Annotated in this window: 63 protein-coding genes, 1 tRNA gene, 2 pseudogenes and 1 CRISPR repeat array (1 of these 67 running past the window's edge); of the genes and pseudogenes, 35 read left to right on the top strand and 31 right to left on the bottom strand. The window is 37.8% G+C overall.

What is annotated here, in order from left to right:
- The 4 genes from A0J48_RS05315 to A0J48_RS05330 form a co-directional block, all read right to left on the bottom strand.
- Positions 1 to 240: acyltransferase family protein (locus tag A0J48_RS05315; protein WP_200321034.1), on the bottom strand; the 240-nt coding region annotated here is incomplete at its 3' end.
- Between the two features lie 52 nt (positions 241 to 292).
- Positions 293 to 625 carry a DMT family transporter gene (locus tag A0J48_RS05320; RefSeq protein ID WP_200321036.1) on the bottom strand — a complete coding sequence of 111 codons (333 nt, stop codon included), beginning with the start codon at positions 623 to 625 and terminating at the stop codon, positions 293 to 295.
- A gap of 5 nt (positions 626 to 630) precedes the next feature.
- Positions 631 to 1221 carry a YqeG family HAD IIIA-type phosphatase gene (locus A0J48_RS05325; protein ID WP_200321038.1) on the bottom strand — a complete coding sequence of 197 codons (591 nt, stop codon included), beginning with the start codon at positions 1219 to 1221 and terminating at the stop codon, positions 631 to 633.
- Positions 1222 to 1263: 42 nt separating this feature from the next.
- A complete protein-coding gene (locus A0J48_RS05330) occupies positions 1264 to 2223 on the bottom strand; it encodes a decaprenyl-phosphate phosphoribosyltransferase (protein WP_200321040.1) in 960 nt (319 codons plus the stop codon).
- Between the two features lie 289 nt (positions 2224 to 2512).
- Between A0J48_RS05330 and ygfZ the strand changes: the two genes are divergently transcribed.
- The gene (ygfZ, locus tag A0J48_RS05335; protein WP_200321042.1) at positions 2513 to 3493 is read left to right on the top strand and encodes a CAF17-like 4Fe-4S cluster assembly/insertion protein YgfZ; all 981 of its coding nucleotides are present in this window, start codon (positions 2513 to 2515) and stop codon (positions 3491 to 3493) included.
- 451 nt (positions 3494 to 3944) lie between these two features.
- On the opposite strand, the gene A0J48_RS05340 is transcribed toward ygfZ, so the two are convergent.
- From A0J48_RS05340 to A0J48_RS05350, 3 genes are all read right to left on the bottom strand, one after another.
- Positions 3945 to 4712: a DUF5331 domain-containing protein gene (locus A0J48_RS05340; RefSeq protein ID WP_200321044.1), complete on the bottom strand. Its 768-nt coding sequence runs from the start codon at positions 4710 to 4712 to the stop codon at positions 3945 to 3947.
- Positions 4713 to 5443: 731 nt separating this feature from the next.
- A CRISPR array of direct repeats spans positions 5444 to 6427; the repeat unit is 37 nt; unit sequence GTTTTTCATAACCATTTCCCCGCAAGGGGATTGAAAC.
- Positions 6428 to 6436: 9 nt separating this feature from the next.
- On the bottom strand, positions 6437 to 6748 hold the full coding sequence (locus tag A0J48_RS05345) for a (2Fe-2S) ferredoxin domain-containing protein (RefSeq protein ID WP_200321046.1): 312 nt from the start codon (positions 6746 to 6748) through the stop codon (positions 6437 to 6439).
- A 309-nt stretch (positions 6749 to 7057) separates the two neighbouring features.
- The gene (locus A0J48_RS05350) at positions 7058 to 8236 is read right to left on the bottom strand and encodes a helix-turn-helix domain-containing protein (protein ID WP_325078520.1); all 1179 of its coding nucleotides are present in this window, start codon (positions 8234 to 8236) and stop codon (positions 7058 to 7060) included.
- Positions 8237 to 9028: 792 nt separating this feature from the next.
- On the opposite strand from A0J48_RS05350, the gene A0J48_RS05355 reads away from it, so the two are divergent.
- Positions 9029 to 9799 (top strand): helix-turn-helix domain-containing protein, encoded by a 771-nt coding sequence (locus A0J48_RS05355; protein ID WP_200321048.1) that lies wholly within the window; start codon positions 9029 to 9031, stop codon positions 9797 to 9799.
- Between the two features lie 205 nt (positions 9800 to 10004).
- On the opposite strand, the gene gatA is transcribed toward A0J48_RS05355, so the two are convergent.
- The gene (gene gatA, locus A0J48_RS05360) at positions 10005 to 11462 is read right to left on the bottom strand and encodes an Asp-tRNA(Asn)/Glu-tRNA(Gln) amidotransferase subunit GatA (RefSeq protein WP_200321050.1); all 1458 of its coding nucleotides are present in this window, start codon (positions 11460 to 11462) and stop codon (positions 10005 to 10007) included.
- Between the two features lie 192 nt (positions 11463 to 11654).
- Here gatA and A0J48_RS05365 point away from each other — a divergent pair, with 192 nt between their 5' ends.
- The 5 genes from A0J48_RS05365 (at position 11655) to A0J48_RS26760 (ending at position 13550) form a co-directional block, all read left to right on the top strand.
- Positions 11655 to 12071 (top strand): XisH family protein, encoded by a 417-nt coding sequence (locus tag A0J48_RS05365; protein WP_200321051.1) that lies wholly within the window; start codon positions 11655 to 11657, stop codon positions 12069 to 12071.
- Entirely contained in the window at positions 12059 to 12394 is a 336-nt protein-coding gene (locus tag A0J48_RS05370; RefSeq protein WP_200321053.1) for a XisI protein, read from the top strand. Before A0J48_RS05365 ends, A0J48_RS05370 begins: the two co-directional genes overlap by 13 nt.
- Positions 12395 to 12433: 39 nt before the next feature.
- Positions 12434 to 12688: a hypothetical protein gene (locus A0J48_RS05375; protein ID WP_200321055.1), complete on the top strand. Its 255-nt coding sequence runs from the start codon at positions 12434 to 12436 to the stop codon at positions 12686 to 12688.
- 168 nt (positions 12689 to 12856) lie between these two features.
- Positions 12857 to 13141, top strand: coding sequence for a hypothetical protein (locus A0J48_RS05380; RefSeq protein WP_200321057.1), 285 nt, complete (start codon positions 12857 to 12859; stop codon positions 13139 to 13141).
- Positions 13142 to 13220: 79 nt separating this feature from the next.
- Entirely contained in the window at positions 13221 to 13550 is a 330-nt protein-coding gene (locus A0J48_RS26760; RefSeq protein ID WP_234300731.1) for a hypothetical protein, read from the top strand.
- 29 nt (positions 13551 to 13579) lie between these two features.
- Here A0J48_RS26760 and A0J48_RS05390 read toward each other — a convergent pair whose 3' ends face one another.
- A complete protein-coding gene (locus A0J48_RS05390) occupies positions 13580 to 14221 on the bottom strand; it encodes a Uma2 family endonuclease (RefSeq protein WP_200321059.1) in 642 nt (213 codons plus the stop codon).
- 225 nt (positions 14222 to 14446) lie between these two features.
- On the opposite strand from A0J48_RS05390, the gene A0J48_RS26765 reads away from it, so the two are divergent.
- The 3 genes from A0J48_RS26765 to A0J48_RS05410 are packed head-to-tail and all read left to right on the top strand — an operon-like array spanning position 14447 to position 17198.
- Positions 14447 to 15652, top strand: a complete 1206-nt coding sequence (locus A0J48_RS26765; RefSeq protein WP_234300732.1) for a WGR domain-containing protein — start codon at positions 14447 to 14449, stop codon at positions 15650 to 15652.
- 10 nt (positions 15653 to 15662) lie between these two features.
- Entirely contained in the window at positions 15663 to 15800 is a 138-nt protein-coding gene (locus tag A0J48_RS05405) for a hypothetical protein (protein WP_200321061.1), read from the top strand.
- 42 nt (positions 15801 to 15842) lie between these two features.
- Positions 15843 to 17198: a helix-hairpin-helix domain-containing protein gene (locus A0J48_RS05410; RefSeq protein ID WP_200321063.1), complete on the top strand. Its 1356-nt coding sequence runs from the start codon at positions 15843 to 15845 to the stop codon at positions 17196 to 17198.
- Between the two features lie 132 nt (positions 17199 to 17330).
- Here the strand turns inward: A0J48_RS05410 and A0J48_RS05415 are convergent, their stop codons facing one another.
- From A0J48_RS05415 to petC, 3 genes are all read right to left on the bottom strand, one after another.
- Positions 17331 to 18062, bottom strand: a complete 732-nt coding sequence (locus A0J48_RS05415) for a DUF1995 family protein (protein WP_200321065.1) — start codon at positions 18060 to 18062, stop codon at positions 17331 to 17333.
- 211 nt (positions 18063 to 18273) lie between these two features.
- Complete coding sequence (gene petA / locus A0J48_RS05420; protein WP_200321067.1) at positions 18274 to 19275, bottom strand: cytochrome f; 1002 nt, start codon at positions 19273 to 19275, stop codon at positions 18274 to 18276.
- A gap of 151 nt (positions 19276 to 19426) precedes the next feature.
- Complete coding sequence (petC, locus tag A0J48_RS05425; RefSeq protein ID WP_200321069.1) at positions 19427 to 19966, bottom strand: cytochrome b6-f complex iron-sulfur subunit; 540 nt, start codon at positions 19964 to 19966, stop codon at positions 19427 to 19429.
- Between the two features lie 332 nt (positions 19967 to 20298).
- Between petC and A0J48_RS05430 the strand changes: the two genes are divergently transcribed.
- Together A0J48_RS05430 and A0J48_RS05435 are read left to right on the top strand one after the other, a co-directional pair.
- Complete coding sequence (locus A0J48_RS05430) at positions 20299 to 20607, top strand: DUF3067 family protein (RefSeq protein ID WP_200321071.1); 309 nt, start codon at positions 20299 to 20301, stop codon at positions 20605 to 20607.
- Positions 20608 to 20803: 196 nt separating this feature from the next.
- Positions 20804 to 22186: a cobyrinate a,c-diamide synthase gene (locus tag A0J48_RS05435; RefSeq protein WP_200321073.1), complete on the top strand. Its 1383-nt coding sequence runs from the start codon at positions 20804 to 20806 to the stop codon at positions 22184 to 22186.
- A gap of 46 nt (positions 22187 to 22232) precedes the next feature.
- On the opposite strand, the gene A0J48_RS05440 is transcribed toward A0J48_RS05435, so the two are convergent.
- On the bottom strand, positions 22233 to 22658 hold the full coding sequence (locus A0J48_RS05440) for a cyclic nucleotide-binding domain-containing protein (RefSeq protein WP_200321075.1): 426 nt from the start codon (positions 22656 to 22658) through the stop codon (positions 22233 to 22235).
- A gap of 550 nt (positions 22659 to 23208) precedes the next feature.
- On the opposite strand from A0J48_RS05440, the gene A0J48_RS05445 reads away from it, so the two are divergent.
- From A0J48_RS05445 to A0J48_RS05475, 7 genes are all read left to right on the top strand, one after another.
- Positions 23209 to 24207: a hypothetical protein gene (locus A0J48_RS05445; protein ID WP_200321077.1), complete on the top strand. Its 999-nt coding sequence runs from the start codon at positions 23209 to 23211 to the stop codon at positions 24205 to 24207.
- A gap of 33 nt (positions 24208 to 24240) precedes the next feature.
- Positions 24241 to 25785, top strand: a complete 1545-nt coding sequence (locus A0J48_RS05450; protein WP_200321079.1) for a CHAT domain-containing protein — start codon at positions 24241 to 24243, stop codon at positions 25783 to 25785.
- Between the two features lie 67 nt (positions 25786 to 25852).
- Entirely contained in the window at positions 25853 to 28831 is a 2979-nt protein-coding gene (locus tag A0J48_RS05455) for a UPF0182 family protein (RefSeq protein WP_200321081.1), read from the top strand.
- A 74-nt stretch (positions 28832 to 28905) separates the two neighbouring features.
- Positions 28906 to 29184: a hypothetical protein gene (locus A0J48_RS05460; protein ID WP_200321083.1), complete on the top strand. Its 279-nt coding sequence runs from the start codon at positions 28906 to 28908 to the stop codon at positions 29182 to 29184.
- The gene (locus A0J48_RS05465) at positions 29181 to 29624 is read left to right on the top strand and encodes a type II toxin-antitoxin system VapC family toxin (RefSeq protein WP_200321085.1); all 444 of its coding nucleotides are present in this window, start codon (positions 29181 to 29183) and stop codon (positions 29622 to 29624) included. The genes A0J48_RS05460 and A0J48_RS05465 overlap by 4 nt, the downstream gene beginning before the upstream one ends.
- Before the next feature lie 32 nt (positions 29625 to 29656).
- Positions 29657 to 30649: a hypothetical protein gene (locus tag A0J48_RS05470; RefSeq protein WP_200321087.1), complete on the top strand. Its 993-nt coding sequence runs from the start codon at positions 29657 to 29659 to the stop codon at positions 30647 to 30649.
- A gap of 132 nt (positions 30650 to 30781) precedes the next feature.
- A complete protein-coding gene (locus A0J48_RS05475; RefSeq protein ID WP_200321089.1) occupies positions 30782 to 31105 on the top strand; it encodes a muconolactone Delta-isomerase in 324 nt (107 codons plus the stop codon).
- Positions 31106 to 31137: 32 nt separating this feature from the next.
- On the opposite strand, the gene A0J48_RS05480 is transcribed toward A0J48_RS05475, so the two are convergent.
- Positions 31138 to 31566: a hypothetical protein gene (locus A0J48_RS05480; protein WP_200321091.1), complete on the bottom strand. Its 429-nt coding sequence runs from the start codon at positions 31564 to 31566 to the stop codon at positions 31138 to 31140.
- A gap of 310 nt (positions 31567 to 31876) precedes the next feature.
- Here A0J48_RS05480 and A0J48_RS05485 point away from each other — a divergent pair, with 310 nt between their 5' ends.
- On the top strand, positions 31877 to 32269 hold the full coding sequence (locus A0J48_RS05485) for a hypothetical protein (protein WP_200321093.1): 393 nt from the start codon (positions 31877 to 31879) through the stop codon (positions 32267 to 32269).
- Positions 32270 to 32323: 54 nt separating this feature from the next.
- On the opposite strand, the gene A0J48_RS27375 is transcribed toward A0J48_RS05485, so the two are convergent.
- From A0J48_RS27375 to infC, 3 genes are all read right to left on the bottom strand, one after another.
- Entirely contained in the window at positions 32324 to 32458 is a 135-nt protein-coding gene (locus tag A0J48_RS27375) for a hypothetical protein (protein ID WP_267910275.1), read from the bottom strand.
- Between the two features lies 1 nt (position 32459).
- Positions 32460 to 35465 (bottom strand): MFS transporter, encoded by a 3006-nt coding sequence (locus A0J48_RS05490; protein ID WP_200321095.1) that lies wholly within the window; start codon positions 35463 to 35465, stop codon positions 32460 to 32462.
- Positions 35466 to 35792: 327 nt separating this feature from the next.
- On the bottom strand, positions 35793 to 36326 hold the full coding sequence (gene infC, locus A0J48_RS05495; RefSeq protein ID WP_096645637.1) for a translation initiation factor IF-3: 534 nt from the start codon (positions 36324 to 36326) through the stop codon (positions 35793 to 35795).
- A gap of 425 nt (positions 36327 to 36751) precedes the next feature.
- Here infC and A0J48_RS05500 point away from each other — a divergent pair, with 425 nt between their 5' ends.
- A complete protein-coding gene (locus tag A0J48_RS05500; RefSeq protein ID WP_200321096.1) occupies positions 36752 to 37675 on the top strand; it encodes an alpha/beta fold hydrolase in 924 nt (307 codons plus the stop codon).
- Between the two features lie 200 nt (positions 37676 to 37875).
- Here the strand turns inward: A0J48_RS05500 and A0J48_RS05505 are convergent, their stop codons facing one another.
- Together A0J48_RS05505 and A0J48_RS05510 are read right to left on the bottom strand one after the other, a co-directional pair.
- Entirely contained in the window at positions 37876 to 38226 is a 351-nt protein-coding gene (locus A0J48_RS05505) for a phospholipid-binding protein (RefSeq protein WP_200321098.1), read from the bottom strand.
- A 248-nt stretch (positions 38227 to 38474) separates the two neighbouring features.
- A pseudogene (locus tag A0J48_RS05510) lies at positions 38475 to 39575 on the bottom strand (nickel-dependent hydrogenase large subunit); the annotation flags it as partial.
- A 116-nt stretch (positions 39576 to 39691) separates the two neighbouring features.
- On the opposite strand from A0J48_RS05510, the gene A0J48_RS05515 reads away from it, so the two are divergent.
- The 5 genes from A0J48_RS05515 to A0J48_RS05535 all read left to right on the top strand — a co-directional run bounded on the left by A0J48_RS05515 (position 39692) and on the right by A0J48_RS05535 (position 43090).
- Positions 39692 to 41188, top strand: coding sequence for a site-specific integrase (locus A0J48_RS05515; protein WP_200321100.1), 1497 nt, complete (start codon positions 39692 to 39694; stop codon positions 41186 to 41188).
- 191 nt (positions 41189 to 41379) lie between these two features.
- On the top strand, positions 41380 to 41694 hold the full coding sequence (locus A0J48_RS05520) for a hypothetical protein (RefSeq protein ID WP_200321102.1): 315 nt from the start codon (positions 41380 to 41382) through the stop codon (positions 41692 to 41694).
- A gap of 128 nt (positions 41695 to 41822) precedes the next feature.
- A complete protein-coding gene (locus A0J48_RS05525; protein WP_200321104.1) occupies positions 41823 to 42581 on the top strand; it encodes a hypothetical protein in 759 nt (252 codons plus the stop codon).
- The gene (locus A0J48_RS05530; protein ID WP_200321106.1) at positions 42578 to 42880 is read left to right on the top strand and encodes a GIY-YIG nuclease family protein; all 303 of its coding nucleotides are present in this window, start codon (positions 42578 to 42580) and stop codon (positions 42878 to 42880) included. Before A0J48_RS05525 ends, A0J48_RS05530 begins: the two co-directional genes overlap by 4 nt.
- A gap of 3 nt (positions 42881 to 42883) precedes the next feature.
- On the top strand, positions 42884 to 43090 hold the full coding sequence (locus A0J48_RS05535) for a hypothetical protein (RefSeq protein WP_200321108.1): 207 nt from the start codon (positions 42884 to 42886) through the stop codon (positions 43088 to 43090).
- A gap of 187 nt (positions 43091 to 43277) precedes the next feature.
- Here A0J48_RS05535 and A0J48_RS05540 read toward each other — a convergent pair whose 3' ends face one another.
- The 4 genes from A0J48_RS05540 to A0J48_RS05555 form a co-directional block, all read right to left on the bottom strand.
- Positions 43278 to 43772, bottom strand: coding sequence for a DUF3368 domain-containing protein (locus A0J48_RS05540; protein ID WP_200321109.1), 495 nt, complete (start codon positions 43770 to 43772; stop codon positions 43278 to 43280).
- Positions 43769 to 44014, bottom strand: a complete 246-nt coding sequence (locus tag A0J48_RS05545; protein ID WP_200321111.1) for a UPF0175 family protein — start codon at positions 44012 to 44014, stop codon at positions 43769 to 43771. Before A0J48_RS05545 ends, A0J48_RS05540 begins: the two co-directional genes overlap by 4 nt.
- Before the next feature lie 235 nt (positions 44015 to 44249).
- Positions 44250 to 44645 carry an aspartyl protease family protein gene (locus A0J48_RS05550; protein ID WP_200321113.1) on the bottom strand — a complete coding sequence of 132 codons (396 nt, stop codon included), beginning with the start codon at positions 44643 to 44645 and terminating at the stop codon, positions 44250 to 44252.
- A complete protein-coding gene (locus A0J48_RS05555) occupies positions 44638 to 44856 on the bottom strand; it encodes a hypothetical protein (RefSeq protein ID WP_200321114.1) in 219 nt (72 codons plus the stop codon). The genes A0J48_RS05550 and A0J48_RS05555 overlap by 8 nt, the downstream gene beginning before the upstream one ends.
- Positions 44857 to 45019: 163 nt before the next feature.
- On the opposite strand from A0J48_RS05555, the gene A0J48_RS05560 reads away from it, so the two are divergent.
- A complete protein-coding gene (locus A0J48_RS05560; RefSeq protein ID WP_200321116.1) occupies positions 45020 to 45304 on the top strand; it encodes a hypothetical protein in 285 nt (94 codons plus the stop codon).
- A gap of 121 nt (positions 45305 to 45425) precedes the next feature.
- On the opposite strand, the gene A0J48_RS05565 is transcribed toward A0J48_RS05560, so the two are convergent.
- Together A0J48_RS05565 and A0J48_RS05570 are read right to left on the bottom strand one after the other, a co-directional pair.
- The gene (locus A0J48_RS05565) at positions 45426 to 45794 is read right to left on the bottom strand and encodes a hypothetical protein (RefSeq protein ID WP_200321118.1); all 369 of its coding nucleotides are present in this window, start codon (positions 45792 to 45794) and stop codon (positions 45426 to 45428) included.
- 96 nt (positions 45795 to 45890) lie between these two features.
- The gene (locus A0J48_RS05570; protein ID WP_325078542.1) at positions 45891 to 46205 is read right to left on the bottom strand and encodes a papain fold toxin domain-containing protein; all 315 of its coding nucleotides are present in this window, start codon (positions 46203 to 46205) and stop codon (positions 45891 to 45893) included.
- A gap of 199 nt (positions 46206 to 46404) precedes the next feature.
- Between A0J48_RS05570 and A0J48_RS05575 the strand changes: the two genes are divergently transcribed.
- Entirely contained in the window at positions 46405 to 46611 is a 207-nt protein-coding gene (locus A0J48_RS05575; RefSeq protein ID WP_194059033.1) for a hypothetical protein, read from the top strand.
- A 97-nt stretch (positions 46612 to 46708) separates the two neighbouring features.
- Here A0J48_RS05575 and A0J48_RS05580 read toward each other — a convergent pair whose 3' ends face one another.
- Positions 46709 to 46984 (bottom strand): DUF5615 family PIN-like protein, encoded by a 276-nt coding sequence (locus tag A0J48_RS05580; RefSeq protein ID WP_234300733.1) that lies wholly within the window; start codon positions 46982 to 46984, stop codon positions 46709 to 46711.
- Between the two features lie 327 nt (positions 46985 to 47311).
- On the opposite strand from A0J48_RS05580, the gene A0J48_RS05585 reads away from it, so the two are divergent.
- Both A0J48_RS05585 and A0J48_RS05590 read left to right on the top strand, forming a co-directional pair.
- Entirely contained in the window at positions 47312 to 47536 is a 225-nt protein-coding gene (locus A0J48_RS05585) for a DUF433 domain-containing protein (protein WP_200321120.1), read from the top strand.
- Positions 47533 to 47871 (top strand): DUF5615 family PIN-like protein, encoded by a 339-nt coding sequence (locus tag A0J48_RS05590; protein WP_200321122.1) that lies wholly within the window; start codon positions 47533 to 47535, stop codon positions 47869 to 47871. Before A0J48_RS05585 ends, A0J48_RS05590 begins: the two co-directional genes overlap by 4 nt.
- Before the next feature lie 69 nt (positions 47872 to 47940).
- Here the strand turns inward: A0J48_RS05590 and A0J48_RS05595 are convergent, their stop codons facing one another.
- The 4 genes and pseudogenes from A0J48_RS05595 to A0J48_RS05610 all read right to left on the bottom strand — a co-directional run bounded on the left by A0J48_RS05595 (position 47941) and on the right by A0J48_RS05610 (position 51864).
- Entirely contained in the window at positions 47941 to 49491 is a 1551-nt protein-coding gene (locus A0J48_RS05595; protein WP_200321164.1) for an ATP-binding protein, read from the bottom strand.
- A gap of 99 nt (positions 49492 to 49590) precedes the next feature.
- A complete protein-coding gene (locus tag A0J48_RS05600) occupies positions 49591 to 50001 on the bottom strand; it encodes a hypothetical protein (RefSeq protein ID WP_200321124.1) in 411 nt (136 codons plus the stop codon).
- A 273-nt stretch (positions 50002 to 50274) separates the two neighbouring features.
- Positions 50275 to 50784: pseudogene (locus A0J48_RS05605) on the bottom strand (nickel-dependent hydrogenase large subunit); the annotation flags it as partial.
- Between the two features lie 117 nt (positions 50785 to 50901).
- Positions 50902 to 51864 carry a hydrogenase small subunit gene (locus tag A0J48_RS05610; protein WP_200321126.1) on the bottom strand — a complete coding sequence of 321 codons (963 nt, stop codon included), beginning with the start codon at positions 51862 to 51864 and terminating at the stop codon, positions 50902 to 50904.
- 712 nt (positions 51865 to 52576) lie between these two features.
- On the opposite strand from A0J48_RS05610, the gene A0J48_RS05615 reads away from it, so the two are divergent.
- From A0J48_RS05615 to A0J48_RS05630, 4 genes are all read left to right on the top strand, one after another.
- Complete coding sequence (locus A0J48_RS05615; protein WP_200321166.1) at positions 52577 to 53560, top strand: tetratricopeptide repeat protein; 984 nt, start codon at positions 52577 to 52579, stop codon at positions 53558 to 53560.
- Between the two features lie 63 nt (positions 53561 to 53623).
- Positions 53624 to 53887, top strand: a complete 264-nt coding sequence (locus A0J48_RS05620; RefSeq protein WP_200321129.1) for a hypothetical protein — start codon at positions 53624 to 53626, stop codon at positions 53885 to 53887.
- A 9-nt stretch (positions 53888 to 53896) separates the two neighbouring features.
- The gene (locus tag A0J48_RS05625) at positions 53897 to 54121 is read left to right on the top strand and encodes a hypothetical protein (protein ID WP_200321131.1); all 225 of its coding nucleotides are present in this window, start codon (positions 53897 to 53899) and stop codon (positions 54119 to 54121) included.
- Between the two features lie 103 nt (positions 54122 to 54224).
- Positions 54225 to 55037, top strand: a complete 813-nt coding sequence (locus A0J48_RS05630) for a NifU family protein (protein ID WP_200321133.1) — start codon at positions 54225 to 54227, stop codon at positions 55035 to 55037.
- A 154-nt stretch (positions 55038 to 55191) separates the two neighbouring features.
- Here the strand turns inward: A0J48_RS05630 and A0J48_RS05635 are convergent.
- Positions 55192 to 55264, bottom strand: a tRNA-Ile gene (locus A0J48_RS05635).
- Positions 55265 to 55568: 304 nt separating this feature from the next.
- On the opposite strand from A0J48_RS05635, the gene A0J48_RS05640 reads away from it, so the two are divergent.
- Positions 55569 to 55754 carry the 5' portion of a hypothetical protein gene (locus A0J48_RS05640; RefSeq protein ID WP_200321135.1) on the top strand. 516 nt of this gene lie beyond the right edge of the window, so 186 of the gene's 702 nt are visible here — the first part of the coding sequence; it begins with the start codon at positions 55569 to 55571; its stop codon lies off the right edge, out of view.

The following is a 55754-nucleotide window of genomic DNA, read 5'->3' on the forward strand; positions in this document are numbered from 1 at the left end:
AATTAAATATATGTAAATATATGGCAAAAGCAAGCGGTCTATTTTTTTGCGGATATCTAGCTGATTATGATCTTTAACTGACAAAAAACCTGATACTAAAAAGAATAATGGCACATGAAATGTCCACAAAAAAGAAAATTCCAACTTAGTAATTTCTGCATGACCATATACGATCAGAAAAATACCAATAGCTTTGACATAATCTATCCAAACATATCTTTGTAAATTTGTCTTGGTCATAAAATATTAAAGTTTACTTATTAAGGTTTCCTAAAATCAATTATTTACATACCTATTTTTTCAAGAGAATAGTCCAAATACCTGTTAATATCAATCCTATACCTATGCCGTGATTCATGGAAATTTTTTCTTGAAACAGCAAAGCACCAACAAATGTTGTTGCTAAAATTGTCAATCCTATAACTACAGGGTAAGCAAAGGATAAATTAAATTTAGATAAAACTGCAATATAAAAAACCGTGCTGAGTCCGTAAGTTAAAATTCCTCCTATTAAATAAATGTTCAATGGATTTTGTCCTGACCCTAATTTTAATAAACTTTGGGCAATTGTGTTGAGCAGCACGGTAATTAAAATCAGAGAAAATAAAATAAATTGGTTATTCATTGTGATTATGAAATTTTGAATTGATTATACTCGTTATGGGCGGTAAATTTTCCCAGTTCAGTGTGATTTGGGTAGGGTTTTTGTACCCATTTACCAGCTAGTTTTTCCCACCATCTTGGTGGATGGGGTAAGGTGGCAACTTGAATGCAGGAACACCCACATAGCCAAGCTCCTACAACATCTGTATGCAAACTATCACCAATGACTATGACTTGTTTGGGTTCTAACTGCATCTTGGCCATTGCTTGTTTGAATGATTTAGGAAAAGGTTTTTTGGCTGGACTAATAGCGGGAATATTCAAACGTTCAGACCAATATTTGACTCGATAAATACGTTTACCGTTGGAGAGAATAAAAAAATTTAATCCTGCTAATTTTGCCTGAATTAACCAATTTTCTGCTAAAGGTGATAGATAATGATCATCTTCGGAAATGATTGTGTTATCCAAATCCAAAATAATGCCTCTAATCCCTGATTTCGTTAATGAGTTAATATCTATTTGCGCTAGTTTATATACTTGTGGTGATGATTGAAGATGCTTGTTTTTTAACGTTGTTTTCGATGTTTTGGGGAATAAATTCTGAAAATTTATCATTGAGCAATTCCTAAAATTTGACTATGCCAAAGTATTTCACCTTTACTGAATTATTCCTTTGTGTTTGCATAAGAGAATGAGAAAACAGGTGATAATCCAACTAATTACTGTCACCAGTATTGGTAAGTCTTTTAATAAAACTTCTTCTGGTCTTTCACTGCTATTGTTTTCTGGGTATTCAAGATTGTTGTCAGAATTATTTTCTACAGGGTCACTGATTAATTGATAGCGGAAAACACCGTATAACACAAATGGTAATGTTACCAACATCCAAGATGTTGACGCTCCTTTGAGGTTAGGTCCAGCACTCCACAGGGCGTAAGTAAGGACTGTACCAGTAGTGACTACGTTTTCCATCCGACTCAACAGGGATAAAGAGTAACGTCTAAGTACAGCACGGGGTTTTGTGCCTTTTAGTTGTGTCAAACGTAGTTCGGCTTTGCGTTTTTCTATACCTAAAAACAGTGCTAACATGGCTGTACACAGAACAAACCAAGGTGATAGTGTAATGCCTGTGGCTACACCTCCGGCTAAGGCACGTAAAATAAAGCCAGTGGCGATCGCACAGATATCCAGTATTACCATCCGTTTCAACCGCAAATTATAAGCGACTTGCAGTAAGGCATAAGCTGTGATAGTTGCACCTAAGTAGGGCGATCGCCACCAGCTAATTGTCAAACAACTACCTAATAACACCACCGCAGTTCCCAAAGCAACTGGAATACTTACTGATCCTGCCGCAATTGGCCGCTGACATTTGACGGGATGCTGCCGGTCGGCTTCTACATCTGCAATGTCATTAATTAAATAAAAACTACTTGAGGTCAAGCAAAAGATTACAAAAGCCATCACACTGCCAAAAAGTGTGGCTAAATTGAAGCTAAAAGCAAAAAGTGGTGCAGCAAAAACAACCAAGTTTTTTGTCCATTGTCGAGGACGTAAAGCCATTAAGTAAGGCCATTTCTGGTTTTTAGATCCTAGCTTTTGCGCTTTTGATTCCATAATCTGACCTTAGTTCGCTGTTAACTTTATGTTGTGTTGATTTTATTTAGTATAAATTTTGCATTTTCAATATAATATACTACGAGAATCCTATGTGATTTTATGTTTTTTCCATGAAGAAATACAGTCCTCAGTACCGTGTACCAAGTGCTAAGTCTTAAATATTCCCTTCCGACTTCACAATTTTGTGAAAGTGGCTTCCCATCAGCCCTATTTTGAATCTGGGATGGATATTATTTGCTAGTATTTGTGATGCAAAAACATTGAAACAGGGTGAGTGTTAATGTCTATGGCAACATCTACAATTGATGGTCAAGACGCTGCGGCTTTTCAAGCAGTGAGAGAAGGGGTTGCTGTATACGATCGCTCAAATTGGGGTATCATCCGTGTTGCTGATGATGACCGTCTGCGGTTTTTACACAATCAAAGTACCAACGATTTCCAATCTCTCAAACCAGGTGAAGGCTGTGATACTGTCATGGTGACATCCACAGCTAGGACAATTGATTTGGTGACTGGTTATGTTTTAGATGATGCTGTGCTGCTGTTGGTTTCACCTAATCGTCGTCAGTTTTTGCTGGAATGGTTAGACCGTTATATTTTCTTCGCGGATAAGGTGCAGTTGACCGATATCACAGAGGAAACTGCTAGTTTTCATCTCATCGGACCCGGTAGTGATGCCATCATTGAACAACTGGGTGCTGGTTCACTCCTTGGTCAACCTTATGGATGTCATATTTTGGTAGATGGGTTAAGAATTGCGGTGGGTAGTGGTTTGGCTTTACCTGGATATACCTTAATTTTTCCTGCGACAGAAAAACAAAAAATTTGGCAGCAAATATTAAATCATGGGGCGTTAGAATTGAGCGATCGCACTTGGGAAACTTTACGAATTTTACAAGGTCGTCCCGCACCAGATTCAGAACTTACGGATGATTATAATCCTCTAGAAGTCGGTTTATGGCAAACAGTTTCCTTTAACAAAGGTTGTTACATCGGTCAAGAAACCATTGCCAGATTAAATACATATAAAGGTGTAAAACAATACCTGTGGGGAATTCGCCTGAATGCGCCGGTAGAACCAGGAAGCGTGATTACAATTGGAGATGAAAAAATCGGTAAACTGACCAGCTATACGGAAACACCTGATGGTCATTTTGGACTAGGTTACATTCGTTCTAAAGCAGGACATATAGGCTTAAAAGTGCAAGTAGGAACAACGGCAGGAGAAGTTGTTGCTGTGCCTTTTGTTTCCCACGAGTACCCGTAACAGGCTAATTGATAATTGATAATTGACAATTGATAATTGATAATTGACAATTGTTTCATTCCGGGTTTAAGACCTACAGGACTTACGCACAGGCTACGGAAAAACGAACCACGAAGGCACGAAGAACACGAAGAAAAGAAAGTTTGAGAGGTATTTTGCGTAAGTCCTGACCTACTGTTTCCAAGGGGAAAAAGAAAAAAATTCCGATTTCTCAATTCTGTTGAATGTCTATTATTTTATACCTGGGCAAAATTCATCTATCCAAGAAGGTAAACTGCGGGCGTTACTATCCGGTGACATCCTAGAAAATTCTGGGACAGGAATTGTAGTAAATTTCTAATTGATAATTGACAATTGACAATTGACAATTGTTTCATTCCAGGTTTAAGACCTACCATTTCCAAGGGGAAAAAGAAAAAAATTCCGATTTCTCAATTCTGTTGAATGTCTATTATTTTATACCTGGGCAAAATTCATCTATCCAAGAAGGTAAACTGCGGGCATTACTATCCGGTGACATCCTAGAAAATTCTGGGACAGGAATTGTAGTAAATTTACGGTTGTGATTAAGTTCTTTATTGTGAGTGGGAACTTCTGTAGTGATAGTGAGCGATCGCCCAGGTTTTACAACTTCAGGTCTGCGTAGTGTCTTGTCACTTCGTTTGGGTGTTTCGCCAATTTGAGAAAGGGGTTTGGCTGAAGAATGATGATGCACTGGTGTAGCTACTGCAACTACGGAAACAGATTGGCGTTTTTGTTCCACATCTGGAGTAATTCTCAATAATACCTGTTTATTTTCCTGGGGTAGTGGGGAAGGTGACTGCTGTGATCCCACAGTTTTAACAGCAGAATCACAATCTCTTGGTGTTATGGGTATATTCTCCGGGAGAATCTTAGCAGGAGGCTTACTGACTATTTGGTTCTTAGCCTGAGAACGCTCTAATTTTAATAATCGTAACTCCTCATCAGGATTAAAGTGAAGACCCAAAGCCACGACTATTTGATCAGGATTATTATTCAAATCTAAGATAAACGGAAGTATTTGCTTTAACTGAGGTTCTAAAACAGATAGAGTGGCCAAAATATAACCAGAAGAAGGTCGTCTGACTCCATCATCATAGGAACGCCAAATTCGCATTTTGACTAGCCAAGAACGATTTTCTTCACAGTAACTTAACCACTTTAGTTTTAAAGATTGACGTAGCTGTTGAATATTCATCAGTTACTTCACTTGAGTCAACAAGAAAGCAGTATACCAAACCTGAAGCGGGTTCATTCATCAGCTTTTTTACTTTGCTGTGTTGGTAAATTCAGGTTATTTCCAGGTGCAAGATTGATATAGAAATCAGGGAATAGGGAATAGGGAATAGGGAATAGGGAATAGGGGGATCTAAGGGACTTCCAAGAAATAAATTATCTCATCTTGTGGGATGGGCTTCTAGCCCGTAAGGGACAGGCAAGATGCCTACTTCACAAGAATTAATTGAATATTTTTATTTGGAAGTTCCTAAAACTTTTTGCTACTCAGAGGATGTTTTAAAACATCCTTTAAACAGAAGACGCGGGTGTATGGAAGTGAACCTCCTGATGAACCACCGGATTATTTAATTTTGTAAAGTTTGATCTTCATGGTTATGGAGATATGCAGGTGGCTTAAATCAGCCTTACATCAGCTTTTGGGCAATTGTAACGGAATGTAAATGAATGTCCTGTTTTTGTCGCAGGGAGCTACAGAGATTAATATTTAGTAATTTTTTGTAATTGTAAGAAAAGTTTGGTTTTTTGAGTTGACATCTTCAGGTTTTTGTTTTATTCTGTTTTTATTGGCTCAATACAGCTATCAGAACCTTGAAAAGTTAATACTTGTTTTGATTGTCACATTGTTGTTTCAGTAGCTCGGTGCAGTCGCACTTTAAAAGCTAAATGTGACAAGGGTTTCATAAGTGTAGGGTTTTTCATAACCATTTCCCCGCAAGGGGATTGAAACTAATATAACTTACTATCAAAGTAGTGTCAAGCATTTTAGTAAAATGTTTTTCATAACCATTTCCCCGCAAGGGGATTGAAACACTTCTGATAAATTTTGGGGACGATATTTGCTGACTAAGGACGTTTTTCATAACCATTTCCCCGCAAGGGGATTGAAACAAAAAATTGAATCTGTTTCCTGTACTTTCTTTTTGCTAAAAGTTTTTCATAACCATTTCCCCGCAAGGGGATTGAAACTCCTCACTACTAGCTAAATAATCTTCACCAACTAAAAGTTTTTCATAACCATTTCCCCGCAAGGGGATTGAAACCCGGTGACAATATCGTGTAGCCAGTAGGGAAAACTTCTCTAACTGTTTTTCATAACCATTTCCCCGCAAGGGGATTGAAACCACACATCAGGGTGAACCACTGCTGATAGTTTACGTCTACCAGAGTTTTTCATAACCATTTCCCCGCAAGGGGATTGAAACTATTATGTGCGGCATTATGCGGCGAAACCTGTACCTGATAATACTCTAGTTTTTCATAACCATTTCCCCGCAAGGGGATTGAAACTCTAACTCAACAAATGGTTTAGCTAAGTTAGTATCATTAATAGTTTTTCATAACCATTTCCCCGCAAGGGGATTGAAACGTCAACCTCACTATGACAGTAAGTTATGCGGCATGAAGTTTTTCATAACCATTTCCCCGCAAGGGGATTGAAACGGTAGATCAACTTCATTCTGTTTAACTTGTAACTCCTGTGTTTTTCATAACCATTTCCCCGCAAGGGGATTGAAACACAGCGTCACCATAAATCTTATTTTCGTTTAAGTATTCTTCGTTTTTCATAACCATTTCCCCGCAAGGGGATTGAAACCAGAGTAAACCTTTTAGCGATTTGAGGCAATACATAGGGTGATGTTTTTCATAACCATTTCCCCGCAAGGGGATTGAAAACGAATTGCATTAACTTTGCGAATGAAACCGAGGATAAAGCATCTGCTTAACTATTTGACCACCCAACAAATGTTTTTCCACCAGAAAAGGTACTTCTTGAGGTAAAACGCGACAATACCAGACCATATCTGGTAAAACAAGCACCATAGGTCCATTACCACATTGTCCTAAACACCCGCTAGGTTTAACAGTCACATCAGGAACAGGTAAAGCCTGAAAAGCAGCTAAAACTTCTACTGCACCTTGTTTTCTACAGGTACGATGTTGACACACCTGCACACATTTAGGAGTATCTAACTCCTGTTCTGGGACATTTAACATTAATTGATGCCATTTCGACTATAAACGCCAGTTATCGAGAATTGACCGAAAAAATTTTAGATTTTAGATTTTAGATTTTAGATTGAAATCAAAGTCTAAAATCTAAAAATAAGGTTTCAAGCCTCTCCATTTATGGAGAAAAATACAAATGTTTTTCGCCTTCAAGCCTCTTATTTAAAGGAGAGGAAAATCCAAAATCCAAAATCCAAAATCCAAAATCCAAAATTGATTGACTCTGACTTGTCTCTCACTTTCCCGTTGGGTATTCATTGTATCAAATAACTAGGATTTAAGTTTAATCATGCTTAATTACAATGCTTCTGGTGGGGAAATATCAGATCCAACACAGATACCACTATGATTAGATTTGATACCTGGTTTGATGTTAACTTCTGTCTTTTGAGTTGAATGGCATAGTGATGAAGAAGTGGGAATAATCAATTGAGAATTTTGTAATGTGCCATTATTTGTTTGCTGAGACATAAAAGATAATCCTCCCAAAGCGCCAGCAACAAGGGCTGTATAACCTACATATAAATGTATGGGTCGAATTTCTAAATTTAATCTTCCAGTTCCAGAAAAATTTTTGGCATGATACCAAGATGGTAAAACTGATTTAGTCTGGTTAGGTAAAGGTAAAGAGTTAGCTAAAAGTGTACCATTTAATCCTAAAGCATTTGCCATCACACGAATAAAACCACGAATCAAGATGTCTTCTGGTAATATTTCAAAATTAGCATTTTCGACTGCTTCCATCTGATGAACTGATATATGAGTGTAAATATTTAGTTTTTGCAGAGTTAATCCTTGAGATTCTCTTGCTTGTCTGAGTTGTTCACCAATTTTACGCAGACTTTCTAACCTTTGTTCTGCTGCTAGTTGTGCTGCTAGTTGATTTTTAGAAAGTTTTTGACCTTTGGGAAGCCACTTAGTTGGTGTGTTTGTTTTTGGTTGATCTTCTCTGGTGGGATTTACTACTGAATGTGATTTAGATGTGAGTGGTAAATTGCTTTGTTGAGTTGCTGCTAATCCTGGTTCTAAAGTTGATGTAATAGTATTTAAAACTGGTGAAGAATGGCTAGATGATTCTAGTTTTACTTCTGTTAATTCCGTGTCATCTTCCTTAAGATAGATATCTGTGGCTGTCTGCTGTTTTCGTGCAAATTGCTTAAATGCTAAAGTGATGGCTTCTCTACCTACAGCTTTAAATAAATTTGTGGCTTGTTCATCGGTTGCACCAACTAGCTTTTGTAAATTAGCTACAGCTAGGCGATAAACTTTACTGCGGTGTAGTTCAGATTCTATTTCTCTCAGTAGCGATCGCAATTCATCTTTACTAATTTGAATAGTAGAATTGCCGGGAATGTTGACGAAGTACGCAGATGCCATAGTCATAATCTTAGTTTCTCCAGGTGCTAGAGGAAAAGTGATTTTACCTGTGTCATTTCTTCTAGAGTTAATTGTGACATCCGGACTTTCAAGTATCATTTTCGACTATTATTAGCTAAAACTCATAATTATTACTAATATCCTGACCTTTAGGAACAAAAAATACCCATTATATATCAATACTTTTCGGTTAAGCCCAAAAAATATCATTATGTAGGTTGGGTTGACGTTAGGAAACCCAACATTGATAGACTTTTGTTGGGTTGCGCTATCGCTTAACCCAACCTACGAAAACTCTTAACTAATATCTTGACCTTTAGGAACAAAAAATACCCATTATATATCAACAAAGTATGGGAATTATTTGTCATTATTATTACCACGACTACCACTTAAATAATTCTTACAGTAGAGGTGACAAGTGATTTATTTCTCTAAAATGTATATCTGTCCCAAGTAGCTAATTATAACTATCAGCCTTTTCAATCCCCCTAAATCCCCTTAAAAAAAGGGACTTTGATCGATTTCCCCCCTTAGTCAGTGAGGTTAGGGCGGATCTAGTCCAAAAATCTGTTCTCATTCAACCAACAAAGACTATAAATAAGTGCAAATAAGCAGTAATATATTACAAAAAAGCCTTACCATCATTGAGATGAACATCTTTGGTTGAAGCAGGAAGCAAACACCAAAACTGTGCTCTGTTTTGAGATATGAGCGCTTTGTGTAAGTGTTGTATTGCACATTATATGCAAAGTTTCTACAAGGTTTCTAGATCAAGTATATTTATCAAGTATATTTTTATCTCAAGTGCGAAAATAATTTTTATTTAATTTTTCTTTTTTAATACTTTTTAGATCAATTGGCTAAATATTTACGCTAAAGGAGATAGACGTGACTGTTTTCAATGAATGCCAACAAGAACAGCTAAAAGAAATAACTGCTCGGTTAAGAACGATTAGACAAGAACAGCATATAAGTCTAGAAGAAATAGCTATTCAAACACATATTCGACTAGCTTTTTTACAAGCTTTAGAAGAATGGCGATTTGAGGATTTACCTGAACCTGTTTTTGTGCAAGGATTTATCCGCCGCTATGCAGATAAATTAGGGCTAGATGGTACTGCGTTAGCAAACAGCTTTGAAGTTAATATTTTTCCTCCAGCACCCCATCCTTCAACGCCACCATTCAGTTTATATGTACCCCTATTTATTCCTTACATTGTCTTATTAATAGCTGCGGTTGTTGGACTTTTCTATTTACTTAAAATAGAATTTCCAGGTAAGTCATTAGCTAAAAAACAAAATCCGATATTAAGTGTTCAACAAAAAAACCTATCATCTCCTTCAAGTTCAGTAAATTTATCAACTCCAACTATTACACCTCTGGCTACAACTGCACCAACTCCAACTATTACACCTCTTGCAGATGTTATAGTTTCTTTAGAACTTCAAGGCGATTCATGGGTACAAGTAAAAGCCGATGGTAAAACTGAATTTGAGGGAATTTTAACCAACGGAAAACAAAAAAAATGGACAGCAAAAAAGTCTTTGACTGTCCGTGCTGGTAATGCAGGTGCGGTGTTAGTTTCCGTGAATGAACAAGAACCGAAATTATTAGGAAAACAAGGTCAAGTGAAGGAATTTACATACAATAAACAGTAGTCATTCGATTTTGGATTTTGGATTTTGGATTTTGGATTTTCCCCACGGATAAATCCGGGGGATTGTAATATAACAGGTGACAGGTAACAGGTGACAGGTGACAGTGATAAATTCAGGTTCAACTGTCTAAGTTTTAGTTTTGGCGAATGTCCTAACTACCTGGTCTACAGCTATAAAAAACAACTGACCACTGACCACTGATGCATTAAGCTATTTTCGCTTTTTGCAGATGCCAATTAGTTGATTGTTCGTAAGAGTATGCTACTTGAAAAAGTTGGTCTTCTCCCAAGACTTTACCAATTAACTGTAGTCCAATTGGTAGACCTTTGCTATCAAAACCACAAGGTATGCTGATACCTGGTAAACCTGCAAGATTCACAGGAATTGTCATCAAGTCATTTAAATACATACTCAAGGGATCGGTGATTTTTTCCCCGGCTTGAAATGCTGTGGTGGGTGCAGTGGGAGAGACTAAAACATCAACTTGTTGAAAAGCTGTTTCAAAGTCTTCTTTAATCAATGTGCGGACTTTTTGTGCTTTCAAGTAATAGGCATCATAATAACCGGCACTGAGGGCATAAGTACCAATCATAATCCGGCGTTTGACTTCTGTTCCAAATCCCATTGCACGGGTGCGGGTGTACATGGAAAGTAGGTTGTCTGCATCTTCGGAACGTAAACCATATTTTACGCCATCATAACGGGCGAGGTTGGCTGATGCTTCCGATGGAGCGATAATATAGTAGCTGGGTACGCCATAACGGAAACGGGGACAGGAAATATAATGAATTTCTGCACCTAAAGTTTCTAGTTGTGCGATCGCTTGATTTACAGATGCTTCTACTTCTGGATCTAAACCTTCACCAAAGGTTTCTTTAATCACACCAACTTTGAGTTTTTTACCTTTTAAATCTGGTGTTAAATTGGCAGTGTAATCAGGAATTTCGACTTTTAAACTGGTGGAGTCTTGGGGATCATAACCTGCGATCGCATTTAACAAAATCGCTGCATCTTCCACACTTCTACCAAAAGGACCAATTTGATCCAAAGACGAAGCATAAGCCACCAAACCATAACGGGAAACTAACCCGTAAGTCGGTTTCATCCCCACCACACCGCAAAAAGAAGCTGGTTGACGAATTGAACCACCCGTATCTGAACCTAGAGAAACAACACATTCTTCTGCTGCTACAGCTGCTGCTGAACCACCGGAAGAACCACCAGGAACTCTTGTTAAGTCCCAAGGGTTAGCAGTAACTTGATAAGCGGAGTTTTCGGTGGAACTACCCATTGCAAACTCGTCCAAGTTGGTTTTACCAACCGTTACCGCCCCAGCATCGGCGAGTTTTTGGGTTACGGTTGACTCATAGGGTGGGATAAAGTTTTCTAGAATTTTAGAAGCGCAGGTAGTACGAATTCCCTTGGTACACATATTATCTTTTACACCGATGGGAATCCCTGCTAAGATGCCAATTTCTTCTCCAGCAGCGATTTTTGCATCCACAGCACGAGCCTGTTCTAAAGCCTGTTGTGTCGTTACACTTAAGAAACTGTGCAGTTTTGGTTCTAATGCTTGAATGCGGTCTAACGCTTCTTGGGTGATTTCAACAGCAGAACGTTCTTTTTTTACTAGCTGTTCGTGCAACTCGCGGATGGATGCCATATTTTTTCTCTTTATTAATCAAGTCATTGATTTTAGCATTTACAGGTGTGGGGATGGTGTTTTGTTGGATCGCACGCAAAGACGCAAAGGTGCAGAGAGGGGTTTTGAGGGTTGGGTGATGGTAAATTATACTTTTGGATTCTATAGTTTTGGCATCCTGCCCGATTAAAAAAATAAGGTAACATTTTGAATATGCCCGCAAAAGACATTTATCACAATACTGTTAAAAATGCTTTAATTAAGGAAGGTTGGATAATTACAGATGACCCTCTACATTTAAAATGGGGTCAAAAAGATATGTATGTAGATTTAGGAGCAAAACAACTTTTAGCCGCAGAACAAGGAACTAGAAAAATTGCTGTGGAAATTAAAAGTTTTGTTAGTCCTTCAGAAATGGCAGACTTGAAAGATGCTATTGGTGGATTTGTTTTGTATCGTGCTGTGATGAATCGTCTAGAACCGGACAGAATTTTATATTTAGGAGTTCGTGACGCTGTATTTAGAGATTTATTTGAAGAACCAATTGGTAAACTTTTAATAGAAAGTGAAAACGTCAACTTACTTGTTTTCAATGCTGAAGATGAGAGGATAATTCAATGGATACCTTAGATAATTTTCGTCGGATTATTAGGGAAGTTTTAATACCTTATACACAAATTCCTTATTCTTATGGATTGATTGAATGTAAAACAGTTTTTGATGAGGAAAATGATAGTTATTTATTAATAACTTTGGGTTGGCAGGATCATAAAAGGATTCATGGTTGTTTGGTGCATTTGGATATTATTGATGGGAAAATTTGGGTACAAAGAGATGATACAGAAGATGGTGTTACTTATGAGTTAGAAGCGGCGGGAATTCCTAAAGATAAAATTGTGTTGGGTTTTCATCCGCAAAATGTTAGACAGCATACAGGTTATGCAGTTATGTAAGTTTAATTAATCAATGCAAAACTAAACAAAAAGAGCAAGATGAATATTAACCTGAACTTATCACCAGAACTAGAACACGAACTTTATACGGAAGCAGAAAAACTTAATTTACCTTTATCTGAATATATTTTACGTATTTTATCTACAAGAAAAAGTGTAGATATTTTACCAAAAACAGGAGCAGAACTGGTTAAATATTGGGAAAATGAAGGAGTAATTAATTCCCGTCCTGATATTACTGATAGTCAAGTTTATGCTCGTGAGTTGCGTCATCAGGCTGAAACACGGGAGTAACCTTATTACAGCACAACCTTATAAAAGATGAAAAATTATGAATTTTTTTACATACCATTTATTTAAGATCATGCAACTCAAAGGAGTATTAAAAATTGGCGTACTAATCTAATCTAAAATAGAATAAAATCAACCATAACAACACAAAAGTTTATCCTCAAAATACCTATGACACTAACCCTTGATCTATCACCAGAGTTAGAGCAATATCTTTTACAAGAAGCCAATCAGCATGGACTTTCTGTAGAAACACTAGCATTGCAACTTTTAACAAATTCTATTTTATTAAAACAAAAGCAAGCCAAAGCAGTGAATCTTATTCAATCTTGGATAGATGATGAAGATGAGTCAGATCAGCAAGAAACAGGTGAATATTTAATTCATGCTTTGGATAATGATCGGTTGTCTGAACGCAAATTATTTCCTGTTGAAATGAAGGGGATTACTTGGTGAACCGAGTCATTATTTTGGATACAGGTCTTGGATATTGAATGCTATAATAAAACAAGTGTAATTTATTGACTATCAAAATATGGAAATAATAGCTATTCAAGTAGATGCTGAGGTTGCCAAAGCTTATCAAGCAGCAGAACCACAAAAACAGCAAAAAATTCAAACTATTGTTAACGATTGGCTCAAATTAATTATTCAAGAAAAATCCCTAGATGAAATCATTGCAGAAATGCAAGAACAAGCAAAAAATAAGGGGTTAACTCAAGAATATTTGCCATTTCATCAACCAGATCAAATTACTCAACAGTTAGATGCTGTATATGCGGATGAAGATAGCAGTATTGATCCATTATTTGTAAGTCTACAAGCCCATACAATATCTGAAGAAAATTTTACTCCTGACTCCTGACTCCTAACTCCTGCTATAAATGCGATCGCCTATTTATTAGATATCATCCCCTCATTCAAAGTTTTCAAAACCTGCTGTATATCTCCCGCTAATAACGCCTTCACATTTAACCATAAACCAGCAAATTCAAGACTACGAATAATTCCCTCTGCATCCGGTTTCATCTCTACATATTTGCTATCTTCCAACACAAACCAATCAATTTCACACTCAAACGTCCGCCAAACAATATACTCTTTTACTCCATTACGTTGATAAGCCCGTTTTTTATCATGTAAGTCATAAGAAGCTGTACTTGCGGAAATTTCTACCACCAGTTCCGGCGCACCCGCAATATAACCATCAGCATCAATTCTGGCATTTCCATCTACTCTAAATAACACTACATCGGGTTGCGGTTCGTTGTCATTATCAAGCCGCACAGTGGGTTCAACACCCAACTCGATCCCACCAACAGCAGTTTTGTAAGTCCATAACCAGCCTATCAAATCGCCATGTGGTTTAGCATGGGGTGTAAAGCGTAAAGGAGAAGCCACGTATACAATACCTTCAATTAATTCAGCTTTTTTGACATGAGGTGAAGCCGCATAACGACGTTCAAATTCTCCACGATGCAAGCGATCGCCATTTTCTAGAAGTGGTAAAGTCGGGGGAGATTTAGCAATAGTCATGGCGGTTACAAATATTTAAATTTATTACCTAGTTTTTGCATCCAGTATAGGCAGTTCCTACTCTAAAGATAACAAATCATTTAAAACTACTTAATTTTATGGCGGGATAGGTATAATGCTATCGCCTATCTTGTAAGCTGGGTTAAGGCTAAGTTGATAATATAACTTCATAAACAGCTAATTGAGTTGAGTTATATTTGTAGTATAAAAAATGCCTAAATATCTATGTCTTCCCATTCCTCACCGCAACCATCATCAGAAGCAGAAAACTGTCTTCGTGAAAAACTGATTCGCTCAATTTGGCTATTAGGTGATAAATACCCCTATTCATTTGCAATTGATGGCTCTTGTCAGATCATCAACCATAGTCGTGACGGACACTACACTATCTCACCGGATGCTCGGTCTGTTTTCCTGACTTGGACAACTCCTTCTTACACTGAAGAATTGCGTGTACTGGAAGATGGAAGTTTTTTCTTGAGTGGGAGTTTATTAGTTGAAGTTGATAAATCAGGCGATCGTTATTTTCCTTGCTATCCTCTACCCCAACCTGATGTATATGCCCGGTTTGAAATTGACACGGGTAAAATGCCCAATTATGGCAATATCTCCCTGGAAGGTTTGCAAGTAAGGTTGATTTCTACCGATTTTGGCGAGAATTTTTTATCTGAACAAGTGCGCGAGTTTCAGACTCAAGAGGAAGCGGAGGAATACTATTACTCCACCATTGTCAGTAATGACCCTTACTATTCATCTCATTCCATCGGTGAACCTGTTTACCTGGAACTCTCCGATCACAAGTCCCACAAGTTCTATGAAGTCACTGTTGAGGGGTTTACTCTCAAAATCCGCTATGGGCGCATTGGTAGTTCTGGAAAAACCGATAGCATCATCTACAAAACACCCCGTAAACTCCAAGCTGCGGCTGAGAAAAAAATAAATGAAAAGTTGAAAAAAGGTTATTTAATATTGCCTCAGTCGGAGCAACGTCCATCAGAGCTTGCTAAATCATCTTCACGTACCCAAAAAGCAAAAACAACTTCCCAAGCAGATTCAATTCCCTACTGGCTACCAGAAGATTTTCGCGTTTTTACAGATGACATGGATATGGTTGGCATTTATCCTGATGGAGAGCAGGGAGTTGAGGAGCGAATTTTACCTACTGTGAATCAGTACACTGGTGCAGATGGCGGTTATGTGGCGTTTTACTCACGAGATCCAGCAAAGGCCGTGTATTCGGTAGGTGGGGATATCTATGTGGTGGGGCAAATTCGGCTCAAAGGTAGATATATAGGCAGCATTTTTCATCCAGAGGGTTACGAAAATCAAGATATCAGTGCTGTTCCAGAATTTAAAGCTTTATGCCGTCAAACTTTTGGTGTGGAAGGATGGGCAGGAGGGGACACGGGAGGCTGGTTTGACCTTTGGTAAAAAGTTTACTGTGAAGATCGTGGTAGAAGAAACCCAATTGGCTGTTTATTTGAATGACACCTTTCTCTCTCATTCCCGACACCGTATCCAATCGGCGGAAATTGATTATACCCCACAGATGAAAGCTGCCATAAATCATCATGGTTAGCCTAAAATCAGTGAATCAACAAATTTTATCAAGATAATTAATATGGTTAAAATAGTTTCACGTCAATACTTAGGTCAAGCCAATGTTTATGATATTGGTGTTGAGACAGATCATAATTTTGCGATTAAAAATGGTTTAATTGCCTCTAATTGTTTCAATAAATCCCATTCTACAGCTTACGGTTACGTCACTTATCAAACTGCATATTTAAAAGCCAATTATCCCTTGGAATATATGGCGGCGCTGTTAACCGCTAACAGTGGTGATACAGACAAAGTGCAGAAATATCTCAACAACTGCACAACTATGGGGATTGAAATTGATCCACCAGATATTAACCGTTCTGGTTTAGATTTTACGCCAGCAGATGGAAAGATTTTATTTGGATTTTCAGCAGTGCGGAATGTGGGACAAAATGCTATTAGTGCAATTTTAGAAGCGAGAGCAGAGGGAGGAGAATTTAAATCCCTGGGCGATTTTTGCGATCGCATTGATTTACGTACTGTTAACCGTCGGACTTTAGAATCATTGATTCAGTGTGGAGCTTTTGACAAAATTCAACCCAACCGCCAACAATTAATTCGAGACTTAGAATTAGTATATGAGTGGGCGCAATCCCGCGCTAGAGATAGAGCTAGTGGCCAGGGAAATTTATTTGATTTTATGGGTGGTGGATTTGGTAGTAATAATCATCAACCTGCCAAAAATACTTTTGAATCTGCTCCCAAAGCAGAAGCAACTCTGGATTTTCCACCCCAGGAAAAGTTACGAATGGAAAAAGAACTATTAGGTTTTTATGTATCCGCTCACCCACTTAAAGATATCAAAAAATCCTCATCACTGTTGGCACCAATTAATCTGTCACACTTGGGAGAACAGAAAGATAAGGCTATGATTTGTGCCATTGTCATGCTGAATAATGTCAAAAAAGTGGTGACAAAAAAAGGCGATCAAATGGCAATTTTACAAATAGAAGACCTCACAGCATCATTAGAAGCAATTGTCTTTCCTAAAAACTATGAACGAGTTAGTTCACTCTTACAAGTTGATGCTAGATTAATTATTTGGGGTAAAGTAGATAAACGAGATGATCAAACTCAATTTATTGTCGAGGATGCAGAACAAGTTGAGAAAGTCCAGATGGTAGTAGTAGAACTAAATCCCAAAGAAGCTTCTGACTTGGAAGTAAAGCGCCATCTCAGTTCAATCTTAACAGAACAATCAGGAGACAAAAATCAAGCAAAAGTTCCAGTTATTGGTATTATTCAGTCTGGTAGCTCTCGTCAACTTGTGCGTTTTGGCAAGAAATATTGGGTACAGGATTCTTTCTTTGCTGTGCAGTCTTTAAAAAATGCTCAATTTCCTGCTCATGTCAAACAATTGACGGACAATTCGTAGTGAATTTAGCGGCAGAAAGAATAATTGAGATAGTTAGCAATTGTTGTGTCTATTGTGCGATCGCTTGTCACAATCTTGAGAAAAGCGATTGCGCGGAGTGCAGTACCGGAAGCAATCGCTGAATGAATTTACCTAACTACTCAAAGCCTTAATAAACCGTTGCAAACTCTTAAACATACTGGGTTTTTTGGCTGGTGTTCCATCGCTGGTTTGCGGTTGTCCTTTCATTAAAATCATGTCTATTTCATCACCGGAAGGTTGGTTGGGTAATTCAGCAATTTTTTGATATTCGCCTTGGGTTTCTAACCACACTTCCCACAGTCCGGGGTAGCAGCGAAAAAGTGCTGTTTCATCATCAACTGGACGCAGATAATAACAAGATTCAATGGTACTAATGAAACGTTTGCGGGTTTGTCTGGCGGTATAACCAATACCCACCACACCAGAATCTTCTAAACGAGGATTTAACAACACCATAGGGCGTGTGTCTATGATTTCACACAGTTTTTCTAATTGTGGGACTTCTACAGAAGTAGGGGCGATAAAGACAAAGATTTCATCTTCTGGTTTAATTTTCGTTTGTGGGGAATTAGCCCTACCTGTACCGATATCTTCAATTTTAAATTGTGCATCTTGCCACTCACGACGGGCTAAAGCTGCTGCACCAGCATCGGCAAAAAAGACTTTCAGACGGGATTCGTATTCAGCAAACAGGGGTAGAAATTGTTCTGCTACCGGCATGAATTTGAGTTCTGGGAACAGAAAATCAACTTGAATCCGAGTCACGCCATCTGCTAAAGCCAATTTTACCGCTTCACGGGATTGGGCGATCGCTTCTTCTAGGGTTTTGGGTAGTTCAGCCATAATTTAAGAGACTTGATCAACTGTGTGGGTCAATATTCAATTCTCGCAGTTTGGCCGCTAGACGTTCAGCTTTTTGTTTTTTCTGTTCCCTGTTCCCTGTTCCCTATTCCCTGTTCCCTATTCCTTAAGCCCTCATAAACAACTTTTTCAAACGTACATATAAAAAAGACAGGCTGATAGCCTGCCCTAAACTGAATTATTGAGAGAGAATTTAGAAATTCATCTCCGCAGCTTGGACTTTTTCCACCTGCTTCTTCTTCAGCACCAACATAACTTGTGCCAACATAACTAAACAGATGAAGGCAATCATACCTGCAACTCTGGTGGGGTTTTGTAAGACTATTTCTGTATCTTTTTGACCGAAACCACCAACGTTGGGATTTACGGTCAGAGCATCACCAGATGCAACTGTTTGTCCTTCAGAGACAATTAATTCTGGGCCTGCGGGAACGGTATCGTTAACAACGTCACCAGATTCGGTTTTGATGCTAACTACATATTTTACGTTACCGTCTTCATCTTCTGTTTTGGCAATCTTGCTAATTGTGCCGCCAGCAGAAGCATTGTAAATGTTATTATTGCTCTTTTCACCTGTGGGGTAAACTTGTCCACGTCCTCTGTTACCGCCTACATGAACGGAATATTTGCCAAAGTGGATATTTTTGTCGGTAGCAGGGTTAGGTGAAAGAACAGGGAAGACGATTTCTTGATATTGTTCACCTGGTAAGGGGCCAACAATGACGATGTTTTCTTTATCTTCGCTGTAGGGTTGGAAGTAAATATCGCCTAATTCTTCTTTGAGTTCTTCAGAAATGCGGTCTTCTGGCGCAATCTTGAAGCCTTCAGGTAACATCAATACGGCACCGACATTTAAGCCGACTTTAGAACCATCAGCACCTACTTGTTGTACGCTGGTGTCGTAGGGTATTTTGACAACGGCTTTAAATACGGTGTCAGGTAGTACAGATTGGGGTACTTCTACTTCTGTATTTTTTGCTGCTAGGTGACAGTTAGCGCAAACAATCCGCCCTGTCGGTTCGCGGGGGGTTTCTGGATAAGTTGCTTGCGCCCAGAAGGGATAGGCCGCAGCAGTTTGGGGTAAAGCTAGATCGCTGGTGAAGAAAAAGGTCACGGTGGCGATCGCTATGAGCAATGTGTTTAACATTACTCTAGCAGTGCGAGTTAGTTTCGCAGGTGTACAGGCGTTTCTCATCTCTATAAAGTCATTAGTCAGTGGTTAGTTGTCAGTGGTCAGTTGTCAGTGGTCGGTTGTCAAAAATTGACTTTAGACTAATAACTCATCACTTATTACTCAGAACTCAGCACTCAGAACTCAGCACTCAGAACTCAGCACTCGGAACTGTTTAAGCCCACCAAGGTGCTTCGTTGGTGCGGAAGTCTGTTTCTGTCCAAGGGGTCAAAACGATTTTGTCGTCGTTGACATTGGCGTGAGCTAGTGCCAAAGACCTGGGTGCAGGACCGCGGACAACTTTACCAGTCGCATCGTACTGGGAACCGTGGCAAGGACATTTAAACTTGTTCTCTGCTACGTTCCAAGGTACAACACATCCTAGGTGGGTGCAGATAGCGTTAATGCCATAGTCTGCGATCGCTTCTTTGCTTTCGACGACAATATAAGTAGGATCTCCCTTCAGTCCTTGTACTAAAGTGCGATCGCCTACATTATGGCTTTCTAGAAACTGACTGACGCTAACATCGTTACCTAGTTCGTTTTTTGCAGTTGCACCACCACCAGCACCACCGCTGCTGGGGGGGATAAAGTACTTAACCACAGGATACAATGCACCTAGCGCCACTCCGGTAACAGTCCCAAAAGTGAGCAGGTTCATGAACTGACGACGACCCATATCAGGAACGTCCATTGATTCGGAAAATTGAGCCATAATCTACGCGCTCTTTGTGTAATTTATTAAGCATTTTCACAAGAGTACCAGCACTTGAGCCACCCTTGTCTGAGTCGAAATGCGAACGCTCTCAGCGATGCCACAATTCTCTGTTCCAAGATATCTTGAGCATCTTTTCTGTTAGCATTACATTTCTTTATATCCTTATCATACTGGAGTTACGGAACTTAACATCATAACTAAATGTAAAATCTAATTGAGAACAGCTATGCTCCCATAATGAAATAGGCTGTAATCCTTCACAGCGAGACAAAAGTCTCAGCATATTGCCAAACCAAAATCCAAAATCCCAACCAAATTCTGAAATATATATGACAGGACAGGAATTTCGTCAACTGTTAATTGATAAATGGGGATATTCTTATGATGTCCAGTTACGTAGGACACAGGGGAAGATATTTCTACAAGTGATGTGGAAATATCTGGAGCAAGCTTCATTCCCTTTAAGCGAAACTCAGTACCAAGAACATCTGGACAGTATTGCTAATTATCTCAATGCCTTGGGAGGAACAATACAAGTACAAACTTTTATTAGCCAAACAAAGGAACGTCCCCGACTAGGTAAGGCTGTTAGTATCCCTCTCGACTTGGGCGATCGCGCTTCCGAATGGATATTATGAACAATTCAAAATTCACAATTCAGGACTGAGGCAATGATAGTCTGAAGATGTCGTGGTTTATAGAATTTCAATTCTATGTTTTTTAACTTAGACGCAAGTCCGGAAATTGTAGATATAACCCTGTAAAACCAGATGAAATGTAACTTTCTTGAGTTTGAGTTTTTAATTTTTAATTTTTAATTTTTAATTGCTACTTATGTCAATAATTATTGCTGGAGAACGTAGTGGTGTTGGTAAAACAACAGTAACACTCTCCCTGTTAGCATCTTTAAGCCGTCGTGGTGTCAATATCCAATCCTTTAAGGTTGGACCAGACTATATTGATCCGATGTTTCATCAATATGTTACTGGTCGTCCTTGTCGAAATTTAGATCCTGTACTAACTTCAGAAAGTTATGTCCAAAAATGTTTTTATCATCATGCTTCCCAGTGTGAATATAATTTGATTGAAGGGGTCATGGGGTTGTTTGATGGTGTTGGTAATTCCTGGGATAAAAGTGACAACGTGACATTTGCCAGTACGGCACACATAGCTAAATTATTAGATGTACCTGTGGTCTTGGTAATTGATTGTAGTCGGTTGTCTGGTTCAGTAGCAGCGATCGCTCATGGTTATTGTTCTTTAGATAGTAGAATTAAAATCGCCGGGTTAGTATTGAATCGTGTCGGTAGCGATCGCCATTTATCATTATTAAAAAATTCCCTTGCACCTCTAAATTTACCTATTCTAGGCATATTGCGACGACAAGATAATATCACCATTCCTGACCGTCATCTGGGATTAGTACCCACCGAAGAATTACCCGAATTAGATCATACAATTAATCGTCTTGCAGATTTAGGTGATAGTTGTTTTGATTGGGAAAAATTATCACCATTACTGAATGTAAATCCAAGTTCATTAATTCCTCCTCAATCATCAAAATCCCAAATCCCACATCCCCAACCCAAAATTGCAGTTGCACGGGATAAAGCCTTTAATTTCTACTATCAAGATAACTTAGATTTACTGCAAGAGTTAGGGACAGAATTAGTATTTTGGAGTCCTTTAAAAGATAGAGAATTACCACCAAATATACAAGGAATGTATTTTGGAGGTGGGTTTCCCGAAGTATTTGCATCAGAATTAGCTGCCAATACCCAAATTTTAAAAGCAGTAAAATCAGCTATTTTAGCAGGAATGCCGACAATTGCCGAATGTGGCGGTTTGATGTATTTATGTGAGCAAATAATTGATTTTGACGGTAAATATTGGCCAATGGTGGGCATATTACCCACATCTGCACAAATGGATAAAAAGTTAACTTTAGGATATCGTCGTGCAGTAGTTTTACAAAATAGTTTTTTATTGCATGAGGGAAAAAATATCTATGGACATGAATTTCATCGTTCTCATTTAATTACTCATCCTCAACAACCATTATTTGATACTTATCGCTGTGACTGTGATGAAAATACAGGATTTGAAGGTTGGAATTTATCTAATGTTCATGCTTCTTATATACATCAACACTGGGGAGAAAGTGTAGAAATTCCCCAAAGGTTTCTACAAAAATGTCTAAAATTTAGAGAAAATTGATAATTGACATTTAACTCTGTTCCCAGTTAAGAGTTCCCTTCTATAACTAATGACTAATACTTTCATTCAGCCTACGAATTATTCGAGATAGTTCACGAATAATATTCACAGCAATTTCTGGAGTTTCTTCAATAGCATCATACAGTTGTTCTTGAGTCAGTTCCAAACATTCACAAGGTTCTAAGGTGGTGACAGACGCAGAACGGGGTTGAGTATCAAATACAGCCATTTCTCCAAAGTATTTTCCCGGGTCTACTTCAGCTAATTTAGTCTCACCGATATGGACTTTGACTCTACCAGATACAATAATGTAAAGAGAGCGCCCTTCTTCACCTTGTTTAAAAATACTGTGATTTGTTGGATATGATAACTCATTCATCACTGAAGCCAGTCGTACTACAAAATCATCTCGCAATTCGTTAAAAATAGGAACGCGCCGGACAAATAACAAACGATCAACACTAGTGAGCATAATTACTATAACAATCTGATTTGATTTATAAACTTACTTTTGGACACGAAGAACAGGGAAAAAAGAACAAGGAAGTTAGATGTATACGGAATTTTTCATGCATCACCTGTTTTGAATTTAGATAGTAGACCGCTAGTAAAAGTAATTTTTGCAAAAATTGGCAAAAGGTTAAAGGTTAAAGAAAAATTTTCAGTTTTACTCCTTCCCCTTTCACCGACTTCTGCAAGAGGTCTAGTGATTAGATTTATCTTATACCAGTAAATGATTAAATTAGTGATATTTATAGATACTTTCATATTTGGCATCATAAATTGAGATTTCGGTATTAACCCCTATGTAAGATATAACTTTACTAGATAAGGGTTAAGTAAATTTATTTTTACAATATATCAAAAATTACTATCAATAGTGATATGCTAACTATTATTGTCAAGTATCAAAAATTATCTGAGCTTGACAGAATAGACTAGGTGGGAATTTTCCAACCAGACATTTGATATCCTGACAAAATTTTTCTTGATCAATACCATCTTTACTCCAGCATATTATTATGTACTTTATAGACAATTATGCTCCCATAGAAATTTACAATCATTTACATAGCAAAATTATCTATGAACAGCAATTTACCCCTATTAAGTCTTCAGAGCTAGATACAGTAAATGAGTCTTTTACTATAAAATTCAGTCAAGAATCTCTAAATCAAAAAACTCCTGTAACCACAGATGTACCAACTAATTATTTAAGTCAAGTTCCCCCAGTAGAACCAGATAAAAGTGATGCTCCAGTTCGTGAAAATAGCTTACAAACAGAACCTCAATATCCTGAACAAAAGCCATTTAAACCACAAAAACTGCCCTTAGTTTTAGAAAAAAGAAAAGCACGGCCGCCTTCATCTCCAGGTATTACCATGCTCACACCATCAGCCTATGGTAAATCTTGGGGAAGAGCTTCTGTTGGTGTGGGAATACAATCTCGCGCTCGGTTTACTGATACAGCGGATGGAGTGTTAGGGGTTGGTTTCGGTCTTGGTGATGCGAGAAAATCGGTCGGTTTAGATATCAACATAGGCGTTGTTGATTTAGATACATTTGAAGATGGAAACATTAGTTTCAAATTACATCGTCAACTTCCAGCAGATTTTGCAGTGGCTGTTGGTGTTAAAAACTTTATCACTTTTGGTGATACTGATGGGGGTCAATCTGGTTACGGTGTAATTACTAAAATGTTCCGTCTCCAGGATAGTGAAAGTCAGCCTTTTAGCCGGGTGTATGTGTCTGCTGGTGTGGGTGGAGGACAGTTTCGCTCAGAATCAGATATTAGCAATCAAATTGATTCGGTTGGTGTTTTTGGCAGTATAGCTTTAAGAGTCGCTAAACCTGTGAATGCAATTGTTGAATGGAGTGGACAAGATTTAGGCTTAGGTGTATCTGTAGCTCCATTTGAGAATATTCCTTTGGTAATTACGCCAGGAATTAGTGACATGACTGGCAATGCTGGTGATGGTACACGCTTTATCTTAGGAGTTGGTTATAGCTTTTCGTTTTAAAGAAATTTATCACTGGATTTTAGGATAAAATCAATGAAATTTTCTCGTTCATTTCTGTCAATTTTTTTATCAGTTATTTTAGTGATTTTGTTTTTTAAATCTGTTCAAGCTCAAGTAGGAAATCAGTCAGACATTACTAATCCTGACCCTCAAGAATTTGTCCCCAATCAGTCAGACATTACTAATCCTGACCCTCAAGAAATTAATGATAATTCTAGTAATACACCTGGTACTCCAATTGTTGATCGTCCAACCTTTGATAGGAATTTTTCAGAATTAACAGCAGAGGAAGCAGTTGCCCAAATTGAGGAACTGCAAGCCTTAGAATATGGAACGCAGCTTGGTATTGATTTTTTTGGTGAGATTACTTCAGCAGAAGAAATTGGTGACGAACTCAGTAATTTGTCTAGGTTAACAGGCAAAAATGCAGCAGTTCTTTACGTCACTTCCTTACAAGATAAACTCAGCTTAATTCTCATTCCACCAAAGCCACAAGACAAAGATTTGTTAAATGAAGAAAATTCACCAAAACCTAAAAATGACAAATCAGTAAAAACTGGTGAAATTGTTCGTGAATATGTGGGAGAAGCTAACAACAGCAATATCCAAAAAGTAGCTCAAGATTTTCGTTCTAAAGTTACCAATTTTCGAGAAAAAAGTTACTTTATACCTGCACAAAAGCTCTATGAATGGATAATTAAACCTATAGAACCAGCCCTACAAGCCAATAAAATTAATACTGTCATATTTTCCCTGGATAGGGGTTTACGTACTCTCCCCATTGCTGCATTGTATGACGGTAATCAGTTTCTGATTGAAAAATACAGTGTTGGGATTATACCTAGTTTTAGTCTCACAGATACCCGTTATATTCCCATAGTTAAATCTGATATTCTGGCTTTAGGGATATCACAAAGTACAGAAGGGCAAGATCCTTTACCATCTGTACCTGTAGAAATCAACACAGTAAGTAAAGAACTTTGGCGTTCTCAAAGTCAGACTTTATTGGATCAAGAATCTACATTAGAGAATCTTGAATCTCTCAGTCGTAAAAAGCATTTTGGAATTCTGCACTTAGCCACTCATGGAGATTTTAAACCAGGAAAAATTAATAATTCTTACATTCAACTTTGGAATCAAAAAATACGCATAGATCAATTAAGAAAGTTATCTCAAGAATTAGGATGGAGTAAAGAACCTAAAGTAGAAATGTTGGTTTTAAGTGCTTGTAGAACTGCTGTGGGTAGCGATGAAGCAGAATTAGGATTTTCTGGGTTAGCAGTGCAAGCAGGAGTGAAAACTGTTTTGGGTAGTTTGTGGTATGTTAGTGATCAAGGTTCTCTAGCCTTGATGACCAAATTTTACGATGAGTTAAATACTATACCCTTGCGGTCTGAGTCTCTGAGACAAGCTCAGATAGCAATGTTGAAAGAAGAAGTCCGTATAGCAGATGGAAAGTTATACCTGTCTCCAGAAAAGAGCATTCCTCTCACTCCAGAACTGTTGAATTCAGGTAACATTGACTTATCTCATCCATATTATTGGTCGGCTTTTACCATTATTGGCAACTGGAATTAATATTTTCTGTTAGTTGTCAATAGTTAATGTCTTTGCTGTAAGCTGTCACCTACTTCCTGGAAATTGAATGTCGTGGAAATTATACTCTAAAGTTATTATCGCATTCCTAGGGCTGTGGTTACTCTTGGATGTTTCTTCTCATCTAGGGGCTGAGATTTTTTGGTTTCAGGAAGTTGGCTATTTGCAAACATTGCTGGTGCGGTTAATAACTCAAGGTGCTTTATGGGTGGGTGTTGTTAGTGTTAGTTTGATCTATTTGTGGGGAAATTTGACTTTAGCACAACGCTACCAATATCCCCAGTCTCTTAACAGTGAACCAGCGAGAAGTAAAGAAAAAAGTTTTAGTAGTAACTTAACAAAGTTTCTGAGTCCCCAATATGGAAAAATTGCTCACAATTTTGAATTGAAAAGGGGAAACAGAGAAATTAAATTAATTTGGTTGTTACCGTTAACCTTGGGTTTGAGTTTATTACTGGGGTTAATCGTCAAGCATTATGGACAAGTTTTGATCAGTTACTGGCATGGAGAAGTTAATCAGGTTATTTTGCCGTTGACGATTCTATTTAGACCAGAGATTGTTGGGAACTTGGGAAGCAAAATTATTTCTCAAGTCTGGTCTTTTGGCTTGGCTTTGATCATGGCGATCGCACTCTTAATATCTTCTCAATTTTTGCTGAGAGCGATCGCACTGGTTTTGAGTCTCGGTTTTGGGTGGATACTATCTCAAAATTGGTCAAAAATACTGCTTTATTTCCATTCTACTACCTTTGATAGTACCGATCCTTTATTTGGCAAAGATATCAGCTTTTATATATTTTCACTCCCATTCTGGGAACTATTGGCATTTTGGCTAATTGGGTTATGTTTATATAGCTTTTTATCCGTTACTCTCATCTATCTTTTATCAGGAGATAGTCTCAGTCAAGGCATTTTTCCTGGTTTTTCTCTACCACAACAACGTCATTTATTTGGCTTAGGTGGCTGTTTGATGTTGGTAGTAGCCTTGAGTTATTGGTTAGGTCGTTATGAACTCGTTTATTCTCCCCGTGGAGTGAGTTTTGGCGCTAGTTATACTGATGATAAGGTACAGTTACCAGCGGACACCATGTTATGTGTTTTAGCTGTGGCGATCGCATTTTATTTATTATGGCAAACTTGCTTCTGGAAACCCAAATCTCAACATCATCGCTGGGCAATTTATAGTTTATGTATTTATGTAAGTTTAATAATTATAGGTGATTTTATTGTACCTGCTATTGTGCAATCTTTAATGGTTCAGCCCAATGAATTACAGCGAGAGCAACCTTATATCCAGCGGACTATTGCCTTAACTCGGCAAGCATTTGATTTAGAAATAATTGATTCTCAAACTTTTAATCCCCAAGGAAAATTAACCCAAGCTGATCTTAAAGCCAATGATCTAACAATTAGAAATATTCGTCTTTGGGATCAAGAACCACTATTAAAAACTAATAGAGAATTACAACAAATTCGTCCCTATTATCGGTTTCCCGATGCCGATATTGATCGCTACACAATTAAAACTGAACCAAACCAACAAACAACCACATCAACGGAAAAACGTCAGGTACTAATTGCTGCCAGAGAATTAGATTATAATTCTGTTCCACCGCAAGCTAAAACATGGGTAAACCGCAATTTAGTTTACACCCACGGTTATGGTTTTACCATGAGTCCTGTAAATACAGTTGCTGCTGGTGGTTTACCAGAATATTTTGTTAAAGATATTAGTGGTAATGGTAGTGCATTAACTACTTCTAGTGCAGCTATTCGTGAAAGTATTCCTATTGGTGAACCGCGAATTTATTACGGCGAAATTTCTAATACTCATGTCATGACTGGCACAAGAGTTAAAGAATTAGATTATCCCAGTGGCAGTGATAATATTTATAATACATACAATGGTAAAGGTGGAATCAAAATTGGTTCTCTGGGTCGAAGGTTGTTATTTGCCACGTATTTAAAAGATTGGCAAATGATATTTACACGGAATTTTCTGCCAGAAACTAAGGTATTATTCCGGCGAAATATTAACCAACGTATTCGGGCGATAGCACCATTTTTAAAATTTGATAGCGAGCCTTATTTAGTAGCTGCTGATGCCAATCCTGACAATAAAAATCCAGAATTTTCAGGAGCAAAGAATTATCTTTACTGGATAGTAGATGCTTACACAATTAGCCATCACTATCCCTATTCTGACCAAAATGGCGATGGCATTAATTATATTCGTAACTCCGTTAAAATTGTAATTGATGCTTACAACGGCACAGTCAGATTTTACATTGCTGAACCAAAAGATCCTCTAATTATTGCTTGGTCAAAAATCTTCCCGCAAATGTTTCAACCGTTGGCAAATATGCCTGTGAATCTCCGCAGTCATATCCGTTATCCGGTGGACTTTTTCAAAATTCAATCTGAACGGTTAATGACTTATCACATCACTAACCCCCAAGTATTTTATAACCGGGAAGACCAATGGCAAATTCCCAATGAAATCTATGGAACTCAAACCCGTCCAATTGAACCCTACTATTTAACTACTAGTCTTCCTAATGCTCCCTCTGAAGAATTTCTTTTACTACTTCCCTATACACCAAAAGAACGGACAAATTTAATTGCTTGGTTAGCAGCACGTTCTGATGGAGAAAATTACGGTAAATTACTGCTTTATAACTTTCCTAAAGAACGTTTGATTTATGGGCCAGAACAAATAGAAGCGAGAATTAACCAAGACCCAGTAATTTCTCAACAAATTTCATTATGGAATCGTCAAGGTTCGAGAGCAATTCAAGGTAATCTTTTAATTATTCCTATTGAACAATCTTTATTATATGTTGAGCCAATTTATTTAGAAGCAACCCAGAATAGTATCCCAACTTTGGTTAGGGTGGTTGTTGCTTATGAAAATCGCATTGTCATGGCGCAAACTTTGGAACAAGCTTTAGAGGGAATATTTAAACCAGAGGTAACACCAGCGCCGCCTATTATTCGTCCTGTGGAGGAGGGAATAGCACCGGAATAATTCGTAATTCGTAATTCGTAATTCGTAATAATGCCTCCGGCTCCCGTAAGGGATACGTAATTGGGAAATAACAAATGACAATACAACTACAATTAAAACCAGAAATAGAGGCTCGTCTTATTGCTGAAGCTGCTGCAAAAGGCGTATCAGTGGAAGTTTATCTTGAATCTTTGATTGAAGCAAGTTTGACGAGTAAGGAAAAGCAATCTTTTTCTCAAGCAGCAACTCAGGAAGAGTGGGAAACAGCACTGACAGATTTAATCAATAGTCCTGCTTTTACTTTAGCACCACCACTTTCTGATGCAGCGATTAGTCGAGAGAGTATTTATACCAGAGAAGATGAAATGTTATGAGTTATTTGGTAGATACTAATATTTTGCTGCGTTTAGTGCAGAAAAACAACCCAATGAATCCTGATGCTCAAAGAGCGATTGTCACACTTAAACAAAAATGTGAATTATTATATATAATTCCTCAGAATCTAATCGAGTTTTGGGCTGTTGCTACACGACCAATTAACAGTAATGGGTTAGGGTTAACCATCATTCAAGCAGCAGAAGAAACGGAGAAGCTGAAAAAGATATTTACATTACAAACTGATACACCTGAGATTTTTATTGAATGGGAATCTCTCGTGATTAAACATCAAGTTATGGGTAAACAGGTACATGATGCACGTTTAGTTGCAGCGATGGTAACGCACAAAATTACACATTTACTGACATTTAATATTGATGACTTCAAACGTTTTTCGGAAATAGTAGTTGTTGATGCGCGAAGTTTTGCACCTTAGTCTTGATTATAAAAGTAAGTAGAGCTTAAACGATGAATCCCCAAATAATTCAGAATTTACGTCATAAGTTACAAAAGCGTGTTTCCCGTCTTAAATCAGTCAGTAATAGCTTTTTTATTCCTAGTTTAAAGCAGTTCTGGACATTTTTTCGTAGTAATCCAACTTTGGTTGGAATTGCAGAATTACTACTTGTACGTTTTCCAGAAGTAGATATTTTTGTTGAAGGTATTTTCCAAGGTAAAAAAGTAGAGGCTAAATCTGAAGAAGAAACTGCTGCTATTGGATATGCTGTCCTTCATAGAATTACTTTAGATAATGATAAATTGTATATATTGCAGCAACCCTATACATTTCCCGTCTCATTTAATAGAGAAACTTTAGGCTCAGATAACAACATACGTGAAGTTATTCATTTTTATCTTGAGCCATTCTATGAATATGTAGATGAAAAATTAGATGACCACGGAGCAATATTAAGCCTCTTGCTTCGTTATAAACATCGTAGCGAATGGTTTTATCAAGATAAACTTTTTGATTTAACTAAGGAGAATACACAAAAAGCAGAAAAGTCACTAGCACTTGATTTGTACTCTTATCTTCATGATCAAGGTTTAAATTTCAGTATTGAGCCATCATCTCTCAGGGGAGCAATTGATTTAATAGCTGCACAAGGTTCAGATGATCCACTTCTTGCAGATACGAAAATCTTTGATGCAGATGATCGTGGTAAAAGATACATTCGCAAGGCTTTCCGTCAAATTTACACTTATACTCAGCACTATAATGAACCATTTGGTTATTTAATAATATACAAAATAACTGATAAAGACCTCAAATTTTCATTAGCAACAACCTCAAGTAATATTGCTGTGATTACCTATAATCACAAAACTATTTTCTTTTTAACTATAGATATATATCCACATTCCAAAGCAGTTTCACAGCGCGATCCACTTCAAGCAATTTCAATTACTGAAGATGAGTTAATCCAAACTGCTCAGGAAGAAATTACTGAAGATGAGTAATTAATTCCTAATGTCTGTAATATATCTAGACCAAACCCCAAATAAGTCTAATTCTTCCTTTGCGTCTTTGCACGCAACATTTATCTATAGTATTTTATTAATTGTAATTAACCAAATTTAGGAAAATCAACCATGCTATATCACCTAGATTTTCACGTCGAATACCCCGACAACATGACACAACAAGAACTCTTTACCATTTGGAGTGAAGAAGCAGACGCAGCACTGCAAGCTAAGGAAGCAGGAATTGTTGTCGATTTGTGGAAATGTGTGGGAACTCGTCGGGTAATTGTAATTATTGATGTTCCCACACCTGACACCCTTGATCAAATTCTTTTGGATTTACCGATCATGAAAAAATTGGGTCAAACGGTGCAGGTAGAAGTAATTCCCCTGAGAAGATATGAAGACTTTGCAGCAGATGTCAAAACTAGATTAGAAACAAAATCAAAATAAGAAATTCATTCTGTGAAATGATGACATCAACCCTAGTATTGAATACTCGGAAAAATGAGGATGTCTATCATTTCACCTACAGCCAAACCTGAGCCGGCAATTACTGTTAAAATCCAAAAAGAATCTGTTTTACTAAAGCCAGACAAACGCATTTCTAAATCAGCTAACAGCGTGGTCGTTAACGGTATCAGAAAAATGCCGAATAAAATTGACCAAATTGCAATTAAAGCAATTGACGCACTTAAAACTAAGACGACAACTAAGGTTTGAGAACCAAAGACTAAGAAATTTTCTAACCAAGTGTTACTTTTTCTGACTATAGCTATAGCGATCGCAGCCACAAAAGCACCTACTAACCAAGCAATCTGATTAGCGGCAAGATACCATCCCAGAAGATTGTACGCCAGCCAAAGTAATGCTAGAGCATTTACAGGAATTCTTTGGAAAAATAGCAAGTTCATATTTTTCATCCCTATAATTATAATACAATCAATACATTCAATTTATCAACAGATTTGATTTCTACTTGACATATACAATTTTAATAAAAAATCATCTATCCATAGGCTTATTTTAAATCTATGTAATCCTGGTTTCATTAATTGGTATTTTAAAAATTTCTTACTTTTGATATATATTCATAAAGTCCCAAGCAAACCTATCGACAGAGATAGCTGAACTTTTATTTTGTTACACCTATAATTGAAATCTTGACAAGAATCTAGTTTTCACAAATTGCTGAGAAAAACATATATAGAGAAGGTAAATAATATGTATGTTGAGCAGATATCACTACAAAAAGTAGTGGCTAATAAAAGCTTTAATCAGTTAACACACAGTCAAATTAAACAGGAATATGCCACACAACAGGAGGGATTGAATATTTCCGATTTAGCAATAGCTTTAACTCCACTCAGCATTGTCTTTATTTGGGCAATTTTTTTGTTTATTTTCCAAAAAATTCGCTCTCATGCAGACAATAAATTAGCTTTTAACATCAACAATCTAAGTCAAGTTCCTTGTAAAAACTGTAAATTTTTCTCCAATAATCATTATCTTAAGTGTGCTGTAAATCCTGATATCGTCCTCACAGAAGAAGCCATAAATTGCTCTGAATATTGCCCAAAAAAAGGTAAATTTCCCCCAAATAAATTCTTTGGCTAAGAGGTTGGTTTAAAAGTATTAGATGAAACTAATAATCTCCAGAAACCTAACCCCTCAACCCCCTTTTTTAAAGTAGGCTAAAAACGCCTTTGTTTCCCCCTTTCTAAGGGTGACTAAGGTGGATCGCCAATATTCGCCAATATTCTCCTGAACTCCTGTATTCTGATAGCGCAGCGTGGCGTAAACCATACTACTGAACTCCTTCTTTGTACTTTTCGATCAACTCTTTGACTTGAGCAGCCACAAGTGGATGGGGATCTGTTTGCAAGTGAGGGAGAATTTCTTGCAGTACTCGCTGAGAAACTACACTCAAGTATGAAATTGTTGCTTCCCTCACAAAGCCTGTAGGGTGGCGTAAATTGACTAAAATTTCCGTAGTTGTGAGTCGAACATAAGCCGCTTGAGCAAAATGCAAGCAACAAGCTAAACACCAATCAGAGAGCAAATATCCCTGAGATATCAACCTGGAGAGGCGCTTTTTAACTGGAATATTTTCATGTTGCCAAAATCCCGCATCGACAAGATATTTGAGCTTTTCTTGTTCTGGTCGTCGATCTAAAATGTTTAACAACAAAGACTTACAAGGCAAATTTACAGTGTGGTCTAATATTTCTAAGCCTCTTGCTAAATTAACAAGTGACTGAGATTGAAGATTAAAAGCTGCGGCTTGCATTTTTTCAGCGGGGTAAAGCAACTTCAACAGCAGTAATAACCTATCTCTAATATCCAATTCCAATTCTAGAAGTAAGCGTTGCAGCAACTGAGCAATAGTCAACAGTCTCTCATTTCCTTGATAATTTTCGAGAGAGTCGAGATTTTGGAAGTCTAGATAAGCTGCATAAATCTCACCGAGAAATTCTAATTCTTGCTCAATTAAAGTTTCGACGCGACTTTCATAAAACTGATCTATAGCACTGACATTTCCTGGTTGTTGGTGAATTTTGAGTAAGCTTTGCAGAATATAGTCCCTAGTATTACCCCGCGATGTTTCTAACTGTAACCATAAGGTTTCTCTTGCTTCTATTGTGCCGATTTGAGCAATAGTACGCCAAGCACACATTCGCACAACTTCCGGTTTGTAAGCATTTGTGCCTAGTTTCAACAACATGGGTATGGCTTCATTTTCCAGAGTTACCAGGCACTGCATAGCTGTATTGCGAGTGGACTTATAGTATAGTGCTGCTAAGAGTGTGGGATAGTATTCCTCTAAATTAGTAGCAGTAATCATTTCCAATACAGCACAGCGTACCCGCAATGAGTCATCCTGCAACAAATTGGGAATGTGAATTCGCAAAGCCTGTAAATAAACCAATTCTTTGAGTGCCTTGACTCCATTAATTCGTTCTTGTTCTTCTTTATGGGTAAGCATCCGCCGTATTGTTTTGGTGGCTGCTCCTTTTTGTTGGTCTGTTCCCTGACGCAGTAGTAATGAAGCTGCGGTGGCGCGGATGAGTGGATGGTGTCGTGATTGTAGGTATTCTTCAACAAGACTTAAATTGAGGTTTTCTTCCGCCAGCCAAACGTAACGCATAGCTAAAGCAAACACTTCCGGATCAAGGGTTGCTGGGGGTTGGTCTAATAAGCGACGCACTTCAGGTACATACAGGGGATTGACACCTGATTTGAGCATCAATTCTAGGCTTTGGGCTTGCAAATCTGAAGGTAATTTCACTAGCAAGGGTGCTAAAACTTGTCCTGCACCGGCAAGGTCAATTTGGGCTAAAAGTTCCAAACAAGAGCTTTTATCGGCGCTAGAGCCTGTTTCTACTAAAGCTTTGACTATTCCTTGTTTGAAGGCTCGCAAACCTACAGTTGCCGCACTCAAACCACCCCGTTCTGCACTTAAAACTAATACATCTACATAGCGCGATCGCAATTCCCATACAACTTTTAAACAAGTGGCAGCAACTACTACTGTTTCAGCAATTAATACCCACTTTTGCAATGGTTTAGGAACATATTGATCAATGATATATATGCTGCCAAAAATCACTAACCCAGTCAAACCAGAGGCGATCGCTTCGGCTGTACCACTGGATAAAGCTTGCATTCGGCTACGAATTCGTTCCGGAATAGGTTGATAAAGTGCCGGACCGCTACTAATCACAAAGGTATAACGTAGCAGTTCATCACAGAATTTAAGACTGATTAAACCCCAGAAAAATCCAGGCTCTTCAATAGCTGGAAATAAGTTCAAGACCGAGATTGCCCCTGGTAATAAAAAGCCCACAGTAATTGGTAAAAGTGCGGCTGTGAAAAATACCCCCAGTTTTTCAATCAGTCGGCTAGAAATAAACCACTGGGTAACTAATTCACACAGTCCCACAATGCCACCAAACACACCTAAAAAGCTGGCCAGTTGTTGTTCGCCTAAATTAGAATTTAGTTCCCGTAAATATTGAAAATCTATCAGCAAGCCAATGACTTGCAGTAGGGCAAAGAACGCGAACAACTGCCAAACATAGCGTTTCAGAGGTGTTTCTAAACGGCGATGTCGGGAAGCTTGTTCTTCTGTAATTTCTCGTTGTGGAGTATAAGGAAAAGCAGTGGGATATTTATACGTTAAATAAAATAAAATTCCTGAGCCTAATAAAATGACAATACAAGCAATGAGAATGACTTTATTCAAGTTGGCAAATTTTAGTAACCAAGGCAAACTAAAGCCACTAATTACATCTGCTACTAATATGCCACTACTCACCAATGGGTAAGTACGCTTAATCTCCCGAATATTAAATAGTTGATTGGCAACAATAGAGGTGTTGAGGTCATTGACCACATAACAGGCATCCACCCACAACCTGAGCAGAAAAATAATAATTACTGCCAAGTAGGGAATATGTACACCCCAACGCAATGCTACTAGTAAAAATAAAGGCATTACCATCCCCGGTGCGATCGCCACAATCACCGCACGTAATGGGAAAACCTTTTGTAACCAAGAATATAAAACCACCAGTCCAGCACCTGTAATGGCACTGGCAATATAAATCCAGGGTAGTTGTCCCGCCCCATATTCATCTAAAAACAGAGCTACAGTGCTATCCTCCGCCCACCGCAACCCTACAGATACAATTGTATAGAAGGCAAACATCGTCCAAGTGCGCTCAAGCTCCTCTGGTCGGAGATTGACCCACTTCAGCAGGTTTGCGAAAGCGCCTTTATTGCTAGTCAACCAGTGATTTTTCAATTCCATGTAATTTTCATTTCTGAGGTGTGAAACAGGTAATCACAGCGCCACAGCTAAGTAATTAGAATAACAGTTACTGAATGGCAAAAGATAAGCATTCAGCCATCAGCCGCCAAGCCGTTAGGCATTATGCTAAAACTGAATACTTACAGCAAAAGTCCTGAACAACTGAGTATTATCTTTCCCACTCAGATGCCAGGACTATCATTTTGCAATAAATTTACAGTCAGAGGATGGGGCAGGTAGTTGATGCTTGGTGACTAGTAATTGGTAATTCTTTTCCAACTTTTCTCGATCCCTACACCCCAACCAAACCCTACACCCTACAAATTCTTACTTCTTGGGTGAAATCAGCATCATCATATTTCGCCCTTCTTTTTTTGGCGCTTGCTGAACTTCACCAAAAGGTTCTAGATCAGTGGCCATACGCTTGAGCAAGTCCTCTGCTAAGTCACTGTGTTGGATTTCTCGACCCCGGAACATCACAGTAGCTTTGACTTTATCACCATCTTTGAGGAAGCGTTCCGCTTGCTTGACGCGCACATTATAATCATGTTCTTCAATCTTGTAGCGCATCTTCACTTCCTTCACGTCAGCTGTGTGCTGCTTCTTCCGGGCTTCCCGCGCCTTTTTCTCCTGCTCAAACTTATATTTCCCATAGTCCATGATTCGGCATACTGGTGGGTCGGCCTTGTCACTGAGTAGCACCAGGTCTAGCTCTTTTTCTTCTGCTAGTTGCAGTGCTTCATGGGGTGGCATAATTCCCAGTTGGGCACCATCAGTGTCAATGACCCGAATTTTCGGGAAGCGAATGCGTTCGTTAATTTGGGGCAGATCGCGAGTTCTTTTTTTCTCAATCACAGGCATTATGATTTTTGGGAGCTCTTTAGTTAAGGATTTGGCTTGATCTTGGTTTACTTAGTTTTGCTTGGTCTGCCCATAAGGGCAAAGTACGGAAATGACTCAAAATTGAAAAATGAGTCTATATCTCTAGGGTAGCTAATCCATACAATAGTTGGATAGTCTATTGTATTTGTCATTCTACTCACTTTGATATAATTTCTCTACAATAGTTAATCTAAAATACACAATCTTGGCTAAGATTAACTATTATTACATTTTTTGACGGTAGTCTTAACATTTCCAATTGTGAATAAACACTCGGCATAGTCAACTAGCTATAGATTTAACTTATTAAAATCAATGTAACACATTATTCTACCGTTAGTAAGATAAGTAACATATTCTGTTGAGATGAGTAGTGTCTATCAGCCAGTGAGTTGGAGAAATACGTGAACACTGCGGTACATTGGCAGCAGCGAGTTGGTAATCAAAGAGACTGGATTTGGCGGGGTTGGCAAATCCGCTATACCTACATCCGGTCTCAATATGCTTCGGTTCAGTGTCAAAACCAGCAAAATACAACACCGTTAATCTTATTACATGGATTCGGTGCATCCATTGGCCATTGGCGACATAATTTAGAAGTTTTAAGTGAATATAATACAGTTTATGCTTTAGATATGCTGGGTTTTGGCGCTTCTGAAAAAGCTTCCGTTAATTACAGCGTAGAACTGTGGGTAGAACAGGTTTATGAATTTTGGCAAGCATTTATCCGCCAACCAGTCATATTAGTAGGTAATTCAACAGGCTCACTCATTACTTTAGTGGCTGCTGCTGTCCATCCGGAAATGGTTAAGGGGATAGTAATGATGAGTTTGCCTGATCCGACCCTGGAACAAGAAGCCATCCCTACTTTTTTACACCCAGTAGTCAGCGGCATTAAAAGTGTAGTGGCTTCTCCTTTATTCCTCAAACCTCTTTTCAAATTTTTAAGACGGCCAGGTGTGTTAAGACGCTGGGCTAGTCTTGCTTATGCAAGTCGAGAAGCGATCACGGATGAACTCATAGAGATTTTAGCAGGACCACCCCAAGACAGGGGTTCTACTCGTGCTTTTATTGCCCTGTTTAAAGCCTCCATAGGAGTAGATTTTAGTCCCAGTGTCAAGAAAATATTGCCAAACTTAACAATACCCATCTTATTAATTTGGGGGCAAAAAGATCGATTTGTTCCCCCGGTTTTAGCTAGTGAATTTGCTCGCTATAACGAAAAATTAGAATTGCTTTATCTAGAAGATGTGGGTCACTGTCCCCATGATGAATCTCCTGAACAAGTCAACAAGGTAATTTTGAATTGGATTCAGAGAAATAGTTAGCACAGGAGTTATAAGCATTCAGCCGTCAGCCGTCAGCAAACATACGAACATCATCAATAATATGCTGTAATTTGACAAAACTCTGCATACTGGTTATTAACTCAGTTTCACGCGAGATATTACTGATTACTGATAGCTGAATACTTACCAGGAATTAAAAAATTCTCAATAAAAAACCATCTGTTTCCTGTCACATTTGACTAGCCGATTTTTACTTCCGAGGTATCTACAGATGTAGTACCATGTACGGAATTAGCAACAGATATCATCTTGTTGAGAATATTTTGATTGGGAACTTTGCCTCTTAGTACCACAGTGCTACCTGTTTGAGCAACCCAGAGAGTGTTAACATCATCGAGTTGAGGATCTTCGTCATAAGCTAATGTAACACGCTTGGCTAAACCACTTTGGTCATATTCTCCATTCAATCCTAGGCGTTCTGGAGGAATTGTTTCGGTAGCGGTAGCTGTAGTTTGTGATATCTGGGGAGTCGGATTTATTTGTGCATTTTCTGGTTTTTCTAGGCCAAAAAGTCTTTTTAACCAACTCATAAACTCTATCTCTTATTCTGAGGTTGATAAAATTCAAGTATAAGGGCTGAAAGAAAAAGTAACATCTATCTCTAATATGAAAATACCAGGTGGGTAATACCCACCCTTAAAATCTCTTTGCAACTGATACTAATTCTGTGTGAAGATGCGCCGAATTATATAACTAACCGCAAAGGACGCAAAGTACACAAAGAAAGAGCTAAAGAAATTTAGCGCAGCCTCATAAAGAAATGGTATGAAAACTGAAATTAAGCTGTCCGAAAACGTGCTAATTCTTCTCCAGTTTTGGCATCATGGGCATGAACAGTACACACCAAACAAGAATCAAAAGAACGGGCAACATGACCAACTTCTACGGGGTCAGTTGGGTCTTCAATAGGTGTTCCTATTAATGCTTGTTCTATTGGTCCACGTTGTCCTGCACCGTCACGGGGTCCAATATTCCAAGTTCCAGGGGCAATAACTTGGTATTGTTTAATTTTGCCTTTTTCAATTTCTACCCAGTGACATAATGCCCCTCTTGCTGCTTCCGTTGCACCCCAACCTTTACCATCTTTTTCTTTGGGTTTAATATACCAAGGATCGTTTAATTTAAACTCCCTTAAACAGCGTTCAGCTTGGCGATATAACTTGACAATTTCATGAACTCTCGCTAGTTGCCTAACATGGACATTTGCACCACCCATTTTTTTAAACACATCCAGAATAAATGGGTCATAATGTTGCCATGATTCGCCATGATTTCCACCTGCAACTAATTGACGTGCGAGGGGACCTGCCTCTAAACGTCCCAAGTCTTGGTGAAGGACTGCACTTGCCCAAGAATATGCACCATTAAAATCTTTATTATTGTTGATAGTTGGTGAAGTGGTGCGATCGCTTGGATGCCAATCTTCTGTACCTTCATCATACCAAGAATGGCTTAAGTTCTCACGGGCAAAAGCTTGATCCATCAAAGCATGGGTATCAGTGAAGCTATCATAAACACCGCTTTTCATAATTACAGCAGCGTTACGTCCTTCAATGGTGGGTTTATTGTATTTATCCTCATGGGGAATATAACCCCAAGTCACATATTTACCCACACCAGCACCATATCGCTCTAAACCGATATCTAAACCCATACGCCAATATAAGCCTAAGTCAGACTCACGGTGTTTGATATCTTCATTTAACCACTTTTGGAAATCCTCATAAGATTGAATTTCCTCATATCGTTCTAAAGAACATCCTAACCAAACTGGTTCTAACCAATTGGTGCGGAAATATTCCAAAATACTCCAAGCGCGAGTAATGTCAGTCAAAGTGGGGGCGCACATCACACCACCAGGCACCATATAACTGCTATGACAACTGGTGATATGCTAAAAATGTTCCTGAGTAACTTATTGCGTAAAGTAATTTTGCTCAGTCAGAACATTTTATTTTCACCATTTCAGCTTATAAATAAGGGAATATTTAGGGAATGAGTCGGCAAAATCAGGGTAATTGCGATACACAACAGTTCATATCGGAAACCGATCCCCCATCTCTGCATGAAGATATAAACACCGGGGACTGGTTCGCAGATATGTTTGCAGACTTTGAACCGCAGAACACCACAGACGGTAGCTATAGGGGAACAATGGCGAAAATAAAAGCAACGGAATTACAGTATCAAGCAGTTTTTGAACAAAAGTTAGTCGAAGCCAATAATAATTTAAAAAGAGAGAGAATAAGAGTTACCATTAAACAAACTGGAAATTCTCTGCAATTACGAGCTACCTTACCTTTAAAACCAGGTGATAAAGCTCCGCTTCGCCAAGGCGAACAAAGTGTAGGTAAGCAGAAAAAACAGTATGATTTGTCTCTAGGAATACCCGCAAATTTAGAGGGATTAAAAACAGCAATTGAGGAAAGTTACGAATTAGGTAAATTAATTGCTCGTCATACTTTCCAGTGGAATGAGAAATATTTAGGAATTAAATCGAGAGAGAAGCAAGAGATAAAAACAATTGGGGAATTATTAGATACATTTGAGGAAAAATATTATCAAACCCGTCAGAAAACTATAACTAGTCAAAATACTTTTGCTAACTATATATCTGTCATTAAAAGAAACTTGACTCTCACCCATTTAGCCACAAAAGAAAATTTTGAGGAAATTATTAATTCATTTCAGGGTAATAAAAAAAATGAACTGATTGCGATAACTTCTGTTTTGATTAAAACCTTTAATTTAGGATTTCAACTTGATGTAAAACGAGATCATGTCACTCCTGCCCATCGAGAAATTCCTGAAGATGAAAAAATAATATCTGCTTTTCACCTCTTTGAAAAATTCGCCCTCAACCGCAAAAATACAAATATTAGTGATGAAATAGATACTTGGGAAATGTGGCGATGGGTATATGGAATGTTAGCAACTTATGGGTTAAGACCAAGAGAATTATTTGTAGAACCGGATATTAATTGGTGGATGTCTCCGCAAAATATAGATCATACTTGGAAGGTGAATAAAAATACAAAAACTGGATATAGGGAAGTTATTCCTTTTGTACCGGAATGGATAGATTTATTTGATTTAAAAAATCCCAAACCGTTAAAGATTTTAGAAAGAAAAGTTGAAAAAATTGCTTCTGTACAAAATATTAATTGGATGCGAAGAGATATATCCAGATGGTTTAGAAAAGTGGGAATTGATTTTCAACCTTATGATTTACGTCATGGTTGTGCAATTCGAGCGCATCTTCAGGGAATACCAATTAAAGCAGCAGCAGATAATTTAGGTCATACTGTTGATGAACATACTAAGACTTATCAAAGATGGTTTGGGATTGAAAATAGGAAGAAAGCTTTTGGTGAGGTGATGAGTCAAAAGTCGTTAATTGAGTTGCAGAAGAATGAGATTTTGGCGTTGAGGATGGAGAATGAAAGGTTGAGGTTGGAGGTGGAAAGGTTGAGGTTGTTGGGGAATGTCTAGTAATCTATAAAACTGCGAATAGCTTTACCAACAAGGTTAAACGCCAACAGTAGTGTTATCTAGAAAAATTCTGCATAACTTGACAAGACTTACCTGTAATATTTACTATATGATTGTATACAAACCAGCAGGTATCGCCTGCCGCTAAATTCAGCCGTTAGACCTTAATTTATTAGGTAAGGATTAATTCGATGAGTCAGGACTTTAATTATACGGATCACAGAAACATTAAATTGGAGGTAACTCTTACAACAGGAGAAAAACATCAAGAATTAAAATGCTCTCTACTTCGTACTTATTCTGAAAAATATGACGGATGTGATGCCCATGCAGTAATCAACTACGATGAAATCAACGGATTGAGAGTTGATGAGAAAAGAATTGAACCTGCTAACTATCACTCCTTTAAAGATGCTGATAATCGAGTATGGAAAGTTAAGAGTTTTAGCAATAACCACCCTCCAGAAGCTCCTGGAGCAATTTTTCGTCTCTCAGCTTCAAGTTAGTGCGATCGCAGTTTAATGGAATGGGGAACTTTAGCTAAAATTGAAAAGTTAATAATACTGATGAACTGATTCGTCTAATAATCCGTTTAATAAATAGTTAGATTTCTAGTATTTGGAGAAATGTAGCAGTGGATTTAATTATTGATACACAGATATTGTCATATCGGTTCAAAGGCGTTGAAACAGGTCTTCATGATGCAAATTTAGCAATCGACTCAATTACAGCTAATGAGTTTTTAATAGCGCAGTCTAAAGAGTCAGAACAACCTGATTACTATATTATTCATCCAGCTAAATATCCTCATCTAGAATACAGTTTTAACACTCTTGAGCATTTTAGTAATCCTAAAAGTGCGAGGTTAGGCAATCACCGGACAGATCAGGTAATCATTGATTTTGGTAATCAGTTTTCAGCTTATCGAGAATTTGGAAATGAGGCCATTTCCAAAATAATTAATGAGAAAAATATTGACATATATAAACTTAGTATTTCTCATTTACCCAAACAAAAACAGAAATATCTTTTAAGACGCTTAAAGTATATTCTTGATAGTGGTTATTATTGCTACTCTCTTACTAAATCATCTTTGGAGCAGGCATTGAGCCTATTTTCGGAATTTGTATCGGAACATAAATGTAAAGGTAATATTCGTAATACCATCAATGATCTTTTGATATTAGCGACAGCTATTGATAGAGAAAAGAAGTTTTTAACAAATGACAATCTGCTAAATCGTTTCGCTGCTGAGTATTATGAAGCACCTGTTTACCAGCGAGAAGATGAACTGTTGATTGACTTTTCAGAAAAGCCACTTGAGAAAAGGAAAAATAGAGAAAGTAAAGGTTACATTAATAAGGGTTGGAGTTATGTTATGCGTAACAAATGAACATACCCTTGAGCCGAAATTTTAGCGATATTCCTGACCGTCCCGGCATTTACGCAGTTAGACATAGATATCAGGGATTACTTTACATTGGTAAAACCAAAAGCTTACGAAGTCGTTTTAAAGGTGGACATAAAGCTTTTTTGTGGGCTTGGCTCGATCAATATAAAAGTGAAGATGTAAGAATTGCCGTGCAGACAATACCTTACTCGAAAAACCCTGAGCTACTATTAGAACTAGAGGCGATAATTTTGAGAGCGACTGAGCCACCATATAACGTTAAAATTCATATCGAGTCCTAACCCATGCAAGTAAAACTTTCGGATCAAATTTCGTCCGATGATGCGGAAATTATTTTAAAACACCTACCAGAATGGATTCAGAATGCCTTGATTTCTCGTGCTACTGAAATTGATTATCCTGTTGAAGCAATTATTGAAATGGCTATTGCTAGTTTTTTAGACACAGAAGCATTAAGTTTTGCCGACTGTAAGCCAGGGCGAGGTCAATAAATCTAATAAACATCTTTGCAAAAAGCGATTCCTACGGAGTGCTTCGCTATCGCTCAACTTCCATTTTCTTGTGCTTCGTTAACTATTATTAAATGAGATTTCTAGTTTTGGGTTAAGTGCGATACCTACGACGAGGGAAGCGATCCCATCCTTATTAAATTATTTATTGACAACTATGAATTAAAATTTACTCACCTGTAATATCTAAAATAGTCATATACAACTGATCACTAACCCGAAAATCAGCTTGTTTAATCAATTGGTCTACAAGCGGTTTGACAGACTTAATTAACCCATTCTGTTTTCCTTGTATAAGTACACCTAATAAGCCAGTAACTTGTAAACCATAGCTTGTTGCCACTAACCGACCCCGACGTTCATCCATCAACAGTAAACCAGCGTTTAATTCCAGTGCTAGGGCGATCGCTTCAGCTTCACCTAAATCAATGTTTTCTTCACTTTTCTGAATTGTGATTACTTGTTGTTGATCTGTCACTGTTTGAGTTTCAATCCAGGGTAAAGTTTTCACCTCTATAGCACCAGGAACAGGTTTACCGACATTTACCATCTCATCATAGACAGCTACCGGGATAATGATGCTGGTATAGAGTTTGTGTAACAAATTTAGTTGTCCAATAGCCGCTAGATTCGTAATTGGTGAGGTATCACTAACAACAATCACAATAACCTCATTGATTGCAAAGTTTTCATATCTGCTTCAAAATCCTCCACATCATAGTTAATACAAAGTCCGCGTTTAGCGAGTTCATGTTGAAATTCAATCACTGTTAGTCCAGTCCAAGCACGAGCTTTCCCACTACTGATTTTTTCTTGTTTATAAAGCATAATGGCAATTTCTAACTTTAATTCATTCTCCGTCATTTTTGTGGCTCGAAGAATATCGTCAGGTATTAAGACACTCATAGAAATTTCGACCAGATTTGTTTACTCTACAATTTTAAGGGATACAGAGAAAAGCGATTGCTCAATTTCCATTTTATTATGTTTCCTTAACTGTGATTAACTACGATCTCATGGGTAAGCGATCGCTGATCTTGTAGGTTGGGTTGAGGAAACGAAACCCAACAAATAACCAATTATGTGAATATTGTACATCATCCGGTGGGTTACGCGATACCTACAGAGAGAAAAGCGATCGCTAATCACCTCGGATAATTTTGATTGTGGATTGCGATCTTTCAAAACAAACATCAAATTCTCGAAAAAAGTTTGTTTGCCCAAGTATCAAGGGTACATTAGAGGTTTGTACCCAGGCAAATGCTAGACGAACGGGTTCAAGATTCCCAATTTGAACTTGTACAAATAACCCCCGTGCTTCAACTTTTGCAAGATTTCCAGCCAATGGCAAGCGGACAGTTTGATTATCCCAAATCGCGCCTAATTGTAACCCAATATCATAAGGTAAGACATTGACAGTAGACCCAGTATCTAGCAGTGCATTTGCAAAAACAGAAGAGTCTGCATAACTCAGAATGATAGGAATTTTGGGCAATGCTTCATCATCATTCAAGGGAAATTCCACTGTACTAACCATCAGTGGATGCCTCTTGGTGATCTTGAATCATCTGCATCAGGATGTTTGCAGCTTCCGTTGCTTCGTAAGGCGACCAAATCGGATACTCTGAAGCAGAAAAGATAACTTGTAGTTCAGCGTTGGGGATTTGTGCAGCTAGGAGTTTGAAGAGTGATAATTTGTCTGACTGACTCAGATTATTGACTAGAGGAATTAACTCAGCGAGTGACATATTTTAAACTTTGAGATATACAATAATACATTGATTATAAGCTATCTGTGGGGAGATGACAGGAGTTCTGGTTTAAATTCCCCTCTCTTAACCCTGATATGCTTAGAAGTAGAATTGAGAAATTTATTGAACGTTGTGAAAATAACCTGGAGGAAAATCAATCATGAATCTTAATGAATTACCAGGTGCAGAAATAATATTACCTGGACTGAATGATCTTCACAATGGAGAATCTAATACAATTGGGGCATTGTTAGCTGCAATTGCCGCAACCCGCTTAACTGAAGCCGGTTTAGATATCCCTAAAGATCACCTAGCCCCAGAACCAGAGTTAACTTTATATACCCTTCTCCAAGATGAACGAGAGGATGCTTACGTTTACTATAATGCTTTGCTTAATCAACTAAATAGCTTTTGCAATGCACTCGAATTAAGTTATAAATATTAGCCATCTAACCTTACCATTAAATATCTTTGAGAAAAGCGATTCCTACAGAGCGGTTTGCTATCGCATTTGAAAAAATAATTGCGACAGAAACAACCAGTACACTAAGATTCAGTGTTATTCTTCAGGCAGCTTTTTGAGAATTTTTAGAGGATGGTTCAGCCAGAATTGGTTCAACATCCTGGCTTTTGTCTCTTTGGATAAATTCATTTAGTAATTGAAAAAAGTAATCAAATGCAGCTTTTTCATCAATACAGGTGAGTAAAATAATTTTATCCCAAGCGTTAACGGTATGAATAGATAAGCGGTTTTGTAGCCAAGGTTGAAAGTTTTTATAAAAATCACTTTCAGTTTCAGTATTAGTAATACCTAATTCAGAACGAGAAAAGCGATATCCCAAAATAAACATCCGTAAATTACTGATAGATGGTGTTCCCAAATATAAACCGGGTTTGGTTTTAATTTTTTCTAGTAAGTTGAATAATGCACTCATTGAGTTTAACTCCATTAAAAATTTTCAAAATTCTTCTATTACTTCTATTTTAAACTCATTAGATAGAGAAGTAAAATCTCTAATCCAGTTATCTGGCTATAGTCCTTGTGGGGAAAGATTGTCGAAAATTTTGCCAAAAACTTCAACACCGTAATGAACGCCATTTTCCGTAATAGTTTCAAAGCAACCTTGTTTTTCTAGGCGATCGCTCAAAATAAAATCTTCATTGTCGTATATAGTCGAAAGTCGCCAAACTTTACCAGGAATTTTACGTTGTTTTAGCCACTGTTTGAGTGTCTTAGCACACTCTTGGCAATGAAGTAATGGAAATCGAATGACAAGATTACCAATTGCTTGATGAATTTCGGCAATGGCTAAATCATCCGGTAAAAAATCATTCAGAAACAGCACCTCCTAAAAAATCTCATTTTACAATACATTCGCCAAATTGTGGGCTTGGCTCGATCAATATAAAAGTGAAGATGTAAGAATTGCGGTGCAGACAATACCTTACTCGAAAAACCCTGAGCTACTATTAGAACTAGAGGCGATCATTTTGAGAGCAACTGAGCCACCATATAACGTTAAAATTCCTATGGAGTCCTAAACCATGCAAGTGAAACTTTCTGAGCAAATTTCGTCCGATGATGCGGAAATTATTTTAAAACACTTACCAGAATGGATTCAGGATGCCTTGATTTCTCGTGCTACTGAAATTGATTATCCCGTTGAAGCAATTATTGAAATGGCGATCGCTAGTTTTTTAGACACAGAAGCATTAAGTTTTGCCGACTGTAAGCCAGGGCGAGGTCAATAAGCCTAACAAATTATTAATAATCGCCTATCTTGTAGGGTGTGTTAATGGAATGTCACGCACCTGATTACTTGAACGTAGTTCCAATTTTTTAGTGCGATTATGAAAGGGCAAGCAATGATGAATTTTCATCTTCATAAAATAATTTGATCGTGCTGAACTCCCTACGCAGTAAATTTTCAACTTGTAAGGTAGAACAGTTTCCAAGTCTAAGCCAGATGACTTTTGGGGGATTCCCAAACACTAAACTCAAATCGTGCATATCAGCATCTTTCGAGACGATCATCAAATCATTATCTTTTGCATAATTCCAAACTATTGGGTCTATTGTTGCTTTCATGCCTACATCCCGATAGCGAAGCGTGGCGTAAGCCATACATGAAGCGAACCTGGAAAAATATCGCTCAAACGGGTGGATAATTTAGGAGATAAGTTTTCATATCAAATAATAATTTCATGCTGATAAAGTCGAAATCATCAGCCGACGTTTAGAGATTGAAAACTCGAATACTGAAAACTCGAATACATTGATCATCAGCGATCTATGAGGTACGGTCTAACGAGTCCATTAAACATCTTTGAGAAAAGCGATCACTATTCAAATATCTGGTTACACCCAATGAAACAGGGAAGAAAAATTTAGCCAGAGATGATAGCCAGAAAATTTATTGATAGGATTGGAAGGTGAAAGAAACTGTGTTGTATGAAAACCTTACTGGAAAGAATTACTGTTAATCCTCGCCAATGCGGTGGTCGTCCCTGTATTAGAGGAATGAGAATCCGGGTATCAGATGTACTGGATCTACTTGCAGCCGGTCTAAGTGCAGAAGAAATTTTAGAGGAAATGCCTGATCTAGAAGCGGATGATCTGAAAGCCTCACTTCTGTATGCTTCTCGTAAACTTAATCACCCAGTTTTAGTAGCATGACAATTTGGGTTGATGCACATTTATCTCCGGCAATTGCTACCTGGATTAGTAGTACATTTGAGATTAAAGCTGTGGCTTTGCGTGATCTTGGACTAAGAGATGCAGAAGATCCAGAAATTTTTGAAGCTGCAAAAGCTCAGGAAGCCATTGTAATGACTAAAGACAGCGATTTTGTAGATTTGGTTGAGCGCCTTGGTTCACCTCCACAAATTATTTGGCTGACTTGTGGCAATACCTCAAATGCTCAGTTGCGTGAAATTCTGAGCGCAACCTTACCCAGAGCTTTAGAACTTTTAGCTGCTGGCGAAACATTGGTAGAAATTAGCGGAGACTAACCGTGTAGCATAACTTCACCGTTAAACTTTATTTCCTTAACTCCGCATAGCTGCTCATTATCAACACACTCAAGCCCGAATCACAGTAATCCTACGTTGATTTTCCGTCACCACAACCTCAGTTGATAAACGTTCTTCCATTGGTAAGGCATTTTTCCTTCTATCAAACACAAATAACCAACCAAAATCTAACCCCAAACGCCCTAAATAAGATTCTAACTGTTCAATTCCATCATCTTGCGGATCGCGTTTTTTATCTCTCCATACCTTTAACTCAATACCCAAAGTGACATCTTTATAACGCAGACATAAATCCATTCTGTCGCTACCAATTGCATATTCCCGTTCCAAAGTTCCTCCACCATTAACAACACGATGTAAAAAAGCCATTAATACTATATGCGGTGCAATTTCATGATAGCCAGTGCTACCTAATAATGGTTCTCCATGTTGTCGCCAAAACTTGAGAAATGCAGTTAATAAAGCATCTATATTTAACTCTCCTTCCGGGGTTAACCAAGTTGGTGCAATCATTGGTAAAGAAGCCATTGGTGTGACTGTTAAAACCCTGGGTAAAACTTCCCGATAAATGGGATTAGCAATAGTTAAACCTCCGTAGGGGTGCATTTTACATAATCCCAAATCAATCACAAATTGAATATCATCATTAGGTATATCCCCCAATTCCAAACCTGCTAACATTGGCTCGATAATTGCTTTTATCCTTGGTTCTCGTAACCTTTCAGCTAAACTATCTAAATGAGTATCTTGACGGGCAATTAATATTTCTTTTGCTTTTAAAATATGTTCTTTTGTAATTGCAATATTTCTATCTTTAACCATTTTTTCTACAACTTCTTTAGCCAAAGCATTCACTAACCAAGGTTGTCCTTGGGTTAAATCAAAAGCTGTCTCTATAGCTTCTGGTGTGAAAATTTGTCCTGTTGCTGCTGTATGTTGTTGATATAATTCTCCCACTTCTTCAATATTAAAATTTCGCATAGTAATAGAACTAACTTTAATATTAAAAGGACTGGATGTATTTAATCTGTCACTACCACCCGATGCCACTTTATAATCTCGCACATCTCTTAAACCAATTAATCCTACCGATGAAGGAAAATTTTCTGGACGTTTAGGAAAACCATCTCTTAATTGTCGTAAAACTGTAATTAATGTTTGGTCTTGTAAAGAATCAATTTCATCTATAAATAATACTATCGGATGATTTATAGCTTTTGACCAAGCTCTTAAATTTTCAGCAATTCTCTGTCCAGGAACATTATAAACCCAAGTTTGGGGTTGTAGTTCTGGGGGTAAGCTATCCTCAATTGTATTTCGCCAAATTCCTAAAATTGCTAATTCTGCTGCATCAGGATCATGATTAAATGCACTTCCTACTTCTGCTGATACCATCACTGCTGCATAACTTCCTGTAGCGGTAAGTTGCTGTGCTAGGGCTAACATTGCTGTGGTTTTCCCTGTTTGTCGCGGTGCATGAAGGACAAAATAACTACGCTGTTGGATTAGCTCCTCCAAATCTGGTAATCGTATTGTTGGAGATAGCATATAGTGGATATCGTCTTCACAGGGACCTGCAATATTAAACCAGCGAGACATCATGATTTTAGCAGTTAGCGGATACTTTTAGTTTAGACGATTTTGGGATTGGGTTGATGCAGGAAGGGTTAATAAATTTCCATATCCAACTTTATCCCTTCAATTTAAATCATGACCTGTTGGTGGTGATAGATCCATTACTTCGGTAAACCGAGAATATTTCACCTCACTAGTTGGAGGAAACTGTGCGGAAACAGCCATTAAACCGACTTTAATATCCTCAAAGAAAATCACACCACCAATTCGTCCACTTGCTTGGAATGGTCCATGAAAAAATTGATGTCGGGGAATATGGATGAGGAGAGAATTGGTAATTTTGACGTTTTGACCAAATAGTTGTTGACAGGTTTTTTTGACAACTGCATCTATATATTGATTCTGAACAGGTTGACCCAAGTTGATGAATTTGGGATGATCTCCAAAATGATCCATGTAATATGACCAGATGTTAGACAAATCTTTTTCTTCCGTGAGGATTTGCTTGAGTTCCTGCCATCGTTTGAAATTCATAATAAGGAAGAAGATTAAAAGAGGATGGGTAGATGGGATTATTCTTTGCTTACTAAAAATTTACCATAGTTATGCGATCGCTAAATTGCCAATTTATGTTTAGGGAAAAATTAGGTAACGTCTGAAAACACCAAATAGCTGTTAGTAGATAAAAATAAATGGACTTATGATATGGCTGAGGTGGTTTTATTGCCTCATTTAAGGAAAAACCAGGGAATAATTACACCTATTCTCAGAAATCCTTGCTATATAAGCAATTCCCTAATTTATTTCCATATAACTGCTGTGCGGCCATTGTCCACCTAATAAAGCGTAAATTTCCACAGGTTTAGCAGAAATTGTCACACCAATTTCATAGGATTTACCTGTAAAAGCAGCAAAGCGCCGACACGCTTCATCATAAAAATGACTACGGCGATAATTTTTATTAGTTAAATCAATGGCAAACAATCCATAAAAATAGCGTGGAATGCTTTGGATTGTTTCCACAATTTGACCTAAATTTCTCGCCAAAATTGCATTTCTAGGAACTTCCGTTCCCCAAGCAGTATCTAATGCCCAAGATGCAGAACTTAAATGAGAACCGCCACAAATTCCACAAATTCTAGGAGTAACAATTAAACCAGCTTGGGGATCTTTGCCACGTAAAATAATTTCAAATCCGCGAAAAAGTTCAGCATGAGTCCAGGCATTTGTAACATATCCGTCTTCAATTTCGACACGGACATCTAAATCGCCTTCGACTCTACCAACGGGAGAAATATCTAAGGTTTGAATTGGCATAATTAAAGGGAATAGGGAATAGAGAATGGGGAATAGGGAATAAGGGAATAGGCAAAAGGCAAGAGGCAAGAGGCAAAAGGTAACTAACTAATGACACTAATGACTAATGACCACTGACTAAACAGTAAAAAAGTCTTCATCTGCCCATTTTGGTGCTGCATCTTTAGCAACAACGGTGAGGACTGCATAATCTTTGTGGTTGACTCCGGGGGGTATTTCTTTAGGAACACCCATCACAGTTTGGGTTTTAAATACCGTTCCTGGTTTGAGGTCATGGAAGGGGAATTCTGGTTCTGTGCAACCTAAACAGGGCATTCCAGCGCGGGTTTTTGATGAGACGCGGTTCCAGAGAATGCGGTTACAGGAAGAATGGGTCATAGGTCCACGACAACCTAAGTCGTAGAATAGACAACCTTTGCGTTGTCCAAACTCAGCCGTTGTAGCTTTGTAAGCAAAGTGAATATTGCGAGTACAACCGGTTTGGGTGTAAGTATTGAAGAAAGTTTGGGGACGATGGAGTTCATCGAGAACTATATCATCTATGCGTCCAGTGGCGATCGCCACTAATATCTGCGTTATCCAGTCAGGATGTGCGGGACAACCGGGAATATTAATGACAGGTAAACCAGCTTTGCTGACAAAATCTTTACCTAAAAAACCACCTTCTTCTCGTTTGAGAAATTGCAGTCCTTTAGAGTCGCTGGGGTTGGGTGACATAGCAGGAATTCCTCCCCAAGTTGCACAATCTCCCACCGCCACAATAAATTTAGCAGCTTGGGATAAATCTGTTAACCAATCCTTCATTGGACGGTCAGCAAATCTATTCCATTCTCCTGTACCATTGGGAGCATTAACAACACTACCTTCAAATACCAAAATATCCAAAGGAGTCTTACCTAAAACGCATTCCCAAAGTAAGGTTTGTAAATTATCACCTAGTTCTAAACCCAGGGAAGGATGCCAAAGAATTTTAATCCCAAAATCAGCAATTAAATCGCAAGCTGTCGGTTCTTCGGCGTTGAGAAATGACATGGTGTTGCCAGAACAAGCACCACCTTGAAGCCACAGTACATTAGTCATTGGCTATGTATGTTTCTGTTGTTGATGTAGCGAGATAAAGAGGATTATTCCGTCCTTGTTGATGAAGAGATACGCAGGAAAAATAGCAACATGATTAACTTACCAACTGTCGCTGTTCAAAAAAATATGGAAAGTTTCACCTATTGATCCATATAGATTATTTTATAATAAATTAAAGTAATGTTTAAATCAATTAAATTTTTTAGAAAAAATTTAGTATCCTGGAGATTAACCTCTGTCATCTCCTCTGCGAACCTCTGCGCCTACCTCTGTGTACCTCTGCGTTAAAAAAAACCTCAAAAATAAAAATCTAATTTTGATGATATAATCAAGAAAATAATATATAATTTAGTCTGTCATTTGTCCAATTTCTGGCTAATTGGTAAAATTAAAGATACCAAAAGCAAAGTTGTCAACTAAAAATTAATTAAAACAAAAATTGATATTGGTAATTTCCCTCTAGAATTTTATCAATGGATTGCTTTATAGTGATAAAGATTGATTTTGGTGAATCAAGGAGCATCCATTAATTTTTTAGGTAAAAATACCTGTGAATTTTGCTCTTTAGCTTCTCTGTGTTTCATCTTCCAAATTGTTCAAGATGAAAAAATGTGAGATTGGGGAATCTCGAAACTTGCGTAAACCAGCCTTGTTACCGCGCGTGTGCGGTAGTTCACGACTAAATTCCCCAACTGGCTAGAGTATGCCAAATATAACTCCTAGTATTACAGATTCCGCCGTCAAAGCGGCTATTGCTGCCATATCTTCTGAGTCAGCGACAGCAGAGGAAAAAATCCAAATGCTGATAGAAATAGCCCAAGGTTTTCAAAAGAAACCGAAAAATTCTCAAGATTTACGGAATGCAATGGGGCTATTTTATCACGCCTATCAAATGTGTGGTGATGACTATCCTTTGCTAAAAGCACGCACTAAAATAGGCATGGCGGGAATCTTACAAATTAGTCCCGATTCTACACCTCAATTACTACAACAATCAAAAGTCGATTATGAGGAAGCATTAGAAATTTTACAAAAATATGCTACACCAGAAGAAGTAGCAGAAGCCCAGATGAATTTGGGGTTAGTTTTACAGTCATTAGTTCCCTACAATTTAGCAAGAATCACTGATAGTATTCAAGCCTATCATGAAGCTTTGCGGGTGTTTACTTGGCAAGATTACCCCCAGGAATACGCGATTTTATATAATAATATTGCGATCGCCTATCTTTCTATGCCAATGGCATCAGAACGAGAATATTTACGTCAAGGGTTAGCTGTGCAGTCCTTTGAAGTTGCACTCAAACATATTAACCTCATTGACCATCCCAGGGAATATGCAATGTTGCAAAATAACTTAGGTAATGCTTTGCAATATTTAATTAGTTCCCATCCGGTAGAGAATAACTTGCGGGCTATTGCTGCTTACGACGAAGCTTTAAAAGTACGGAATGCTAGAGATACACCGTTAGAATATGCTAACACAATTTCTAACAAAGCTAACGCCCTTTTCAACTTACCTGATCATCCCGAAAAGCCAGAGTTAGGGAATCCACAAAATTTGTTAAAAGCACAAGCTTATTATCAAGAAGCTTGGCAAATATTCACCGCACATCACCAGACAGAACAAGCCGAAATTGTAGCCAAAGCCCTACAAGATTTGCAAGCAGAAATTCAAGCCATTAGCGTTTTCAATTGATAACTATAGTCCTGCTAATCAGGCTTAGTTTGCGTAGTTACTAATTCTATGAGGAGAATTACAATGTTGGAATTTATCAATGACCCGATTTTTAGAGATTTTCTACACAGTTTAAACACAGAATTAAATTTTCAGTCTGCATTCACTTGGTTAATTATATCTTTATTCTTATCCATGATTGGTGGTGCAATTAGTGGAATGTTCCTAGCAGGTAAGGATATAGGCTATCAATTTGCTGCGACAATTGGCAGTTTATTTGCTCCCGCTGGTGTGATTCCAGCAATTCTTTTGGGTTTATTTATGATTAATTTATTATCTAACTACTAGGAGATTTATATGTTGCAACTTGGCTGGGTTTCCTTAAAGTTATTTTTGAAGGGTAAACTATTTCGTGACCCTCTGTATTTTGTCCGTCAAATTACTATTGCTAGTGGTGTCGGTACGCTGTTATTAGTATTATTGGCACAGCTAGAAATTCCTCTGTGTATTCCCATCACTGCATCCAGCGTAATTACAGGTGGAATGATGCCTTTTCTGCTCAAAGATTTTAGAATGAAATGAGTCTGAATAGATGGGAAATTGAAAGTTATCAATCCCTACAGATTTTTCTGGGGGATTGAATTATTATGAACCGCAGATTCACGCAGATAAACACAGATAATTTATGGATAATTTAAATGATTTGATTGCTGATATTCAAAGATTTGAAGCTATTATTTCTGAATGGGATGAAAGTCAGCGTTGTGTGGCTGTGGGGTTACAACGTGCTATTGAATCTCTTCATAAAGCGGCATTAACTAATTTAATTAAAAGCCTAAAATCCGAAAATATATCGGCTTTACGTCATGCGGTAGATGATGAAATTGTTTATGCAGTTTTGCTATATCACAATTTAGTTAAACCACCATTATCAGAACGGATTCAAACAGCATTAGCTGAAATTCGTCCTAGTTTACAAAGCCATGATGGGGATGTGGAATTAGTAGCTATTAAACCACCAGATACAGTGGAAATTAAATTAATTGGTAGTTGTAGTAATTGTGCTAGTTCTACTTTAACTTTAAGTCATTTGGTAGAACAAAGCATTAAAAAACATTGTCCAGAAATTATCAATATAGTTGCTATTCAGAATAGTCATAATGCTACACCTAATCCTATTTCCACAGATCCCTATTGGATAGGAGTAGCGAATGTCAATGAAATTCCTGAAAATAATGTATTAGCAGTGAGAGTTGAAAATCATAACCTCATACTGCACAAACAAGGCGTTTATATAAGCTGTTATCGTAATGCTTGTTCTCATTTAGGCTTTTTCTTAGATAAGGGTAAGGTAGAAAATGGCATTATTACCTGTGCCTCACATCAGTTTCAGTATGATTTAACGACAGGTAAATGCTTAACTATTCCTGATATTTTTCTTCAATGCTATGAAGTAAGAATAAAAACTAATAAGGTTTACGTGAAAGTGCAGAAATAAATTTTAACCCCCAAAAGGATGCATGATAAACGAACCTAGGATGAGTAGTATCTACTTCACTGACTCGCGTGAGCATGATAAAATAGTTTGAATTGAAAGAAAGCAAATACTCTCCCAGTCCAAAACCGTTACTACATCTATATTTTTGACTAAATGCGCCCTGCTGGAATCGAACCAGCCTGAAGACGAATTATGAGTTCGTTGCCTCCCCAATCGGCCAAAGGCGCTTGTTGTGCTACATTTTAGTTTTGTCTACTTAAGCTGAAATGCTAAATCTTTATGGTTATTTTAGCTGCAATCAGTTATTTTAGACTTTTAGACAAATGCACGTCTACAATTATAGCATAATTTTACAACCTGTGCAGAATTTAAAAAAATTTCTCATGTTTTAGAATTTGACTGAAAACAGGGTTTGGGGGAGTTTTGTCCAGCAAATGGGGAAATATTTTTTTCTTCTCACTCCTGACTCCTGCCTTTTGCCTTTTTCAACTTGTAAATAAAATATTGTTAGTTTGTAATAGCCTGTCAGCAATGAAAATAAATTCCACTGTAATTTTGACGTTGATTTTGTTAACCCTAATGTTGGGAGCAGGTTCTGTGAGCGCATTTTTAGGGTTTTCGATGGGAAGTTCTGCTCTCAAGGGTGTCACCTCACCAGATGGTCGTCCTGCAAGTAAATTTGCCAGCAACAAGACTAATAACCCTCAACAGGCAGGA

Source organism: Sphaerospermopsis aphanizomenoides BCCUSP55 (assembly GCF_001586785.1).
Lineage (GTDB): Bacteria > Cyanobacteriota > Cyanobacteriia > Cyanobacteriales > Nostocaceae > Sphaerospermopsis_A > Sphaerospermopsis_A aphanizomenoides_A.

What these genes read in the sequence shown, in the direction of transcription:
- A0J48_RS05520 (WP_200321102.1), top strand. Translation starts at nt 41,380, where the DNA reads ATGAGTCAGGACTTTAATTATACGGATCACAGAAACATTAAATTGGAG.
- A0J48_RS05460 (WP_200321083.1), top strand. Translation starts at nt 28,906, where the DNA reads ATGACAATACAACTACAATTAAAACCAGAAATAGAGGCTCGTCTTATT.
- petC (WP_200321069.1), bottom strand. Translation starts at nt 19,966, where the DNA reads ATGGCTCAATTTTCCGAATCAATGGACGTTCCTGATATGGGTCGTCGT.
- A0J48_RS05545 (WP_200321111.1), bottom strand. Translation starts at nt 44,014, where the DNA reads ATGAGTGTCTTAATACCTGACGATATTCTTCGAGCCACAAAAATGACG.
- A0J48_RS05410 (WP_200321063.1), top strand. Translation starts at nt 15,843, where the DNA reads ATGGTTAAAATAGTTTCACGTCAATACTTAGGTCAAGCCAATGTTTAT.
- A0J48_RS05430 (WP_200321071.1), top strand. Translation starts at nt 20,299, where the DNA reads ATGACAGGACAGGAATTTCGTCAACTGTTAATTGATAAATGGGGATAT.
- A0J48_RS05610 (WP_200321126.1), bottom strand. Translation starts at nt 51,864, where the DNA reads ATGACTAATGTACTGTGGCTTCAAGGTGGTGCTTGTTCTGGCAACACC.
- A0J48_RS05390 (WP_200321059.1), bottom strand. Translation starts at nt 14,221, where the DNA reads ATGACTATTGCTAAATCTCCCCCGACTTTACCACTTCTAGAAAATGGC.
- A0J48_RS05375 (WP_200321055.1), top strand. Translation starts at nt 12,434, where the DNA reads ATGAATATTAACCTGAACTTATCACCAGAACTAGAACACGAACTTTAT.
- A0J48_RS05435 (WP_200321073.1), top strand. Translation starts at nt 20,804, where the DNA reads ATGTCAATAATTATTGCTGGAGAACGTAGTGGTGTTGGTAAAACAACA.
- A0J48_RS05485 (WP_200321093.1), top strand. Translation starts at nt 31,877, where the DNA reads ATGTATGTTGAGCAGATATCACTACAAAAAGTAGTGGCTAATAAAAGC.
- A0J48_RS05595 (WP_200321164.1), bottom strand. Translation starts at nt 49,491, where the DNA reads ATGTCTCGCTGGTTTAATATTGCAGGTCCCTGTGAAGACGATATCCAC.
- A0J48_RS05550 (WP_200321113.1), bottom strand. Translation starts at nt 44,645, where the DNA reads ATGGTTAGTACAGTGGAATTTCCCTTGAATGATGATGAAGCATTGCCC.
- ygfZ (WP_200321042.1), top strand. Translation starts at nt 2,513, where the DNA reads ATGGCAACATCTACAATTGATGGTCAAGACGCTGCGGCTTTTCAAGCA.
- infC (WP_096645637.1), bottom strand. Translation starts at nt 36,326, where the DNA reads ATGCCTGTGATTGAGAAAAAAAGAACTCGCGATCTGCCCCAAATTAAC.
- A0J48_RS05455 (WP_200321081.1), top strand. Translation starts at nt 25,853, where the DNA reads ATGTCGTGGAAATTATACTCTAAAGTTATTATCGCATTCCTAGGGCTG.
- A0J48_RS05325 (WP_200321038.1), bottom strand. Translation starts at nt 1,221, where the DNA reads ATGATAAATTTTCAGAATTTATTCCCCAAAACATCGAAAACAACGTTA.
- A0J48_RS05415 (WP_200321065.1), bottom strand. Translation starts at nt 18,062, where the DNA reads ATGGCTGAACTACCCAAAACCCTAGAAGAAGCGATCGCCCAATCCCGT.
- A0J48_RS05470 (WP_200321087.1), top strand. Translation starts at nt 29,657, where the DNA reads ATGAATCCCCAAATAATTCAGAATTTACGTCATAAGTTACAAAAGCGT.
- A0J48_RS05490 (WP_200321095.1), bottom strand. Translation starts at nt 35,465, where the DNA reads ATGGAATTGAAAAATCACTGGTTGACTAGCAATAAAGGCGCTTTCGCA.
- petA (WP_200321067.1), bottom strand. Translation starts at nt 19,275, where the DNA reads ATGAGAAACGCCTGTACACCTGCGAAACTAACTCGCACTGCTAGAGTA.
- A0J48_RS05370 (WP_200321053.1), top strand. Translation starts at nt 12,059, where the DNA reads ATGGATACCTTAGATAATTTTCGTCGGATTATTAGGGAAGTTTTAATA.
- A0J48_RS05480 (WP_200321091.1), bottom strand. Translation starts at nt 31,566, where the DNA reads ATGAACTTGCTATTTTTCCAAAGAATTCCTGTAAATGCTCTAGCATTA.
- A0J48_RS05630 (WP_200321133.1), top strand. Translation starts at nt 54,225, where the DNA reads ATGGATAATTTAAATGATTTGATTGCTGATATTCAAAGATTTGAAGCT.
- A0J48_RS05320 (WP_200321036.1), bottom strand. Translation starts at nt 625, where the DNA reads ATGAATAACCAATTTATTTTATTTTCTCTGATTTTAATTACCGTGCTG.
- A0J48_RS05340 (WP_200321044.1), bottom strand. Translation starts at nt 4,712, where the DNA reads ATGAATATTCAACAGCTACGTCAATCTTTAAAACTAAAGTGGTTAAGT.
- A0J48_RS05450 (WP_200321079.1), top strand. Translation starts at nt 24,241, where the DNA reads ATGAAATTTTCTCGTTCATTTCTGTCAATTTTTTTATCAGTTATTTTA.
- A0J48_RS05575 (WP_194059033.1), top strand. Translation starts at nt 46,405, where the DNA reads ATGCAAGTGAAACTTTCTGAGCAAATTTCGTCCGATGATGCGGAAATT.
- A0J48_RS05515 (WP_200321100.1), top strand. Translation starts at nt 39,692, where the DNA reads ATGAGTCGGCAAAATCAGGGTAATTGCGATACACAACAGTTCATATCG.
- A0J48_RS05625 (WP_200321131.1), top strand. Translation starts at nt 53,897, where the DNA reads ATGTTGCAACTTGGCTGGGTTTCCTTAAAGTTATTTTTGAAGGGTAAA.
- A0J48_RS27375 (WP_267910275.1), bottom strand. Translation starts at nt 32,458, where the DNA reads ATGGTTTACGCCACGCTGCGCTATCAGAATACAGGAGTTCAGGAGAAT.
- A0J48_RS05440 (WP_200321075.1), bottom strand. Translation starts at nt 22,658, where the DNA reads ATGCTCACTAGTGTTGATCGTTTGTTATTTGTCCGGCGCGTTCCTATT.
- A0J48_RS05555 (WP_200321114.1), bottom strand. Translation starts at nt 44,856, where the DNA reads ATGTCACTCGCTGAGTTAATTCCTCTAGTCAATAATCTGAGTCAGTCA.
- A0J48_RS05475 (WP_200321089.1), top strand. Translation starts at nt 30,782, where the DNA reads ATGCTATATCACCTAGATTTTCACGTCGAATACCCCGACAACATGACA.
- A0J48_RS05535 (WP_200321108.1), top strand. Translation starts at nt 42,884, where the DNA reads ATGCAAGTAAAACTTTCGGATCAAATTTCGTCCGATGATGCGGAAATT.
- A0J48_RS26760 (WP_234300731.1), top strand. Translation starts at nt 13,221, where the DNA reads ATGGAAATAATAGCTATTCAAGTAGATGCTGAGGTTGCCAAAGCTTAT.
- A0J48_RS05350 (WP_325078520.1), bottom strand. Translation starts at nt 8,236, where the DNA reads ATGATACTTGAAAGTCCGGATGTCACAATTAACTCTAGAAGAAATGAC.
- A0J48_RS26765 (WP_234300732.1), top strand. Translation starts at nt 14,447, where the DNA reads ATGTCTTCCCATTCCTCACCGCAACCATCATCAGAAGCAGAAAACTGT.
- A0J48_RS05565 (WP_200321118.1), bottom strand. Translation starts at nt 45,794, where the DNA reads ATGAGTGCATTATTCAACTTACTAGAAAAAATTAAAACCAAACCCGGT.
- gatA (WP_200321050.1), bottom strand. Translation starts at nt 11,462, where the DNA reads ATGGCATCCATCCGCGAGTTGCACGAACAGCTAGTAAAAAAAGAACGT.
- A0J48_RS05330 (WP_200321040.1), bottom strand. Translation starts at nt 2,223, where the DNA reads ATGGAATCAAAAGCGCAAAAGCTAGGATCTAAAAACCAGAAATGGCCT.
- A0J48_RS05585 (WP_200321120.1), top strand. Translation starts at nt 47,312, where the DNA reads ATGAAAACCTTACTGGAAAGAATTACTGTTAATCCTCGCCAATGCGGT.
- A0J48_RS05580 (WP_234300733.1), bottom strand. Translation starts at nt 46,984, where the DNA reads ATGGCTTACGCCACGCTTCGCTATCGGGATGTAGGCATGAAAGCAACA.
- A0J48_RS05465 (WP_200321085.1), top strand. Translation starts at nt 29,181, where the DNA reads ATGAGTTATTTGGTAGATACTAATATTTTGCTGCGTTTAGTGCAGAAA.
- A0J48_RS05590 (WP_200321122.1), top strand. Translation starts at nt 47,533, where the DNA reads ATGACAATTTGGGTTGATGCACATTTATCTCCGGCAATTGCTACCTGG.
- A0J48_RS05560 (WP_200321116.1), top strand. Translation starts at nt 45,020, where the DNA reads ATGAATCTTAATGAATTACCAGGTGCAGAAATAATATTACCTGGACTG.
- A0J48_RS05505 (WP_200321098.1), bottom strand. Translation starts at nt 38,226, where the DNA reads ATGAGTTGGTTAAAAAGACTTTTTGGCCTAGAAAAACCAGAAAATGCA.
- A0J48_RS05445 (WP_200321077.1), top strand. Translation starts at nt 23,209, where the DNA reads ATGTACTTTATAGACAATTATGCTCCCATAGAAATTTACAATCATTTA.
- A0J48_RS05620 (WP_200321129.1), top strand. Translation starts at nt 53,624, where the DNA reads ATGTTGGAATTTATCAATGACCCGATTTTTAGAGATTTTCTACACAGT.
- A0J48_RS05530 (WP_200321106.1), top strand. Translation starts at nt 42,578, where the DNA reads ATGAACATACCCTTGAGCCGAAATTTTAGCGATATTCCTGACCGTCCC.
- A0J48_RS05365 (WP_200321051.1), top strand. Translation starts at nt 11,655, where the DNA reads ATGCCCGCAAAAGACATTTATCACAATACTGTTAAAAATGCTTTAATT.
- A0J48_RS05600 (WP_200321124.1), bottom strand. Translation starts at nt 50,001, where the DNA reads ATGAATTTCAAACGATGGCAGGAACTCAAGCAAATCCTCACGGAAGAA.
- A0J48_RS05380 (WP_200321057.1), top strand. Translation starts at nt 12,857, where the DNA reads ATGACACTAACCCTTGATCTATCACCAGAGTTAGAGCAATATCTTTTA.
- A0J48_RS05345 (WP_200321046.1), bottom strand. Translation starts at nt 6,748, where the DNA reads ATGTTAAATGTCCCAGAACAGGAGTTAGATACTCCTAAATGTGTGCAG.